The organism is Flavobacterium sp. N502536 (assembly GCF_025947345.1).
Taxonomy (GTDB): Bacteria; Bacteroidota; Bacteroidia; order Flavobacteriales; family Flavobacteriaceae; genus Flavobacterium.
In genome coordinates, this window is record NZ_CP110011.1 from 692057 (window position 1) to 749727 (window position 57671).

The 57671-nt window shown below is 37.1% G+C and carries 50 protein-coding genes, 3 tRNA genes and 3 rRNA genes; 28 read left to right on the forward strand and 28 right to left on the reverse strand.

Annotated features, from left to right (window positions below; all coding sequences use genetic code 11):
• Positions 1-169: 169 nt before the first annotated feature.
• A tRNA-Trp gene (locus OLM61_RS03060) sits at positions 170-240 on the reverse strand.
• A gap of 185 nt (positions 241-425) precedes the next feature.
• Positions 426-1853 (reverse strand): histidine--tRNA ligase, encoded by a 1428-nt coding sequence (gene hisS / locus OLM61_RS03065; RefSeq protein ID WP_264525050.1) that lies wholly within the window; start codon positions 1851-1853, stop codon positions 426-428.
• 215 nt (positions 1854-2068) lie between these two features.
• Here hisS and OLM61_RS03070 point away from each other — a divergent pair, with 215 nt between their 5' ends.
• Positions 2069-3313, forward strand: coding sequence for an ABC transporter permease (locus tag OLM61_RS03070; protein ID WP_264525051.1), 1245 nt, complete (start codon positions 2069-2071; stop codon positions 3311-3313).
• A 92-nt stretch (positions 3314-3405) separates the two neighbouring features.
• Here the strand turns inward: OLM61_RS03070 and prmC are convergent, their stop codons facing one another.
• Together prmC and OLM61_RS03080 are read right to left on the reverse strand one after the other, a co-directional pair.
• Positions 3406-4260: a peptide chain release factor N(5)-glutamine methyltransferase gene (gene prmC / locus OLM61_RS03075; RefSeq protein WP_264525052.1), complete on the reverse strand. Its 855-nt coding sequence runs from the start codon at positions 4258-4260 to the stop codon at positions 3406-3408.
• 85 nt (positions 4261-4345) lie between these two features.
• Positions 4346-4831 carry a GNAT family N-acetyltransferase gene (locus OLM61_RS03080; RefSeq protein WP_264525053.1) on the reverse strand — a complete coding sequence of 162 codons (486 nt, stop codon included), beginning with the start codon at positions 4829-4831 and terminating at the stop codon, positions 4346-4348.
• A gap of 109 nt (positions 4832-4940) precedes the next feature.
• Here OLM61_RS03080 and ribD point away from each other — a divergent pair, with 109 nt between their 5' ends.
• The 3 genes from ribD to OLM61_RS03095 are packed head-to-tail and all read left to right on the forward strand — an operon-like array spanning position 4941 to position 7256.
• Complete coding sequence (gene ribD, locus OLM61_RS03085; RefSeq protein ID WP_264525054.1) at positions 4941-5990, forward strand: bifunctional diaminohydroxyphosphoribosylaminopyrimidine deaminase/5-amino-6-(5-phosphoribosylamino)uracil reductase RibD; 1050 nt, start codon at positions 4941-4943, stop codon at positions 5988-5990.
• Positions 5983-6585 carry an HAD family hydrolase gene (locus OLM61_RS03090; protein ID WP_264525055.1) on the forward strand — a complete coding sequence of 201 codons (603 nt, stop codon included), beginning with the start codon at positions 5983-5985 and terminating at the stop codon, positions 6583-6585. Before ribD ends, OLM61_RS03090 begins: the two co-directional genes overlap by 8 nt.
• A 38-nt stretch (positions 6586-6623) precedes the next feature.
• Positions 6624-7256 carry an IMPACT family protein gene (locus OLM61_RS03095; RefSeq protein WP_264525056.1) on the forward strand — a complete coding sequence of 211 codons (633 nt, stop codon included), beginning with the start codon at positions 6624-6626 and terminating at the stop codon, positions 7254-7256.
• Between the two features lie 31 nt (positions 7257-7287).
• On the opposite strand, the gene OLM61_RS03100 is transcribed toward OLM61_RS03095, so the two are convergent.
• Positions 7288-7692, reverse strand: a complete 405-nt coding sequence (locus tag OLM61_RS03100) for an acyl-CoA thioesterase (protein ID WP_070907522.1) — start codon at positions 7690-7692, stop codon at positions 7288-7290.
• Between the two features lie 187 nt (positions 7693-7879).
• On the opposite strand from OLM61_RS03100, the gene dnaA reads away from it, so the two are divergent.
• The 10 genes from dnaA (at position 7880) to scpA (ending at position 18117) form a co-directional block, all read left to right on the forward strand.
• Positions 7880-9307 carry a chromosomal replication initiator protein DnaA gene (gene dnaA, locus OLM61_RS03105; protein WP_065451227.1) on the forward strand — a complete coding sequence of 476 codons (1428 nt, stop codon included), beginning with the start codon at positions 7880-7882 and terminating at the stop codon, positions 9305-9307.
• 9 nt (positions 9308-9316) lie between these two features.
• The gene (locus OLM61_RS03110) at positions 9317-9784 is read left to right on the forward strand and encodes a low molecular weight protein-tyrosine-phosphatase (protein WP_264525057.1); all 468 of its coding nucleotides are present in this window, start codon (positions 9317-9319) and stop codon (positions 9782-9784) included.
• Positions 9785-9818: 34 nt separating this feature from the next.
• A complete protein-coding gene (locus OLM61_RS03115; protein ID WP_264525058.1) occupies positions 9819-10532 on the forward strand; it encodes an SAM-dependent methyltransferase in 714 nt (237 codons plus the stop codon).
• A 22-nt stretch (positions 10533-10554) separates the two neighbouring features.
• On the forward strand, positions 10555-11064 hold the full coding sequence (locus tag OLM61_RS03120) for an energy transducer TonB (RefSeq protein WP_264525059.1): 510 nt from the start codon (positions 10555-10557) through the stop codon (positions 11062-11064).
• Positions 11057-12184, forward strand: a complete 1128-nt coding sequence (locus OLM61_RS03125; protein WP_264525060.1) for a methionine aminotransferase — start codon at positions 11057-11059, stop codon at positions 12182-12184. The genes OLM61_RS03120 and OLM61_RS03125 overlap by 8 nt, the downstream gene beginning before the upstream one ends.
• A 77-nt stretch (positions 12185-12261) precedes the next feature.
• On the forward strand, positions 12262-13143 hold the full coding sequence (locus OLM61_RS03130) for an SDR family oxidoreductase (RefSeq protein ID WP_264525061.1): 882 nt from the start codon (positions 12262-12264) through the stop codon (positions 13141-13143).
• A gap of 329 nt (positions 13144-13472) precedes the next feature.
• Positions 13473-14081 (forward strand): uridine kinase, encoded by a 609-nt coding sequence (gene udk / locus OLM61_RS03135; protein ID WP_173966195.1) that lies wholly within the window; start codon positions 13473-13475, stop codon positions 14079-14081.
• Between the two features lie 144 nt (positions 14082-14225).
• A complete protein-coding gene (locus OLM61_RS03140; RefSeq protein WP_264525062.1) occupies positions 14226-14552 on the forward strand; it encodes an FtsB family cell division protein in 327 nt (108 codons plus the stop codon).
• A 16-nt stretch (positions 14553-14568) separates the two neighbouring features.
• Complete coding sequence (locus OLM61_RS03145) at positions 14569-15933, forward strand: methylmalonyl-CoA mutase subunit beta (protein ID WP_264525063.1); 1365 nt, start codon at positions 14569-14571, stop codon at positions 15931-15933.
• Between the two features lie 42 nt (positions 15934-15975).
• Positions 15976-18117, forward strand: a complete 2142-nt coding sequence (scpA, locus tag OLM61_RS03150) for a methylmalonyl-CoA mutase (RefSeq protein ID WP_264525064.1) — start codon at positions 15976-15978, stop codon at positions 18115-18117.
• A 54-nt stretch (positions 18118-18171) separates the two neighbouring features.
• Here the strand turns inward: scpA and OLM61_RS03155 are convergent, their stop codons facing one another.
• From OLM61_RS03155 to dapF, 5 genes are all read right to left on the reverse strand, one after another.
• On the reverse strand, positions 18172-18819 hold the full coding sequence (locus OLM61_RS03155) for a peptidoglycan-binding protein LysM (RefSeq protein WP_264525065.1): 648 nt from the start codon (positions 18817-18819) through the stop codon (positions 18172-18174).
• Positions 18820-18918: 99 nt separating this feature from the next.
• Positions 18919-19839, reverse strand: a complete 921-nt coding sequence (locus tag OLM61_RS03160) for a YfiM family protein (RefSeq protein ID WP_264525066.1) — start codon at positions 19837-19839, stop codon at positions 18919-18921.
• A 2-nt stretch (positions 19840-19841) separates the two neighbouring features.
• Positions 19842-20882 (reverse strand): endolytic transglycosylase MltG, encoded by a 1041-nt coding sequence (gene mltG / locus OLM61_RS03165; RefSeq protein ID WP_264525067.1) that lies wholly within the window; start codon positions 20880-20882, stop codon positions 19842-19844.
• A 10-nt stretch (positions 20883-20892) separates the two neighbouring features.
• Positions 20893-21426, reverse strand: coding sequence for a GNAT family N-acetyltransferase (locus OLM61_RS03170; protein ID WP_264525068.1), 534 nt, complete (start codon positions 21424-21426; stop codon positions 20893-20895).
• A 41-nt stretch (positions 21427-21467) separates the two neighbouring features.
• Complete coding sequence (dapF, locus tag OLM61_RS03175) at positions 21468-22250, reverse strand: diaminopimelate epimerase (protein WP_264525069.1); 783 nt, start codon at positions 22248-22250, stop codon at positions 21468-21470.
• A gap of 140 nt (positions 22251-22390) precedes the next feature.
• Here dapF and OLM61_RS03180 point away from each other — a divergent pair, with 140 nt between their 5' ends.
• Together OLM61_RS03180 and OLM61_RS03185 are read left to right on the forward strand one after the other, a co-directional pair.
• Complete coding sequence (locus tag OLM61_RS03180) at positions 22391-23791, forward strand: trypsin-like peptidase domain-containing protein (protein ID WP_264525070.1); 1401 nt, start codon at positions 22391-22393, stop codon at positions 23789-23791.
• A 318-nt stretch (positions 23792-24109) separates the two neighbouring features.
• Complete coding sequence (locus tag OLM61_RS03185; RefSeq protein ID WP_264525071.1) at positions 24110-25558, forward strand: glyceraldehyde-3-phosphate dehydrogenase; 1449 nt, start codon at positions 24110-24112, stop codon at positions 25556-25558.
• A gap of 120 nt (positions 25559-25678) precedes the next feature.
• On the opposite strand, the gene OLM61_RS03190 is transcribed toward OLM61_RS03185, so the two are convergent.
• Complete coding sequence (locus OLM61_RS03190) at positions 25679-26137, reverse strand: Lrp/AsnC family transcriptional regulator (RefSeq protein ID WP_264525072.1); 459 nt, start codon at positions 26135-26137, stop codon at positions 25679-25681.
• A gap of 200 nt (positions 26138-26337) precedes the next feature.
• Between OLM61_RS03190 and ald the strand changes: the two genes are divergently transcribed.
• Positions 26338-27456 (forward strand): alanine dehydrogenase, encoded by a 1119-nt coding sequence (gene ald, locus OLM61_RS03195; protein WP_264525073.1) that lies wholly within the window; start codon positions 26338-26340, stop codon positions 27454-27456.
• 135 nt (positions 27457-27591) lie between these two features.
• Here ald and pafA read toward each other — a convergent pair whose 3' ends face one another.
• The 7 genes from pafA to OLM61_RS03230 form a co-directional block, all read right to left on the reverse strand.
• The gene (gene pafA, locus OLM61_RS03200; protein ID WP_264525074.1) at positions 27592-29208 is read right to left on the reverse strand and encodes an alkaline phosphatase PafA; all 1617 of its coding nucleotides are present in this window, start codon (positions 29206-29208) and stop codon (positions 27592-27594) included.
• 579 nt (positions 29209-29787) lie between these two features.
• Positions 29788-29897: ribosomal RNA gene (rrf, locus tag OLM61_RS03205) — 5S ribosomal RNA — on the reverse strand.
• Positions 29898-30055: 158 nt separating this feature from the next.
• Positions 30056-32939 (reverse strand): 23S ribosomal RNA (locus OLM61_RS03210).
• 127 nt (positions 32940-33066) lie between these two features.
• Positions 33067-33140: transfer RNA gene (locus OLM61_RS03215), tRNA-Ala, on the reverse strand.
• Positions 33141-33321: 181 nt separating this feature from the next.
• A tRNA-Ile gene (locus OLM61_RS03220) sits at positions 33322-33395 on the reverse strand.
• A 126-nt stretch (positions 33396-33521) separates the two neighbouring features.
• Positions 33522-35035 (reverse strand): 16S ribosomal RNA (locus OLM61_RS03225).
• Together the 16S, 23S and 5S rRNA genes with 2 tRNA genes alongside form the textbook arrangement of a ribosomal RNA operon.
• Before the next feature lie 152 nt (positions 35036-35187).
• Entirely contained in the window at positions 35188-35592 is a 405-nt protein-coding gene (locus OLM61_RS03230; RefSeq protein ID WP_264525075.1) for a hypothetical protein, read from the reverse strand.
• 359 nt (positions 35593-35951) lie between these two features.
• Here OLM61_RS03230 and thrS point away from each other — a divergent pair, with 359 nt between their 5' ends.
• The 10 genes from thrS (at position 35952) to OLM61_RS03280 (ending at position 46228) form a co-directional block, all read left to right on the forward strand.
• Positions 35952-37898, forward strand: a complete 1947-nt coding sequence (gene thrS / locus OLM61_RS03235) for a threonine--tRNA ligase (RefSeq protein WP_264525076.1) — start codon at positions 35952-35954, stop codon at positions 37896-37898.
• A 22-nt stretch (positions 37899-37920) separates the two neighbouring features.
• Positions 37921-38472, forward strand: coding sequence for a translation initiation factor IF-3 (gene infC, locus OLM61_RS03240; RefSeq protein WP_072974136.1), 552 nt, complete (start codon positions 37921-37923; stop codon positions 38470-38472).
• Positions 38473-38606: 134 nt separating this feature from the next.
• Positions 38607-38804: a 50S ribosomal protein L35 gene (gene rpmI / locus OLM61_RS03245; RefSeq protein ID WP_007810722.1), complete on the forward strand. Its 198-nt coding sequence runs from the start codon at positions 38607-38609 to the stop codon at positions 38802-38804.
• A gap of 101 nt (positions 38805-38905) precedes the next feature.
• Positions 38906-39250 (forward strand): 50S ribosomal protein L20, encoded by a 345-nt coding sequence (rplT, locus tag OLM61_RS03250; RefSeq protein ID WP_017498429.1) that lies wholly within the window; start codon positions 38906-38908, stop codon positions 39248-39250.
• A 134-nt stretch (positions 39251-39384) separates the two neighbouring features.
• On the forward strand, positions 39385-39957 hold the full coding sequence (locus OLM61_RS03255) for a Crp/Fnr family transcriptional regulator (protein ID WP_264525077.1): 573 nt from the start codon (positions 39385-39387) through the stop codon (positions 39955-39957).
• Between the two features lie 218 nt (positions 39958-40175).
• Positions 40176-40610 carry a carboxymuconolactone decarboxylase family protein gene (locus OLM61_RS03260; protein ID WP_264525078.1) on the forward strand — a complete coding sequence of 145 codons (435 nt, stop codon included), beginning with the start codon at positions 40176-40178 and terminating at the stop codon, positions 40608-40610.
• Between the two features lie 163 nt (positions 40611-40773).
• A complete protein-coding gene (locus OLM61_RS03265; protein WP_264525079.1) occupies positions 40774-42501 on the forward strand; it encodes a tetratricopeptide repeat protein in 1728 nt (575 codons plus the stop codon).
• Positions 42501-44279: a tetratricopeptide repeat-containing sensor histidine kinase gene (locus OLM61_RS03270; RefSeq protein WP_264525080.1), complete on the forward strand. Its 1779-nt coding sequence runs from the start codon at positions 42501-42503 to the stop codon at positions 44277-44279. The genes OLM61_RS03265 and OLM61_RS03270 overlap by 1 nt, the downstream gene beginning before the upstream one ends.
• 10 nt (positions 44280-44289) lie before the next feature.
• The gene (locus tag OLM61_RS03275) at positions 44290-44958 is read left to right on the forward strand and encodes a response regulator (protein ID WP_264525081.1); all 669 of its coding nucleotides are present in this window, start codon (positions 44290-44292) and stop codon (positions 44956-44958) included.
• A 466-nt stretch (positions 44959-45424) separates the two neighbouring features.
• The gene (locus OLM61_RS03280) at positions 45425-46228 is read left to right on the forward strand and encodes an endonuclease/exonuclease/phosphatase family protein (protein ID WP_264525082.1); all 804 of its coding nucleotides are present in this window, start codon (positions 45425-45427) and stop codon (positions 46226-46228) included.
• Between the two features lies 1 nt (position 46229).
• On the opposite strand, the gene OLM61_RS03285 is transcribed toward OLM61_RS03280, so the two are convergent.
• The 10 genes from OLM61_RS03285 to tgt all read right to left on the reverse strand — a co-directional run bounded on the left by OLM61_RS03285 (position 46230) and on the right by tgt (position 56478).
• Positions 46230-47489 carry an asparagine synthetase B gene (locus OLM61_RS03285; protein WP_264525083.1) on the reverse strand — a complete coding sequence of 420 codons (1260 nt, stop codon included), beginning with the start codon at positions 47487-47489 and terminating at the stop codon, positions 46230-46232.
• 342 nt (positions 47490-47831) lie between these two features.
• On the reverse strand, positions 47832-48497 hold the full coding sequence (locus OLM61_RS03290; protein WP_264525084.1) for a response regulator transcription factor: 666 nt from the start codon (positions 48495-48497) through the stop codon (positions 47832-47834).
• A gap of 113 nt (positions 48498-48610) precedes the next feature.
• Positions 48611-49402, reverse strand: coding sequence for a sensor histidine kinase (locus OLM61_RS03295; protein WP_264525085.1), 792 nt, complete (start codon positions 49400-49402; stop codon positions 48611-48613).
• Positions 49399-49899, reverse strand: a complete 501-nt coding sequence (locus tag OLM61_RS03300) for a hypothetical protein (RefSeq protein ID WP_264525086.1) — start codon at positions 49897-49899, stop codon at positions 49399-49401. The genes OLM61_RS03295 and OLM61_RS03300 overlap by 4 nt, the downstream gene beginning before the upstream one ends.
• Positions 49900-50043: 144 nt before the next feature.
• A complete protein-coding gene (locus OLM61_RS03305) occupies positions 50044-50430 on the reverse strand; it encodes a hypothetical protein (RefSeq protein WP_264525087.1) in 387 nt (128 codons plus the stop codon).
• Positions 50431-50567: 137 nt separating this feature from the next.
• Positions 50568-52112 carry a replicative DNA helicase gene (dnaB, locus tag OLM61_RS03310; RefSeq protein ID WP_264525088.1) on the reverse strand — a complete coding sequence of 515 codons (1545 nt, stop codon included), beginning with the start codon at positions 52110-52112 and terminating at the stop codon, positions 50568-50570.
• 139 nt (positions 52113-52251) lie between these two features.
• Complete coding sequence (locus OLM61_RS03315) at positions 52252-53205, reverse strand: acetyl-CoA carboxylase carboxyltransferase subunit alpha (protein WP_264525089.1); 954 nt, start codon at positions 53203-53205, stop codon at positions 52252-52254.
• A gap of 112 nt (positions 53206-53317) precedes the next feature.
• A complete protein-coding gene (locus tag OLM61_RS03320) occupies positions 53318-54205 on the reverse strand; it encodes a DMT family transporter (RefSeq protein WP_264525090.1) in 888 nt (295 codons plus the stop codon).
• Positions 54192-55280 (reverse strand): LptF/LptG family permease, encoded by a 1089-nt coding sequence (locus OLM61_RS03325; RefSeq protein WP_264525091.1) that lies wholly within the window; start codon positions 55278-55280, stop codon positions 54192-54194. The genes OLM61_RS03320 and OLM61_RS03325 overlap by 14 nt, the downstream gene beginning before the upstream one ends.
• Before the next feature lie 67 nt (positions 55281-55347).
• Entirely contained in the window at positions 55348-56478 is a 1131-nt protein-coding gene (gene tgt, locus OLM61_RS03330; RefSeq protein ID WP_041515562.1) for a tRNA guanosine(34) transglycosylase Tgt, read from the reverse strand.
• Positions 56479-56810: 332 nt separating this feature from the next.
• On the opposite strand from tgt, the gene OLM61_RS03335 reads away from it, so the two are divergent.
• Positions 56811-57671 carry a polysaccharide deacetylase family protein gene (locus tag OLM61_RS03335; RefSeq protein ID WP_264525092.1) on the forward strand — a complete coding sequence of 287 codons (861 nt, stop codon included), beginning with the start codon at positions 56811-56813 and terminating at the stop codon, positions 57669-57671.

Here is a 57671-nt window from a genome sequence, read left to right on the forward strand (position 1 = left end):
GAATTTAAGGGTTGGCCTCGGCTTCATAAATAATTATTAATTCAAATTTACCTTATATTAAAAAAAGCTTCGCCTAATTTGAGACGAAGCTTTTTTTTATGTTGCTTTTTTACCTTGTAACTCCTCGAAAGTCTTTGATAAGTTTAATAACGGTTGTTATTTTTTATTGCACGGGCGGAGGGATTCGAACCCCCATCAACGGTTTTGGAGACCGCTATTCTACCCTTGAACTACGCCCGTAACTTAGAGCGGCAAATTAAAAGTATTTTTTCTTCCCAAGCAATTATTTCAGGCAGATTTTAAAAAAGATTTTGGCCAAATACCGCCGATTTGCTTAATACTAACCCTGCTTTGATCTGTAAAACCCACATGAAACAAAAACCTAAATAATCCTTTTAATCTGTGGCAAAACACTTTACCCTCAATTATGCCAGTAAAGCATTTTTCAGTCCATCAAAATCAACAGTAACCTGCTCGCCTGTCACTAAATTTTTAAGTGCATACGATTTTGTAGCAATTTCCTGATCTCCCGCAATAACTGCGAACGGAATTAAACGCTTATCGGCATACTGAAACTGTTTCCCGACTTTTACATTGTCCGGATAAAGCTCTACTTTTATGTTTTCCTGTCTTAATTTCTGAATAGCCTGCGAAGCATACAACGCTTCAGCATCTCCGTAGTTAATGAACAGTGCTTTTGAAGTTGCCGAAACAGTTTCCGGGAACAACTGCAATTCTTCTAAAACCAGATAAATACGATCCAATCCAAAAGAAATACCAACACCACTCATATTTTTCAATCCGAAAATACCCGTCAAATCGTCGTATCTTCCACCACCTCCGATAGAACCCATCGCAACCGATTTTGGAGCTGCAACTTCAAAAATTGCTCCGGTATAATAATTCAATCCACGGGCAAGCGTCACATCCAAATCTAAAGTAGCTGTTGACAACCCTAAAGTTGCCACATTGTCACAAATAAATTGAAGCTCCTCCACTCCTTTCATTCCTTCTTCTGATGCTGCTAATAAATCGGAAAGCTGCTTGATTTTATCCGCGAAGGTTCCTGTAAAACTAAACAGCGGCTGAACTTTCACCAATGCTTCTTCAGAAATACCATTTTCGATCATTTCTTTTTTCACACCATCTTCCCCGATCTTATCCAATTTATCCAGTGCCACCGTAAAATCGATTAACTTATCCGAAGCTCCAATCACTTCTGCGATACCCGATAATATTTTTCTGTTGTTGATCTTGATGGTAACTCCTTCTAAACCTAAAGCGGTAAAAACGGTATCGTACAACTGCACCAATTCTACTTCCTGCCACAACGATTTTGATCCTACCACATCGGCATCACATTGAAAAAACTCTCTGAAACGTCCTTTTTGCGGACGATCAGCCCTCCATACCGGCTGAATCTGATATCTTTTAAAAGGAAACTCAATTTCATTTTGGTGCTGCACCACGTATCTCGCAAACGGAACGGTTAAATCGTAACGCAATGCTTTTTCGGAGATTTGTTTGGTAAAAGAATTCAATTCGATTCTTTCTGCAATGGTAATTTTATCTGCAGAAGAAGCCTGAAGCTGCTCCATCGATTTTGGCAATTCTATTTTACTTTTGTTATAGAAAAAGTTCCCTGAATTTAATATTTTAAAAATCAAACGATCGCCTTCTTCTCCGTACTTCCCCATCAAAGTATCTGAGTTTTCAAAAGAAGGGGTTTCGATCGGCTGAAAGCCAAATTTTTCAAAATTATTTTTTATAACCTGAATGATATATTGACGTTTTGACACCTCTGCAGGCGAAAAATCTCTTGTTCCTTGCGGTATGCTTGGTTTTGAAGCCATTTTTTTGATTTTAGATTTTAGATCTTAGATTTTAGATTTCTTCTGAAACTTAAATTCGCAAACCTTTAAAATTATTTTATTTCTATATTTTTAGATTATCGAATCATTAGTCTTTCGACTTAATTAAGTCTGCAAATATCTCACTTTTTAAAATAAATAATAACAGTTCGAAAACAAACTTGTAACAAAAAACGTATTTTCGTGACAAATTGGTCATGATGCTAAAATTATTTAAAGAAAATATCCGAATTGCTTTTGGTTCGATCAAAACTCAATTGTTACGAACTATTCTTACAGTAGTTATTATTGCTATCGGAATTACCGCTTTGGTGGGAATCCTGACCGTAGTTACAGCACTTGAAAATACGGTCTCTACCAACTTTGCTTCGATGGGAGCTAACACCTTTAACATCAATCAGTACGAAAACACCGTTAAAAATCGTGGCGGAAATGAGCGCGAAATCGTCAACCCTATTATTTCTTACCCGGAAGCGGTAGCCTTCAAAAATAAATTCAAATACCCTTTTACAGAAACATCCCTCTCTTTTACGGCGACCTCCAAAGCCGAAGTAAAATACTTAGATCAAAAAACCGATCCCGAAATTACTATACTTGGAGTTGATGAGCACTATATCTCAAACTCGGGTTTAGAAACAACTTCAGGCCGTTCTTTCAATCAATTTGATATTGACAACAATACTTATTCCTGCGTCGTGGGTTCTGATTTTGAAAAAGGTTTACTAAAAGATGTCAACCCAATTGATAAAATCATTTCGATACGAGGGGCACGTTTTAAAGTTATTGGTGTTTTAAAAGAAAAAGGTTCCACTTTTGGAAACAGTCAGGATTTAAGAGTATTAATTCCAATTCAGGTAGCACGTTCTTTATTTACAGCACCAAAAATCAACTACACCATTAGTGTTATGGTTTCTAAAAAAGAACTTTTGGATGAAGCTGTAGACAATGCCACAAGTACCATGCGTAGGGTTCGCAAATTGAGTCCGGTTCGCGAAAGCAATTTTGGTATTGGCCGAAGCGATGATTTAATTAACCGAATTCTGGGAATTACCAAATATTTAGGCTGGGCCTCCTGGATCATCAGCATCATCACCATCTTAGGATCGTCGATTGCTCTGATGAACATTATGATCGTTTCGGTTACAGAACGAACCCGTGAAATTGGTGTCCGCAAAGCTTTAGGCGCGACTAAAATCACTATTTCGGTACAGTTTTTTATCGAAACCTTATTAATTGGTCAGATTGGCGGTCTGGTCGGAATTGTACTGGGAATCCTTGTAGGTTTTGGTTTTGCCGCCGCAATGAATTTTGCTTTTGTAATTCCATGGATGGCCATTTTTGCCGCTTTTGGTACCAGTTTCATGGTTGCTATTGTCTCTGGTTTGTATCCGGCAATAAAAGCTTCACAACTGGATCCTATTGAGGCTTTGCGCTACGAATAGGTTTTTAGTATGCAGTCGCAGTTTACAGTCGCAGTCTCAGTATTCAGTCAAACAACTAACTGCAAACTGAGACTGAGACTGAGACTGAAAACTCAAACAACCCCTTTCATCATCCGGTCGTTATCATAAATATCTCTTCGCAATTCAATATTCCTGAAATCCATTTTTTCGAGTAAATCTGTCATTTCTGTACCTAAGTACTGATTGATTTCAAAATACAATTGTCCGTTTTGCAAAAGGTTTTTCTTGGCCAATTCGGCAATTTTTCTGTAAAAAATCAAAGCATCGTTGTCCTCTACAAAAAGAGCCAAGTGCGGCTCATAATCCAAAACATTCTTTTTGATTTCTTCTTTTTCTAAATTTCGGACATAAGGCGGATTCGAAACAATGATATCAAAATCATGCTTTAAGGCTTCTGTTTCTAAAATATTCTGAAGCATAAAAGTAACTTCTACTTTATTTTGAATGGCATTTCTTTTGGCCGTTTCTATCGCTTTTTTGGAAACATCAATCGCATAAACTTCCGCGTTAGGAATGTTTTTTGCCAGTGAAATAGCAATACAGCCACTCCCTGTTCCAATATCGAGAATTTTTATTTTTTTTGTTTTGTCCTTTCCTGAATTCTCATTAATAATCCACTCTACCAGTTCTTCTGTCTCCGGACGAGGAATTAAAACATGTGCGTTGACTTCGAAGTCCAAACCATAAAAATTAGTTTTACCTAATAAATACTGAATCGGAACTTCTTTCTTTAACTGCAGTAATAAAAAATTCCATACTACAAAATCATCTTCTGTAAAAGCCAATTCATGATTTAATGCCAGATCAATTTGTCGCAATTGGTGCTTGTCTTCTAAAATTAAATAGAAAAAACTCTCCGCTTCGTAGGCATCGTAAAAAGGTGACAATTCTTTAATGAACTGAGTCCGATATTGTTTGATTTTCATTTTAGGTATTTGAACATTATTCTTTAGATAGGGGCAACGGTATTACAAGGTAAGTATTGTAATGCAAATTCACTACAACATTATCCTATAATTTTTTTAACATCCAGACAGGACAGGAACAGTGACCGGTATTGCCCAAAGGCGCCTCTAAATATTCAAAACCTGATTTTACATATAACTTTTGCGCGGCATGCATAAAAGGCATTGTTTCGATATAACATTTTTCAAAACCAAAAATCCTTGCCTGTTCCAAACATTTTTCCATCATTTTACTTCCAATTCCCAAACCACGCGTTTTTGGTAAAAAATACATCTTCTGTAACTCACAAATCTCAGGAGCACCATTTTCTAAGGGCGCAATTCCACAGCAGCCAATAATTTCGCCGTCTTTTTCCACTACAAAATAAACCGACTTCGGCTTATTGTACTCTTCAAACATTAAGTCTAAATACGGGTCTTCATAAGCCGTTCCTACTTTAGGTATTTCCATTTCATCAAAAACCGAGCGTATTAAATGTGCAACTGCCTGATTGTCTTCTTTTTTAATGGCTCTGATCGTCCAATTTTCCATATTTTCTTATTCCTTTAATGTCTATACAAAAGTAAAAATAGTTTTTCGATAGTTTCTTAACCGACCTAAAACTATCCGGACTAAACTCAAAAATAACTACTTTTGTATCGTGAATATACATGAAAAATACATAAAACGTTGCATCGAGTTGGCTCAAAATGGTTTTGGCAACACTTACCCAAATCCTATGGTAGGAAGTGTAATCGTTTACGACAATCAGATTATCGGAGAGGGCTGGCATAAAAAAGCAGGAGAACCGCATGCGGAAGTCAATGCCGTTCGTTCGGTAAAAGACAAATCGTTGTTAAGCAAAGCTACCATTTATGTTAGTTTAGAACCTTGCAGTCATTTTGGAAAAACACCTCCGTGCAGCGACTTAATTATTGAGCATAAAATTCCACATGTTGTTGTCGGGACTGTTGATCCTAATGAAAAAGTGGCAGGAAACGGCATTAAAAAGTTAATTGCTGCAGGAATCACTGTTACGGTTGGAGTTTTAGAAAAAGAATGTCACGAACTCAACAAGCGTTTTTTTACTTTTCATCAGAAAAAGAGACCTTACATCATCCTAAAATGGGCCGAAAGTCAGGACGGATTTCTGTCTCCTGAAAAACAGGAAAATGCGAAACGAAAACCCATTTGGATCACCAATCCCTATTCCAGACAATTGGTTCACAAATGGAGAAGCGAAGAGCAAGCAATTCTGGTTGGAACACAGACCGTGATAGATGACAATCCGAAATTAAACACCCGGGACTGGTCAGGAAATCATCCGGTGCGAGTTATTCTGGACCAACACAATCGCATTTCAAAAGAGAGTTTTGTTTTTGACGGGAGCGTAAAAACCATTGTATTTACAAAATCCGAAACCGGCTTTTCGGCAGAAAACACTACCTTTACAGTAATCGATTTTAGCAGCAATATGCTACCGCAGATTTTAGCTGTTTTACATCAAAATCAAATTCAGTCTGTTATTATCGAAGGAGGCGCTCAAACTTTACAGTCTTTTATCGATCAGAATATTTGGGACGAAGCCCGAATTTTTATCGGACAAGCTATTTTTAAAAATGGAACTAAAGCACCACTGATTCGAAAAGAAAACCTAACGAAAATTAATATTCTCAGCGACGAATTATTAAATATTAGAAATCATGATTGATACTATCATTTTTGACTTTGGAGATATTTTTATCAATTTAGACAAACAAGCCACTATATCGGGATTGCAAAAATTAGGATTAACAGAATGGACTGCCGAACTGGACCGTCTGAATCTTTTGTTTGAAACCGGAGACATTACGCGTGATGCTTTTCTGGCAGGCTTTCAGAAAGAGCTTCCAAATGCCTCCATCGACGAAATTCTGGAAGCATGGAATACCATTCTAGCCGATTTTCCTTTGTACCGACTGGAGTTTTTGCAACTGCTTTCTCAAAAATACCGCTTGTTTCTATTGAGCAATACGGATGCTATTCATATCGAAACTTTCGAAAACAAAACCGGCATTTCGTTTTACAGCGATTTTTATCAGTGTTTTGAAAAGGTTTATTTTTCGTTTGAAATTGGAATGCGAAAACCAAATGCTGAAGTTTTTCAGTACCTGATCAACAAACACGAATTATCACCCAAGAGAACTTTGTTTGTAGACGATAAAAAAGAAAACACAGATTCGGCAGCAGCCCTGGGCTTTCATGTCTGGAATTTACAAGTTGGACAGGAAGATGTTGTTGATTTATTTGACAAACAAATACTTTAGCTGTTATTTTTGCCACAGCTTAAAAAATCAAACTCAATTTGGAAATTAACGATACGTACCAAACCATTGCTTTTGAATCTGAAGAAATGCTTTTGAAAGAAAAAGGCAGTAAGTTCTTTGGCTACGCTTTTCCCATAGAAAGCGAAGAGGAAGTAAAACCTATTATCGACAACTTAAAAAAACAGCATCCCCATGCCGTACACTTTTGTTATGCGTATCAATTAGGGACGGCACCAAAAATTTCGTATCGCGCCAATGACGACGGAGAACCCGGCAACACAGCTGGCGCACCAATTTACGGACAGATACAATCTTTTGGCGTAACCAACGTTTTAGTTGTAGTGGTTCGCATTTTTGGAGGAATTAAATTAGGTGTTGGCGGCTTAATCAGTGCTTACAAAACCACGGCACAAATGACGCTTGAAGTATGTGAGATCATTGAAAAGACAATTGATGTTCAATTTTTAATCTCTTTTGATTACAAAAATATGAACAAAGTAATGCGGGTTATAAAGGAGAAAAAACTGGAAATTACGGCTCAGGAAATGGAAATTAACGAAGATACAGGGCTCCCTATTGGCAAAATAACGACTAAAACGCGCAAAAAAAATGCCGAATCAGTATTCGACATTTTTGATTTAATGTTTGAAATCGATATAAAAATTATATAATTTGACAGTAAAAGGCATCACATTTTAACAATTATACCAGTGTTTTAAATAATTCTAAAATGTAATCTGGAGGTGCTGTAGGACGACCCGTTTTTAACGAAATAAATACTAAAATAAACACAGCAGTTGTTAATAACTCATCTGCTTCGTTATAGATTGCGCAATCAAATTCAATCTTGACAGACGACTGACTTTTGAAAGCTGTATGAATTGTAAGAAGCTCATCATAACGCGCTGATTTTTTATAATTTATTTGCATCGAAACAATCGGCAGTCCAATACCACTTTCTTCCATGCTTTTATATGAAATCCCTTTATTTCTAAGCCATTCCACGCGTCCGATCTCAAAATAGGGTACATAATTTCCGTGATAAACAACGCCCATTTGATCGGTTTCCGAGTAACGAACACGCACTTGCGTTTGATGATTTTTCATTATTTTCAGATTAAAAAAAATTAAGTTTAAAAAGTTTACTTACAACTTTTTTTTATAAAATTAGAGTTCAAAATATTTTTTTTTACAGAAATTTGTTCACATATTTGTTATCCCGAAATACGGAATAAAATTGCTCCTTTTTTATTAGGAGAATCTTTATCAATAATAAGAAAATTTATTTGAATCTATGACTAAAACTGCTCAATCGGTATGGGAAAACTGTTTGTCTTTTATAAAGGACAATATTCAAGATCAAGCATACAAAACTTGGTTTGAACCAATCAAATCAGTTGAGCTAACCGACAACGCGTTATACATTCAAGTACCAAGTAAATTTTTCTATGAATGGCTCGAAGAGCATTACGTAAAATTATTGAAAGTTGCGCTTACCAAAGAACTGGGAAAAAACGCAAAGTTACTCTATAAAATTAAAATGGAGAACACTTATGGAAATAAACAGCCTTTTACCGAGCAGCTGCCAAGTTCCAACAGAGTTCCAATGAAACCGCAAGAGGTTGATGCTCCGTTTAAAAACTTAAATCCTGAACTTAAAAATCCGTTTGTAATTCCGGGGATCAGAAATTTAAAAATTGAATCACAGTTAAATCCTAATTATAGTTTTGACAATTTCCTTGAAGGAGATTCCAACCGTTTGGCCCGCTCTGCAGGTATGGCTGTTGCCAACAAACCCGGAGGAACATCCTTTAATCCGTTATTGATTTTCGGAGGAGTTGGATTAGGAAAAACACACCTTGCACACGCTATAGGTGTGGAAGTAAAAGATAAATATCCTGAAAAAACGGTTTTATACATTTCTGCCGAGATTTTCACACAACAATATATTGATTCGGTAAAAAAGAACAATCGTAATGATTTCATCCATTTTTACCAATTAATCGATGTTTTAATCATTGACGACGTTCAGTTTTTATCCGGAAAATCAGGAACACAGGACGTATTTTTCCACATTTTCAACTATTTGCACCAAAACGGAAAACAGGTAATTCTAACTTCCGACAAGGCTCCTGTTGACATGCAGGATATTGAGCAGCGTTTGTTATCCCGTTTCAAATGGGGACTGTCTGCTGAATTGCACCAGCCGGATTACGAAACCAGAATTTCGATCTTAAAAAACATCCTATATCGCGATGGTGTTGAGATGCCGGAAGATATTATTGAATATGTAGCGCGCAACATCAAAAGTAACGTTAGAGAATTAGAAGGAGCTATTATTTCCTTAATCGCTCAGTCTTCTTTCAATAAAAAAGAAGTTACTATTGAATTGGCCAAAAGCGTTGTAGAGAAATTTGTTAAAAACGTAAAGAGAGAAATCTCTATCGATTATATCCAAAAAATTGTATCTGATTATTTTCAGCTTGATATCGAAACGCTTCAATCGAAAACCCGAAAGAGGCACGTGGTACAGGCGAGACAATTGGCCATGTTTTTTGCAAAGAAATTTACAAAAGCTTCTTTGGCAAACATTGGCTCACAAATTGGAGATCGTGACCACGCTACCGTATTACACGCTTGCAAAACAGTTGATAATTTAGTTTCTACAGACAAACAATTCAAAAAATTTGTCGAAGACATTAACAAAAAACTAACGCTATAAACGCGCACCATGCCAGTAAAAATCTTAATGGTTTGTTTGGGGAACATTTGCAGATCCCCTTTAGCTGAAGGTATTTTAGCTTCAAAATTGCCCGAAAATAATTTCATCGTTGACTCAGCCGGAACCGGATCCTGGCATGTAGGCCACTCCCCTGACAAACGATCTATAGCAGTTGCCAAAAAAAACGGCCTCGACATTGGAAACCAAAAAGGAAGACAATTCAAAACTGCTGACTTCACTACTTTTGATTACATCTATGTGATGGATTCTTCGAATTATGACGACGTTATCAAACTGGCTCAGAACGAAGCACAAAAAAATAAAGTTTGTCTCATTTTAGACGAATTATTTCCGGGCGAAAATGTAGATGTCCCGGACCCCTACTTCGGTGTCACCAACGGATTTGATAATGTATATCAAATGTTAGACGAAGTAACCGATATCATTTCGAAGAAACTTATCGAAAAACACTTATAAGTTCTTCTTTTCCTAACAACATAAAAAGACAGACATGAAACTTCTCGGAAAACTTTATTTAATTCCAACAACAATGGGTGAAAGCGATCCGATGGATGTTTTACCTCAAACTGTGAAAAGAAGTATCGATTTTATAGACCACTATATTGTTGAAAACGAAAAAACGGCCCGCAAATCCATAAAAGCGGTATCTCCGGAGAAAAAACAATCCGAACTAATTCTTTTTACGCTTAATAAACGTACAGAGCCAAGCGAACATTTAGACTTCATCAAACCTTTACTCGAAGGGAAAAATGTAGGTTTAATGAGCGAAGCTGGTTGTCCGGGAGTTGCCGATCCAGGTGCTGTAATTGTAAAACTGGCACATGAAAAAGGAATTCAGGTAGTACCCTTAGTTGGTCCGTCTTCTATTTTATTGGCTATGATGGCTTCTGGTATGAACGGCCAAAGTTTTACTTTCAATGGCTATTTACCAATTGATAAAGACGAAAAAAAATCGGCATTAAGATATTTTGAAAAACTGTCTCAGGATAAAAATCAGTCTCAGCTTTTTATTGAAACACCTTATAGAAACAACAAATTAGTCGAAGACATTTTACAAATACTGAATCCCTCTACGCATCTGTGTATCGCAACAGACATTACATTACCCACAGAATTCATCAAAACGATGCGTGTTTCGGACTGGAAAAAATTAAAAGTAGATTTACACAACAGGCCAACCATTTTTATCATCCATAAAATGTAAAATTGACTTCTAAATCTTATTTATGAAAAAACTATCCGTTCTGCTATTCCTTTGTTTAACACATTGTATTTCCTCTTCTGACACTAAAAAAGTATCAAAAAATACAACCGCAGAACAAAATGTTACTACAGCCAATGACGATGAAAATGCTGTTTCAGAAATAGATACCCATACAGACGATAGTGAAATTCAAATAAAAGAAGACACCACAGTCTACAATATTGATTCAATAGACGTAAAACCTGATTTTGAAGGAGGACTAAAAAAACTTCATAAATTTATCAGATTTAATTATCACTATCCCGAAGACGAGCTTCAGGTAAAAGGAACAGTCGATGTTAATTTCATAGTTGAAAAAGATGGCACTCTGAGTGATCCAAAATTCACCAAAGACGCAGGTTACGGAACAGGAAAAGAAGCCGTTCGTCTTATGAAAAAATGCCCTAGATGGTTTCCCGGAATACATAATAATGATTCCGTAAGAGTTCGTTATTACTTAACAATACCAATAGACGTATATCAAGATGAGTAAACTCCCAAACATTACCACCAGTATTTTCACTGTCATGTCTAAAATGGCAACGGAACACAATGCGATTAACCTATCACAGGGATTTCCGAATTTTCCAGTAGACGAAAGATTAACAGACATACTGGCTAAACTGACAAAAGAAAACGTGCACCAATATACTCCAATGGCCGGTTATCCGCCATTGATGGAGCAAATCGCAAAATTGGTTCACATCTCCTATAACCGAATCATCAGACCCGAAACCGAGATACTGGTTACAGCCGGAGCCACTCAGGGAATTTTCACTACCATACTGGCTTTGGTAAAAACAGGAGATGAAATCATTATCTTAGATCCGAGTTATGATTCGTATGAATCTCCGGTTTTATTGTGTAATGCAAAACCAATTCGTGTCGCGCTAAATGACGATTATACGCCTAACTGGGAAACGATAGCAAAAGCCTGTTCTTCAAAAACGAAGATGATTATCATCAATAATCCGCACAATCCCACAGGAAAAATTTTGACTGAAGATGATTTTCTTCAACTTGAAAAATTATTAGAGCAACACCCGAATGTACTGGTATTATCTGATGAAGTTTACGAGTACATCACTTTTGAAGAAAAACACATTTCGGCACATACCAAAGAATTTCTTCTAAACCGCTGCATCATGGTTTCTTCTTTCGGAAAATCATTTCACATTACGGGCTGGAAAATTGGTTATACCGTTGCTCCGGAACATTTAATGAAAGAAATCAAAAAAGTACATCAATTTTTGGTTTTTAGCGTGAATAGTATTTCACAAGCTGCTATCAGTCAGTATCTAGATGTTGTGGATGTCAGCCTGCTTGGGAAATTCTATCAGGAAAAAAGAGATTATTTCCAGAAACTGCTTCAAAACAGCCGATTTGAATTGAAACCCTGTGAAGGAACTTATTTTCAGGTGGCTTCTTATGCCGGCATTTCAAATGAAGACGATGTTACTTTCTGTAAAAAATTAATCACCGAACATGGCGTTGCCGCAATTCCAATTTCTTCTTTCTATTCCGATCACAAAGATCAAAAACTAATACGTTTTTGCTTCGCCAAAGACAATGCTACTCTTGAAGCAGCTGCAAAAAAACTATGTGATATTTAAAGTTTATCAAAAATTTATAACATTATTATGCGTGCATCCTATTTATTTAATTAATATTGTAATAAAAAGAAAATCATATGAGCTATACAGATAAAATGTTAAGAGATGACGCTTTAAAAGGCAAAGTCATTGTTGTTACAGGTGGAGGAAGCGGTTTAGGAAAAGCTATGACCAAATACTTCCTGGAATTAGGGGCTCAGGTAGCCATTACTTCAAGAGATTTAGAGAAGCTTAAAAATACTGCTGCCGAACTTGAAACCGAAACCGGAGGAAAATGTTTACCGCTTCAATGTGACGTTCGTCATTATGAAGAAGTAGAGAACATGCTTCAGGAAGTTTTAAAAACTTTTGGAAAAGTGGATGTTCTTTTAAACAATGCTGCCGGAAACTTTATCTCTCCAACAGAACGTTTATCTGCCAATGCTTTTGATACTGTTATCGATATTGTATTAAAAGGATCTAAAAACTGTACACTTGCTTTTGGTAAACACTGGATTGATACCAAACAAACCTCTGCTACGATTTTAAATATTGTAACCACTTATGCCTGGACAGGTTCAGCATACGTGGTGCCAAGTGCAACTGCAAAAGCAGGAGTTCTAGCCATGACCCGTAGTCTGGCTGTTGAATGGGCAAAATACGGAATCCGCTCGAACGCAATTGCTCCGGGTCCATTCCCTACAAAAGGTGCCTGGGATCGATTATTACCGGGAGATTTGGCCGAAAAATTCGATATGGCCAAAAAAGTGCCTTTGAAACGTGTGGGTGATCATCAGGAACTGGCTAATCTGGCTGCTTATTTAGTATCCGATTTTTCAGCTTATGTAAACGGAGACGTTATTACAATTGATGGTGGTGAATGGCTAAAAGGTGCCGGGCAATTTAATCTCTTGGAAGCAATTCCGGAAGAACTTTGGGACCAACTTGAAATGATGATCAAAGCAAAAAAGAATAAATAATTACAAGTGCTTACTAAATTCAGAATACTTTATTAAAACTATACTGATTGCACGAAATCCCGATGGCATTGCTATCGGGATTTTTTTTGCACAACTACTTACTCCTGTCAGCAAACCGGCAATACAAGTAGTTCAGTACGCATTTCCTTGTATTGCTCCGCTGACCAGAGAGTCAAAATTGTTGTATTATTTACACCATTCGCAATTTTCTTAATTAATCCGGAATCTCCGTTAAACTTCTTCTTATAAATTCAATTTTAAAGTTCGGATTCCATTATCAATCCACTTAAATTATTATTTTTGCCGTACAAATATATAACACAAATTTTATGCTCATTATTGGACTTGCAGGAGGAACAGGAAGTGGAAAAACAACAGTAGTACACCAAATCATGAATGAATTACCGGACACTGAAGTGGGCGTAATTTCTCAGGATTCGTATTATAAAGAGACAACGAATTTGTCGTTTGACGAAAGAGCATTAATCAACTTTGACCACCCGCGTGCGATAGATTTTGAATTACTGGTAAAACACCTTAAAGCATTAAAAGCTGGAGAAACTATCGATCAGCCTGTATATTCTTTCATACAACACAACAGAACCGACGATACGGTTTCGACTCACCCGAGAAAAGTTATGATTGTGGAAGGAATTTTAATTTTAACAAATCCGGAATTACGTGATCTTTTTGACATTAAAATCTTTGTTCACGCCGATTCAGACGAAAGATTAATCCGTCGTTTAAAAAGAGACATTTCTGAACGCGGACGTGATATTGACGAAGTTTTAACTCGTTATCAAAACACTTTAAAACCAATGCACGAACAGTTTATAGAACCTTCTAAAGCTTTCGCAGACATTATCATTCCAAACGACAAATACAATACCGTTGCCATTGATGTTGTCCGGGCTGTAATTAATCAACGAATTTTATAATTTTTATTGTAAATTTATTGCATCAAAATTAGAAGATCCATTTAACCTTTTGTGCCTGACCAAGGCACAAAAGGATTATCACTTCTGCCAGAATCAAAACACCAGTCGAAATTACACAACACAAGCGGTTAAATAAAAACTAAAATGAAAAATCCATATAAAGACAAAAAATGGTTCAAACTCCTGAGCAACAAATATGTTTGGGTGTTATTGTTTTTTGTGGTATGGATGTTATTCTTAGATAATTATTCTTATTTTGATCATCGTTTTCTGGACAATCAAATCCACGAATTACAAGACAATAAAAAATACTATCAGGACGAAATAAAAAAGGATCAGGAACAGATCAAACAGCTTAAAAATCCTGAACAAATAGAGAAATATGCCCGCGAGAAGTACTTTATGAAAAAAGACAGCGAAGATATTTACATCATCCAATTTGAAGGAGACACCATTCAAGATAAAGAATAACCCGAAAAAATACCCAATGGCCACTACCCTATTCGACGATTTTAACCCGATTTCATCCAAACAATGGAAACAAAAAATTCAGTTTGAATTAGATGGAGCCGATTACAACCAGACCGTAATTTGGAATTCTCCCGAAGATATTCAGGTAAAACCATTTTACGACCGTGATGAATTCACAAAGGCTGTACCTGTACAAACGCAGGTTTCAAACTTTAAAATCTGCCAGAACATTTTTGTTTACGATATCGAGAAATCAATTCAAAGAGCCATCAATACACTTGAAAGAGGTGCCGAAAGCTTACGCTTTACCATCGAAAACGAAACTACTGATGTTCAGAAATTACTGGAAGCACTTCCTTTAGAAAACAGAGTTGTTTACTTTAATTTGAATTTCATTTCAATCGATTTCGTACAACTGTTAGACCGCATTTCAATTGAAAAGAAAGCGATTTTCTATTGCAACCTTGACCCTATTGGCCATTTGGCGCGAGAAGGAAACTGGTTTACAACAGCCGATAAAAGCAATTTTGATACTCTCGAAAAAATAACAAAAGCCGTAACCAATATCTCCGTTTTAAGTGTAGATTTAGGTTTATATCAAAATGCCGGTGCCAATATCACACAGCAAATCGCGTACAGTTTAGCACATGCCAACGAATACCTGAACCGATTTCCCACTGTGACCCAACCCATTGTTTTTGAAGTTTCGGTAGGCACCAATTATTTCTTTGAAATTGCCAAGCTTCGTGCATTGCGAAAGCTTTTCAACTTAATTGCCGCGGAATACAATTCCGACTTAGAATGTCATTTATTGGTGACACCAACCAAACGAAATAAAACGATTTACGATTATAACGTTAACATGCTGCGCACCACAACTGAATGCATGTCGGCTATTTTGGGCGGTGCAGATGCTATCGCCAACTTACCTTACGATTCCTTGTATCATAAAGACAATGAATTTGGTGACCGAATCGCCCGCAATCAATTGCTGGTTTTAAAACACGAAAGTTACTTTGACAAAGTCGATAATCCGGCAGATGGCAGTTATTACATTGAAAGCCTGACCCTGCAGCTGGCCGAAAAAAGCTTAGCCTTGTTTAAAGACATCGAAGCAAACGGAGGTTTCCTAAAACTTTTAAACGACGGATCGATCAAAAAGAAAATCCAGGAAAGTGCCGCAAAAGAACAGGAATTGTTCGACTCCAAAAAAGAAATTTTGTTAGGTACCAACAAACATCCCAACAAAGAAGACAAAATGAAACACGATTTAGAATTGTTTCCTTTCGTAAAAGTAAAACCAAGAAAAACATTAATTACTCCAATAATAGAAAAAAGACTGGCCGAAAAACTCGAGCAGGAACGTCTAGAACTTGAATAATCTTTTAAAGTAGTTAATTAAACCATACAACGAAGAGTCTCCATGATTAGAAAAGACCTTACACATATTACGTTAGATGTCGACAGTGCAAAGTTAGACGTGCAGAAGCCTGACTCAGAATCCGCACTTCAGAACTTTACAACAGCTGAAGGGATTGAGCTCAAAAAAAAGTACGCTGACAAAGATATTGAAGATTTAGAGTTCCTGAATTTCGGAGCCGGATTTGCACCAAATTTACGCGGACCTTATGCTACAATGTACGTGAGACGTCCGTGGACGATTCGTCAATATGCAGGATTTTCAACCGCAGAAGAAAGCAATGCTTTTTACAGAAGAAATTTAGCTGCCGGACAAAAAGGACTTTCCATTGCTTTTGATTTACCAACCCATCGCGGTTATGATTCCGATCATGAACGAGTGGTTGGGGATGTTGGAAAAGCCGGAGTAGCGATCGATTCTGTTGAAGACATGAAAGTATTGTTCGATCAGATTCCACTTGACGAAATGTCGGTTTCGATGACGATGAACGGAGCCGTTTTACCTATTATGGCTTTTTATATTGTGGCAGCCGAAGAACAGGGTGTAGCTATCGAAAAATTATCCGGAACCATACAAAACGATATTCTGAAAGAGTTTATGGTGCGTAATACGTACATTTACCCTCCAACTCCTTCCATGAAAATCATTGCTGATATTTTTGAATTTACGAGCAAAAAAATGCCCAAATTCAATTCTATTTCCATTTCAGGATACCACATGCAGGAAGCCGGTGCCACTGCCGATATTGAATTGGCTTACACCTTAGCCGATGGCCTTGAATATATCAGAACTGGGCTTTCAACCGGAATGACTATTGATGATTTTGCGCCAAGATTGTCTTTCTTTTGGGCGATTGGAATGAATCATTTTATGGAAATTGCCAAAATGAGAGCAGGTCGAATGATCTGGGCAAAACTAGTCCAGCAATTTAATCCTAAAAGCGACAAATCTCTAGCGCTTCGAACACACTGTCAGACCAGTGGCTGGAGTTTAACAGAACAGGATCCTTTTAACAATGTAGCCAGAACTTGTATCGAAGCCACGGCAGCAGCCTTTGGCGGAACACAGTCACTGCATACCAATGCACTAGATGAAGCTATTGCTTTACCTACTGATTTCTCGGCAAGAATTGCCCGAAACACGCAAATCTTTCTACAAGAAGAAACTAAAATTACCAAAACGGTTGATCCCTGGGGAGGAAGTTATTATGTGGAAAGCTTAACCGATGAAATACTAAAAAGTACCTGGAAACTGATTGAAGAAGTCGAGGAACTAGGCGGAATGACAAAGGCCATTGAAGCCGGAATTCCGAAATTAAGAATCGAAGAAGCAGCGGCCAGAAAACAAGCAAGAATAGACAGCGGACAAGATATAATTGTAGGTGTCAATCAATATCGCTTAGAAAAAGAAGATCCTTTGCATATTCTGGATGTTGACAACCAGATGGTACGTAAACAGCAAATCGATCAGCTTACAACAATTAAAGCAACAAGAGATACTGAAAAAGTAAATCAATCACTCGAAAAATTAATTCATTGTGCAAAAACCGGAGAAGGAAACTTACTAGCAATTGCAATTGAAGCCGCCCGAAACAGAGCGACTTTAGGAGAAATTAGCGATGCCCTTGAAAGTGTATTCGGCAGATTCAAAGCACAAATTAAATCCTTTAGCGGTGTGTATAGTGCAGCAATAAAAAACGACGAGAATTTTGAAAAGGCAAAACAATTAGCGGATGCCTTTGCCAAACAGGAAGGAAGACGTCCGAGAATTATGATTGCAAAAATGGGTCAGGACGGACATGACCGAGGCGCAAAAGTAGTGGCTACCGGTTATGCCGATGTAGGTTTCGACGTAGACATAGGTCCGCTTTTCCAAACACCAGCTGAAGCTGCCAAACAGGCTGTTGAAAATGACGTACACATATTAGGCGTTTCATCACTCGCTGCCGGGCATAAAACGCTGGTACCTCAGGTAATTGAAGAACTTAAAAAACACGGACGAGAAGATATTATGGTCATAGTAGGCGGAGTAATTCCGGCACAGGATTATCAATTTCTCTTTGATGCCGGAGCAGTAGCAGTATTTGGTCCCGGGACAAAAATTAGTGAAGCTGCTATTAAAATCTTAGAAATTTTAATAGACTAAAATAAAAAAATCCCGATAAACTCGGGATTTTTTTATTTTTCTGTTTGATGTCTTTTAAGGGTGTATCGTAGCGTTACTATCCGCTTCAATATAAGAAAGATCATAACCTGCAAAGGCTTTCAGGTAACTTTTTAATGAAGTCCCATAAGCATCTCTAAAATGTCTGCCTCCGTTATTCTTAAAAAAGTTTTTAACCGAACCGGCACCTCCAAGATGTGCAGCGGCTAAAATACCAGACTCGGTAATTTCAATACCACTGATCACTTTCCCTTCATACTTTTCGATTTCATTACGCAAAATCCATTTGTTTTTGGACAATAACGCAATAAAAGCTTTTTCCTGTAAGGCAGGATCCTTTAAAAAGGCTTTGTTGTTTCGAACACCAATGGCTCTCAGTGCCTGAGTCCCAAATTGATATTTTCCCATATAACCAAGTGAATTTACCAAACGGTATTTTCCTTGAGATTCTTTAAAAGCGACGGCTTCTTTAAAACCAATAAGGCGCTTTCCGGTAAATGGGGTGTTTAATTTGTGTAAGGTAGGATAATCATCCTCTTCCTGCGATGGAAACAGGTATTCAGATCCATCTGTTTTTTCTATTAGAAACCACGGTTTGGTTTCCAGATTAAAGGGTTTAAAACCCAAAGTCAAAAATGTAATAATAACGATCAAACTCGCATAAAAATACCACTTCTTTATCATAAATTGTTTTTCTTCAAAACGCTGTCACCTTTTTGAAATTTCTACGGTGCAAAGGTAATAAAAAACAAACAATACTGATAATCAACAAGTTAAGGTTTTCTAAAAATAGAAGGCATGTGCTTTAAGCCCTTTATTGGCGGAGTATTCGAGAGTTGGAGCCGGAATTTTTATAGTGTTAAAAACGGAAAAAATAGTTTTCAAAAAATGCGATTTTGTTTCAATTTTTGTCAAATCTACGTCAAAACTAAGATAAATCTGACGAAATCTTTCAGTGTTTTGAGCGAAATCCAGATTATCTTTTTGTAAATTTCCTGTCAACATTCCCTCCGCTCCATAACCAAAAGCCAGATTTAACCACTTTGGAATTTTGCTTTCTTTTGCGAAAGAATGAAGATTTACAGAAAGCCAATAGGTCTGTCCGTTGTAATCTTTTAAGAGCTGTTCATTTAAAGAACTTCCCAATGTCTGAGGTCTTAAATTTGCGTAATGTGTAGTGTGAAAAGAAAATTTTGGAACAATGCGTTGTTCTTTCCAAAGTAATTCCTGAGAAACATACAAGGCAGTACCCGTTGCATTGGCGATAATATCACCTGAAGAAGCGCCCCATTCGGCCGAAAAACCATCCAGAACTTCAACAGCCGTTAAGAAAGCAAAACCTAAACCTGCTCCGTAAATCAGTTGCTTTTTTTGATCGACACCACTCCAGTTCATCATTTCAGCGCCAAACCTTCCCAAATGATATGCTGAATACATATGCCCTACTTTATCCATCTGAAGCCATTCGTTATTATCATTTATAAAATGAAAATTAGAACGCGGATAATCGGCATACCAAAGCTGGTTTAAACCCAGCAATGTTACTGAAGCCAGAGCAGCTTCAGTAACGATAACTGTATTTTGTCGTTTCTTATTTAAGGTGTCCGAAGGAGTTAAAAAACTTTCGAACCTGCTTTGGGCATTCACAGAAAAAACACCCGGCAACATCAAAACCGATAAGAAAAATATATTTTTAAAACTCAAAACTATCTTGTTACGCCCTGACTGGCAATCCAGTCTGAATATTTTTTTGCATTTACATTATGTTCGGCCAAAGTAGCAGCAAATTCGTGGTATCCGAAACGTTCAACACTAGCGCAAAAATAAATATAATCGTTTTTTTCCGGATTTAAAACCGCTTCGAGAGCTGTAATATCTGGCATCGCGATCGGTCCCGGAGGAAGTCCAATATTCACATACGTATTGTATGGAGATCGCATAAGCAAGTCGTTGTAGAATACTCTTTTGATCACTTGGTCAAAATTGTTATCTCTAAGTTTTAAAGCATAAATTACGGTCGGATCTGCCTGAAGTGGCATTTCTAAACGCAAACGATTCAAATAAACACCGGCAATACGAGGTCTTTCATCTTTTTTTACGGATTCTTTATGAACGATCGAAGCTAAAATAGTAACCTGAACCGGAGTTAATCCCTGTTTTTTTGCCTTTTCAATTCTCTCGGCAGTCCAGAAATTATGATATTCCTTGATCATTTTATCACGGAATTTCTCTGCAGAAGTATTCCAGTAAATTTCATAAGTATTCGGGATAAACATGGCAAAGACATTGTCTTCGTTGAAACCGTTTGCTTTCAAAAATTCCGGATCTTTAAAGGCTTTCATCAAAGACAAACTGTCGGCTTCGATTTCAGAACCTACTCTTCCTGCAAAATTTTCCAGACGCTCCTGATTGTTAAAAGCTAATTTTACCGGAACATTAGAACGCATGGCGCGAACCAAATCCATATTATTCATGTCTTTTTTAAGCAAAAAACGACCTGACTTTACATTTTCAGGATAGCTTCTTTTGTTGGCCACCATCTCAAAATCTTCAAAATTCTTGATATAGGGCTCTAATATTTTCTTTACATCGGTATAATTAGCTCCTGTAGGAACATACACGTACAATTCTTTCTCTTCGAATTTGGTATTGGCACTGAAGATTTTACTAATTAAAATAAATCCGTAAACCATTAAAACTGAAATTACGGCAACAGCAGCTAACGTGATGATTTTTTTTATGCTCAAAGTTTTAAATTTAAATGTGTTTATTAATTAACTGAAACATTGCTTCGTCCTGATACTGGTTGTGGAGCAAAATCCAATCTTTCTTAATTCCTATTTTCTCAAAGCCAAATTTAGTAAAAAGAGCTACACTTGGTACATTTCCCACAGCAATATTTGCATATAATTGGTGCAAATTTAAATTGTGAAATGCATAGTTAATTAAAAGCCCTAATGCCTCAGATCCAACTTTTTGATTTCTATTTTCATCTTTTTGAATGACAATTCCAATACCTGCTCTGTTATTTTTCGGATCAAATTCAAACAAATCAATTAATCCAATCGCCGGAAAGTCCTGATCCTGGCAAATCGCCAAACGCAGTTGCTTGGCCTCGTAAATATCCTGTTGTGCATTTTCAAGATACTGGCGTATCAAAAACCTGCTGTAAGGGGTTTGTGTGTTACTCACTTCCCAAATGCTTTCATCATTTTCCATAGCATACACAAATTCCAAATCATTGGGTTCTAATGCACGCAGATAAATCGAGTCGCCTTTGAGTGTTATCATTTGATTTTTGATTGTAGATTTTAGATTGCTGATTTTTGTGCTTAAATTTCAATAGTTCCTTTGAAAACAAATTTGGCAGGTCCTGTCAAGAAAACATTGGTAAAATGATCTCCTGATTTGTCAAAAGAAACTACCAGTTTACCGCCTTCAACATTCAAATTAATGGAAGTTTCATCGGTTAACCCAATAGCATTCATCGCGATTGCTACTGCGGTTGCTCCTGTTCCGCAAGCTAAAGTTTCATCTTCAACACCTCTTTCATACGTACGTAATGAAAAAGTACTGTTGTCTACTTTTTTCACAAAATTAATATTGCTTCCTTTTTCGCCATACAACTCGCCATAACGAATTGCCGCACCGTTTTCTTTGACATTGTAATGCTCCAAATCATCCACAAGCTGTACGTGATGTGGTGAACCTGTATTCAAAAAAGTATAAGCCTCTTTCTTTTGCACTTCATCAACATCAATCATTTGTAACGAAATAATAGCATCCTCTCCTACCGAAGCATGATGCAAACCGTCGGTTGCAATAAAAGTAGTTTTATCGTCAATTACCCCCAATTGATTGGCAAAAGCAACCAGACAACGACCACCATTTCCGCACATCGAACTCTGATTTCCATCTGAATTATAATAGACCATTCTAAAGTCAGTGTCTGTATCATTTTCTAGCAAAATAAGTCCGTCTGCACCTATTCCGAAACGTCTGTCGCACAGGCGTTCAATCAATTTAATATTGTCTTTTGGAAAGAACTCTGATCGGTTGTCAATCATCACAAAATCGTTCCCTGTACCCTGATATTTATAAAATTCTATTTGCATTTTTTTCTCGTTAATAACCACAAAAGTACGAACAAATAATTAATGAAATGTTAATCAATGTTAAAGAGCGTTAAACCGTTTTTCCAAATAATTTTTTGAAGTATTTTTACGTTAAAATAACCAATAATATAAACTGCAATATGAAAAGATTTTCAACCTTGTTTTTAGTTTCACTGCTTAGTGGTGCGACTACCCTTGGTGCTTACAAATTGTTATTTGAAAGCAACAATTCTTTTTTTGGAAGAGGAAATTCTGTTGTTACTCTTGCCCCCAATTCATTTGGAAGAAACGTAGCTTTATCTGCTGAAACGGTTGATTTTACAGCGGCCGCAGATAAAACCATTCACACTGTTGTGCACGTAAAAAATGTTTCGCGAAGAACAGTCAGCAATCCGATGATGGAATTTTTCTACGGTTATGGAGGTCAACAGCAGCAAGAGCAGGTTGGAACCGGATCCGGAGTTATTATTTCAGAAGACGGATACATTGTAACCAACAATCACGTAATTAAAGATGCTACGGAAATTGAAATCACGCTGAACAATAAAAAGTCATACAAGGCTAAACTAATAGGTACCGATTCTAAAATGGATATCGCTTTACTGAAAATTAATGCCGACGAAAAATTACCTTATACTGCTTTTGCTAATTCTGATTCTGTAAAAATTGGAGAATGGGTCTTGGCTGTAGGAAATCCGTATAACTTAACTTCCACGGTTACGGCCGGAATTGTTTCAGCAAAAGCCAGAAATCTGGACACCAACGGAATCCAGTCTTTCATTCAGACCGATGCTGCAGTAAACCCCGGAAATAGTGGTGGTGCCTTAGTCAATACCAGAGGCGAATTGATTGGGATTAATACCATGATTTCTTCCATGACCGGTTCTTATGTTGGATATTCGTTTGCCGTTCCGTCTAATATTGCCCGAAAAATAATCGAAGACATTATGGAATTCGGAAACGTACAAAGAGGTATCCTGGGTGTTGAAGGTGGAGAATTGAACAGTACCGCTTCTAAAGAGTTAGGCATTACAGAGACACAAGGTTTCTACATTAGCAAAGTATCCAAAAACTCCGGTGCCGAAAAAGCCGGACTTGGTAAAGGAGATATCATCGTGAAACTTGACGACCAAAATATTGCAACTTATGCAGACCTGTCAGGTTACATCAATACAAAACGTCCAAATGATGTCGTTAAAGTGACCTATATTAAAGATGGAAAAACAAAAACAGTTCCGGTAACTTTAAGTAAAAATGAATTTTTCAGTACTGAGTTTAAAGGAATTGAATTAGAAAATATTGATGCTGCGGATAAAAAGAGATTCAAAATTGACTATGGTGTAAAAATCAGAAGTATAACGAATGAAAATTTAATGCAGTATCAAAATGAGTTGCAAGGTAATATCATTCTGAGTATTGATAATGTAAAAGCAACCAATATCGAAACGGTTTCTAAGTTATTAAACAGAAAAAATGAAGGACAAAGCGTACGTCTTGAAATGATAAGTAAATCGGGTGAAATACTTAGAATTATTATTTAAGTCTCGGTTTTCAGTCACAGTTCTCAGTCGCAGTTTGCAGTCATAGTTTACAGTTTTTTTTCACTGAAAACTGTACACTGAGACTGCAAACTCAAAAAAAAAGTCATCTTAGAAATAAGGTGACTTTTTTTATTTTCATCCAAATACGAAGCTGCATTTTTGTTAATCGGAGCTCTCTTTTTTACTCCTAGATAAAAATTATTTTTTACAGCCAATTCAAAAATAAATCATAAAATAGTTTACGAAATCGATTGAAATGGGTACTTTTGCGCAAAATTTAAAAATAGTCGTGTATTTATTTTTTCAATTTAATCAATTATGAGCAAAAAATCTTTGTACCAAAAAGAGGTATCATTACAAGTCGACCGAAGAAGAGCTGGTGTCGAATTAATTAAAATCATAAGCGATTTATGGTATGACAAATCCATCGAAATGGTTCTATTCAAAAACCAATTACTGGATAAAAATGTCAGCGATATTATCAATTTGCATCAATATGCCGGTGAATTTGTAGGGAAGCCTATCACCATTTTTGATTCAGTTGAAATCGCCAGAGTTGTTTTGTCTTTAGATCTTCCGCCTGCTAAATTAGATCTTGGAAAACTAACTTATGAATATCGTTTGGAAGATGAAAAATATCCTGATGCGCGATATTTTGTAATCGAGAAATTGAAAGAAGCAAAATCTTCAGAAGAAATTCAGCCAAAAGATGTTGTTTTGTATGGTTTTGGAAGAATTGGCCGTTTATTAGCCAGAGAATTAATGTCTAAAACCGGAAAAGGAAATCAATTGCGATTGAGAGCGATTGTTACCAGAGATAAAAATGATGCTTCAACATTAGAGAAAAGAGCTTCTCTATTGCGATACGATTCAATTCACGGAGATTTTCAGGGATCAGTTACTGCCGATCCAAAAAACAATGCATTGATTATCAACGGAACCACCGTACATATCATTACTGCAAATTCACCAGAAGAAATTGATTACACACTATACGGAATCAATGATTCATTGGTAATTGATAATACAGGAGCTTTTACTACAGAAGAAGCTTTAAGAAGACATTTAACTTCTAAAGGAGCCAGTAAAGTTTTATTGACTGCTCCTGGAAAAGGAGTTCCAAATATTGTACATGGTGTAAACCATAACGAATACAATCCTGACGAAATTGATATTTTCTCGGCTGCATCCTGCACAACAAATGCAATTACGCCAGTTTTAAAAGCTGTCGAAGATACATTAGGTGTAGTAAAAGGGCATTTAGAGACTATTCATGCTTATACAAACGATCAGAATTTGGTCGACAATATGCATAAAAAATATCGTCGTGGAAGAGCTGCAGCTTTAAACATGGTAATTACCGAAACTGGTGCCGGAAGTGCTGTTGCAAAAGCATTACCATCATTGGAAGGAAAATTAACTTCAAATGCAATTAGAGTTCCTGTTCCAAACGGTTCTTTGGTAGTTCTTAATTTAGAAGTTAAAAAAGCAACTACGATCCCGGCGATCAATAAGATCATGAAAAAATACGCTTTAGAAGGCGAATTGGTAGAACAAATCAAATATTCATTGAATAACGAATTGGTTTCTTCTGATATTGTAGGAACTTCAGCTCCTTCAATTTATGACAGTAACGCTACAATTGTTTCTAAAGACGGGAAAAACATTGTATTATACATTTGGTACGATAACGAATACGGTTATAGCCATCAGGTAATTCGTTTGGCAAAATACATTGCCAAAGTAAGACGTTTTACTTACTACTAGGATATACCAAAACCATCCATACTGCAAAAGCCATCAAGTTTTCCTGATGGCTTTTGCTTTTTTAATTGTAAGCCAGTTCAATTCTACTCGCTTAAAATAGACTTACACCACTTCCTTAAATTATATTGGTAAAACGGTAGTGCTCTTTACTTCAGAAATAACAAAAACAGTATTGATAAGAGAAACCTCGGGAAGGACAGATAATTTTTTTTGATGAAAATGATGATAGCTTTCCATATCAGGAATGATCACTTTTAACATATAATCAAAATTTCCCGAAACATAGTTACACTCAACCACTTCCGGTAAATTTAAAATCGACTGATTGAATCCTTCCGACGTATCATAAGTCTGTTTGGTTAGTGTGACCTGGCAATACACCGTCAGATTGTTACCTAGTTTTTTCTTGTTTAAAATCGAAACATACTTCTCTATAACTCCTTCTTTTTCAAGACGTTTCACCCGATCATGAACAGGTGTCAAAGACAGGTTTATTTTGTTTGCGATATCTTTTAAAGTATAATGCGCATTTTCCTGTAAAAGTCGTAAGATTTTCTTGTCAATATCATCTAAAGCCATAACGAAATCGTTTTCATTGATTAATAAAATTTAGTCATTTTTTCTTTTTAGAGGCAATTTAATTTCCTTAAACAGTATATTTTTCTGTAAAAGTAAAAAATAAAATAATATTTTCTTATTTATTACTCATTAATCAATAATATATTCTCTATCTGTAGTTTTGTAAAACAATTTCAACAAAAAATAAAAAAGATAACAAAATGATAATAGGTGTTCCAAAAGAAATCAAGAATAATGAGAACCGTGTAGCATTAACTCCAGCAGGAGTTTCTGAAATGAAAAAACACGGACATACTGTTTATGTACAAGCTACTGCCGGTTTAGGAAGTGGTTTCGCTGATGAAGAGTATGCAAATGCAGGTGCGGTAGTTTTAGGAACTATTGAAGAAGTATATGCAATTGCTGAAATGATTATTAAAGTAAAAGAGCCAATTGCTTCTGAGTACCCATTAATCAAGAAAGATCAATTATTATTTACTTATTTCCACTTTGCTTCATCAGAACCATTAACTCATGCTATGCTTGAAAAAGGTGCTGTATGTTTGGCTTACGAAACAGTTGAAAAAGCAGATCGTAGTTTACCATTATTAGTACCAATGTCTGAAGTAGCGGGACGTATGGCTATTCAACAAGGTGCAAAATACCTTGAAAAACCATTAAAAGGAAGAGGAATTCTTTTAGGAGGTGTTCCAGGTGTACCACCAGCAAAAGTATTGGTTTTAGGTGGTGGAATCGTAGGAACTCAGGCTGCTAAAATGGCTGCTGGTTTAGGTGCTCAGGTAACTATCATGGACTTAAGCTTACCACGTTTACGTTATTTAGATGATATCATGCCAGCTAACGTGAATACAGAAATGTCTAACCACTACAACATCACAAAAGCAATCGCTACTGCTGATTTAATTGTTGGTGCAGTTCTAATTCCAGGAGCAAAAGCACCTCACTTGATCACTCGTGATATGTTAAAATTAATGCGTCCAGGAACTGTTGTTGTTGACGTAGCAGTAGATCAGGGTGGATGTATCGAGACTTGTACTCCTACAACTCACGAAAACCCAACTTTCATTATTGATGATATTGTTCACTATTGTGTAGCTAATATGCCGGGAGCTGTTCCTTACACTTCTACTTTAGCTTTAACAAATGCAACTTTACCATACGCTGTACAATTAGCAAACAAAGGATGGGAAAAAGCTTGTAACGAAAACGAAGAATTGAAAAAAGGATTAAACATCGCTAATGGAAAAATCCTTTACAAAGGAGTTGCAGAAGCTTGGAATCTACCTTTCAACGAAGAATTAGTGTTAACAAACGCATAGTCTTAACATTAAAATAAGTGCTTACTAAAACACTATCAAAAGGCTTTTCTTAATTGAGAAGCCTTTTTTTATACCCACAAAAAAAACCTGTCATGAAAAACAAGACAGGTTTTTTTATTATTTTATAAGTATGAACTATTTTTCATCCAAAACTTCCTGCAATACTTTTGCTTCGGTTCCATTTGGAAAACTTACTTTAATTTTTTGCGCTATTGTCGGAGCAATTTCTGTAATCGCTTTTTTATCATAGGATTCTCCTTTTTTAATGTGCCATCCATAAAAAATAGCCGGTACGTGAGTATCATAACTATAAGGCGTTCCGTGTGATGTTCCTGTAGTAGAATATTCGATATCTCCAGGTTTATCCAAAATAATTAAGTCTCCATTTTGAGTAACATCATAGCCTTTTGCCACAAAATCAAGGTAATAATCCTTACCGGAATTGGCCAAAATTTCTTCCTCTGTATACACTCGCTTCACCTGAGGTTGCGAAATTAGAAACTCTTTGAAAATCTGTTTTACTTTCGCCAATTCAAGTCCTTTTTTCTTAAGAACTGGTTTATTCAAAAACACATTAAAGTTGGAATAATTTAGAATTAAATCTACACCAAATGTTTTTATAGAGAAATCTTGTAAACTCTTTTTTACTTCCTTTGCAGGGTAATTATTTACATTATATTTTCTGTCTTTTAAGTAAATTACATTTTCAGCACCTGCATGATCTGCCGTTAAAAATAATAAGTAATTGTCTTTCCCAACAGTCTTATCCAAATAATTCAAAAAGTCAGCTATCGTCTGATCCAGTCTCAAATAGGTATCCTGAAGCTCCATAGATCTTGGCCCAAGTAAATGCCCTACGTAATCTGTAGAAGAAAAACTAACCGTTAAGAAATCTGTAATACTATCTTTTCCTAATTCTTCTTTCTCAATTGCTTTCATAGCAAACTCAGCTAATAAATCATTCCCATAAGGTGTAGCTCTTAAGATTCCGGCATCATTCTTTTCATACATATTCTTTAAGTCATAAGGAAAAACCGGAGCGGCACTTCCGTATAACTTTCCTTCATAAGGATTATTATCCGGTAAACTCTCGTTATAAACCGAAGCTGGCTTATACAAATCCCATCCCTTATTGATATATGGCATATAATGTTTTTCATTATTGAAATCTGAAACCCATTGCGGTAACTTTTCACCGTAGAAAGTACTCGAAATAAACGAACCTGTCTTACTGTACCAAAAAGCCCAGTTTGCAAAATGTCCAGCCGGTAAGATCGCTCCACGGTCTTTAAGACTCATACCAATCACCTTTCCTTCAAAATTAGTTGCCATTCTCACTTCATCGGTAATAGTAGTACTTTGCAGATTTTTAGGCGACATAGCCCCTTCTTCTACCGTACCATCCCCTACTGTTTTCACACCCGCATCATCCGTACAATACGTTTCCTTACCAAGCGTTCTGCTAAACCATTCATTCCCGACAATTCCATGAGTTGCAGGAGTAGTTCCGGTATATATAGAAGCATGCCCGGGTGCCGTATAGGTAGGCATATAATTGTAATGCATATTTTGAAAAGTATATCCATTATTCATCAATCGTTTAAATCCATTAGACGAAAAATCATCTGAGAACCGATACAAATATTCCATTTTCATCTGGTCTACCACAATACCTACCACCAACTTAGGGCGCTGTTGAGCACTTAAATTTGAGATTACAAATAGTGTCAACAATACAATAGTTTTTTTCATACTTAAATTATAATGTTTCAAACAAAAATACTGATTCACTTTTAAAAAAAACTACCATACCAACTTAAAAAACTAAAATCGACTATAATTTAACAGAATCAAAACTAATAAGATAACTATGGCGTTCCCCTCCGGGTCGGGCTGTTCGCTAAATCTTTTGCGATAAAGGTTTTCGGAGATTATTAGAAGATTAAAGGCATCGCAAAAGGATACCGCTGCCATCCCTAACGCAGTTTACAGCAAAAAAGAAGATTACCCAAAGGATACAACCTAAAATAAAAAACAAACAGAAAAAAATCCGCTCCCATCCTCTTTTTCGCGCAGCGAATCAGCACAATCCGCGATCTATTTTAAAACAGTAGATCAGCCAAGGATATAACCCAAAATAAAGAACAAACACAAAAAAGATCCGTTCCAATCCGCGTTTTCGCATAGCGAATCAGTACCATCCGCGGTCTGTTTTTTAACCACAAAGATTGGTTTGATACTTTTTTTTGCAATTTCTAAGAATTTCAGAAGATTTAAAAACCGCTATAAAACAAAAAACCCTGTTTCGATTAGAAACAGGGTTTAAAAAAAGAAAGGCGACGACATACTCTCCCACATAACTGCAGTACCATCTGCGCAGGCGGGCTTAACTACTCTGTTCGGGATGGGAAGAGGTGAGCCCCGCCGCAATAACCACCTTAAGAAGTTATAATTGCTTTGGGCAATTTTTTTTAATTAATAATTGATAATTCACAATTGATAATTAAAATAATATTTTAACATACTGAGATAAAGAAAAGTACTTTTATTTACTATTTTAGAAAGTTTCTTCCTCCGGGTTGCCCCGGAGGAAAAGGGTGTACATAAGCTTACGGATTATTAGTACTACTCGACTATGACATTACTGCCTTTACATCTATAGCCTATCAACGTGGTCATCTTCCACGATCCTTAAAAGAAATCTCATCTTGTGGTGGGTTTCGCGCTTATATGCTTTCAGCGCTTATCCCTTCCAAACGTAGCTACTCTGCGGTGCCCCTGGCGGGACAACAGATACACTAGAGGTTTGTCCAATTCGGTCCTCTCGTACTAGAATCAGATCCACTCAAATTTCTAACGCCCACAGTAGATAGAGACCGAACTGTCTCACGACGTTCTGAACCCAGCTCGCGTGCCACTTTAATGGGCGAACAGCCCAACCCTTGGGACCTTCTCCAGCCCCAGGATGTGACGAGCCGACATCGAGGTGCCAAACCCCCCCGTCGATATGAGCTCTTGGGGGAGATCAGCCTGTTATCCCCGGCGTACCTTTTATCCTTTGAGCGATGGCCCTTCCATGCGGAACCACCGGATCACTATGCTCTACTTTCGTACCTGATCGACCTGTATGTCTCTCAGTCAAGCTCCCTTATGCCATTGCACTCTACGCACGGTTACCAAGCGTACTGAGGGAACCTTTAGAAGCCTCCGTTACTCTTTTGGAGGCGACCACCCCAGTCAAACTACCCACCAAGCAATGTCCCCCGCAATACGGGGTTAGGCCTCAGATAAACAAAGGGTTGTATTTCAACAATGACTCCACAACGCCTGGCGACGCCACTTCACAGTCTCCAACCTATCCTACACATCATTTATCCAAGGTCAATACTAAGCTATAGTAAAGGTGCACAGGGTCTTTTCGTCCCACTGCGGGTAAACGGCATCTTCACCGTTACTACAATTTCACCGAGCTCATGGCTGAGACAGTGTCCAGATCGTTACACCATTCGTGCAGGTCGGAACTTACCCGACAAGGAATTTCGCTACCTTAGGACCGTTATAGTTACGGCCGCCGTTTACTGGGGCTTCAATTCAATGCTTCTCCGAAGATAACATCTCCTCTTAACCTTCCAGCACCGGGCAGGTGTCAGGCCCTATACTTCATCTTACGATTTTGCAGAGCCCTGTGTTTTTGATAAACAGTCGCCTGGACCTCTTCACTGCGGCCCCGATTGCTCGGGGCGACCTTTCTCCCGAAGTTACAGGTCTATTTTGCCTAATTCCTTAGCCATGAATCTCTCGAGCACCTTAGGATTCTCTCCTCAACTACCTGTGTCGGTTTACGGTACTGGTACTAATTACCTGAAGTTTAGAGGTTTTTCTTGGAAGCCCTTAGGCGCACTATCTCTTTGTCCGAAGACTCCGAGTACTATCGTATTTCCCCAAGACGCGTGGATTTGCCTGCGCATCTTATAGGTAGGTACTTCAACGAACTATTCCGTCAGTTCGCGGCGCTTTCATCACTCCGTCACCCCATCACAGTAATTAGTAGTACGGGAATATTAACCCGTTAGCCATCGACTGTCCCTTTCGGGTTCGCCTTAGGACCAGACTAACCCACAGCTGATTAGCATAGCTGTGGAAACCTTAGTTTTTCGGTGTGCGGGTTTCTCGCCCGCATTATCGTTACTTATGCCTACATTTTCTTTTCTAACCAGTCCAGCATACCTGACGATACACCTTCAACCCTGTTAGAATGCTCCCCTACCACTTACAATTGCTTGTAAATCCATAGCTTCGGTAATACGCTTATGCCCGATTATTATCCATGCTCGTCCGCTCGACTAGTGAGCTGTTACGCACTCTTTAAATGAATGGCTGCTTCCAAGCCAACATCCTAGCTGTCTGGGCAGACAAACCTCGTTCTTTCAACTTAGCGTATATTTGGGGACCTTAGCTGATGGTCTGGGTTCTTTCCCTCTCGGACTTGGACCTTAGCACCCAAGCCCTCACTGCTGAGAAACATTATATAGCATTCGGAGTTTGTCAGGAATTGGTAGGCGGTGAAGCCCCCGCATCCAATCAGTAGCTCTACCTCTATATAACTTTACGCTCAGCGCTGCACCTAAATGCATTTCGGGGAGTACGAGCTATTTCCGAGTTTGATTGGCCTTTCACCCCTACCCACAGGTCATCCGAAGACTTTTCAACGTCAACCGGTTCGGTCCTCCACTGTGTGTTACCACAGCTTCAACCTGCCCATGGGTAGATCACACGGTTTCGCGTCTAACACTACTGACTAAAGCGCCCTATTCAGACTCGCTTTCGCTACGGATCCGTGACTTAATCACTTAACCTTGCCAGCAACGTTAACTCGTAGGCTCATTATGCAAAAGGCACGCCGTCACCCCACGAAAGGGCTCCGACCGCTTGTAAGCGTATGGTTTCAGGATCTATTTCACTCCGTTATTCACGGTTCTTTTCACCTTTCCCTCACGGTACTGGTTCACTATCGGTCTCTCAGGAGTATTTAGCCTTAGCGGATGGTCCCGCCAAATTCAGACAGGGTTTCACGTGCCCCGCCCTACTCAGGATACCACTATCTATTATACTCGTTACCCATACGGGGCTATCACCCTCTATGGCGTCACTTTCCAGTAACTTCCGGTTCCTTGTACATAAAATGTCGTGGTCCTACAACCCCAACAATGCCGTAACATCATTGGTTTGGGCTAATCCGCGTTCGCTCGCCACTACTTACGGAATCACTTTTGTTTTCTTCTCCTCCGCCTACTTAGATGTTTCAGTTCAGCGGGTTTGCCCACCTATCGGTGTACTATGTCTTCAACATAGTGGGTTGCCCCATTCAGGTATCTACGGATCAATCGGTGTGTGCCCGTCCCCGTAGCTTTTCGCAGCTTATCACGCCTTTCATCGCCTCTGAGAGCCTAGGCATCCCCCATACGCCCTTATTTTGCTTATTGTACCAATCATAAATTTAATTATGACCGTTTTTTTTTGTCTTTTGTTATTAAATAACAAAAAACGCTTTCTACTTTTTATTATTTTCTTATCTCAATATGTCAATGAACTTTTATCCTTTCGGATCTGTGGAGAATAACGGAGTCGAACCGTTGACCTCCTGCGTGCAAGGCAGGCGCTCTAGCCAGCTGAGCTAATCCCCCATTTTTCAATCTTAGATTGTAGAATTCAGATTTTAGATTTCTAATTCTTCTCTAATTTCCTTTGGTGAATTCCAACTTCTAGAATTTCCTTATTTAAGTATTTCAGTCTTTTTTAGTTTGTTGTTATTGTTGTTGTTTTTTATTAATAATTAATAATTAACAATCAACAATTCTAAAAAAGTAGTCCCGGGCAGACTCGAACTGCCGACCCCTACATTATCAGTGTAGTACTCTAACCAGCTGAGCTACGAGACTCTGTTTTACTTAATTTTCATTTTTTTTTAAATTAACAGCAAGAGTAATTGAATTTAGCGATTCAGATCCTTTAAATAAACATCTTTTTTCCTTAACGTGCATTACTGCTAACATTTAAGGCTCTAGAAAGGAGGTGTTCCAGCCGCACCTTCCGGTACGGCTACCTTGTTACGACTTAGCCCTAGTTACCAGTTTTACCCTAGGCAGCTCCTTGCGGTCACCGACTTCAGGCACCCCCAGCTTCCATGGCTTGACGGGCGGTGTGTACAAGGCCCGGGAACGTATTCACCGGATCATGGCTGATATCCGATTACTAGCGATTCCAGCTTCACGGAGTCGAGTTGCAGACTCCGATCCGAACTGTGACCGGTTTTATAGATTCGCTCCTGGTCGCCCAGTGGCTGCTCTCTGTACCGGCCATTGTAGCACGTGTGTAGCCCAAGGCGTAAGGGCCGTGATGATTTGACGTCATCCCCACCTTCCTCACAGTTTGCACTGGCAGTCTTGTTAGAGTTCCCGACATGACTCGCTGGCAACTAACAACAGGGGTTGCGCTCGTTATAGGACTTAACCTGACACCTCACGGCACGAGCTGACGACAACCATGCAGCACCTTGTAAATTGTCTTGCGAAAGATCTGTTTCCAAACCGGTCAATCTACATTTAAGCCTTGGTAAGGTTCCTCGCGTATCATCGAATTAAACCACATGCTCCACCGCTTGTGCGGGCCCCCGTCAATTCCTTTGAGTTTCATTCTTGCGAACGTACTCCCCAGGTGGGATACTTATCACTTTCGCTTAGCCACTGAAATTGCTTCCAACAGCTAGTATCCATCGTTTACGGCGTGGACTACCAGGGTATCTAATCCTGTTCGCTACCCACGCTTTCGTCCATCAGCGTCAATCCATTAGTAGTAACCTGCCTTCGCAATTGGTATTCCATGTAATCTCTAAGCATTTCACCGCTACACTACATATTCTAGTTACTTCCTAATAATTCAAGTTTAGCAGTATCAATGGCCGTTCCACCGTTGAGCGATGGGCTTTCACCACTGACTTACTAAACCGCCTACGGACCCTTTAAACCCAATGATTCCGGATAACGCTTGGATCCTCCGTATTACCGCGGCTGCTGGCACGGAGTTAGCCGATCCTTATTCTTACGATACCGTCAAGCTCCGACACGTCGGAGTGTTTCTTCTCGTATAAAAGCAGTTTACAATCCATAGGACCGTCATCCTGCACGCGGCATGGCTGGATCAGGCTTGCGCCCATTGTCCAATATTCCTCACTGCTGCCTCCCGTAGGAGTCTGGTCCGTGTCTCAGTACCAGTGTGGGGGATCTCCCTCTCAGGACCCCTACCCATCGTAGCCTTGGTAAGCCGTTACCTTACCAACTAGCTAATGGGACGCATGCTCATCTTTTACCGTTGTGACTTTAATAGTGATCTCATGCGAGATTGCTATGCTATGAGGTATTAATCCAAATTTCTCTGGGCTATCCCTCTGTAAAAGGTAGATTGCATACGCGTTACGCACCCGTGCGCCGGTCTCTAGTTCCGAAGAACTATACCCCTCGACTTGCATGTGTTAAGCCTGCCGCTAGCGTTCATCCTGAGCCAGGATCAAACTCTTCATCGTATATTTTTATATTATATTGCGATGTCGTCTCTATCGGTTCTTTGCGAATCTCTCGATTCCATTACTCTTATTCTTTTGTTTTAACATCTCTGTTAAAACGGCTGTCAATTCAATATGTCTACGAACGTGTCTTCTTGTGTTTGGCTTGTGTTTCAAAGCGGGTGCAAAAGTAGAAAACTTATTTCTAAATGGCAAGAGTTTTTTGAAGTTTTTTTTAGAAAATTTCTTTTCAACTTTACTTCTTTCTCCTTCCAATCTTTCAATGAGCTTCCCGTGTTTTGCGGGGTGCAAATGTAATATCCGCTTTCCATTCTCGCAAGCTTTTTTGAATTTTTATTTGAAAATTTCTTTTCGTTTTGATTCTCTTTCTTGCCAGTATTTCGGTGAACGTCTGTCGCTGTTGCGGGTGCAAAAGTAGTCACTTTATTCGCTTTCACAAGCTTTTTAGGGAAGTATTTTTGATGTTTTTGAAAACTTTTTGTTAACACTCTGATAACACCTCTTTTAGAAATTAATCTATTTTTGATTTTGAAAGGTTTTTCTTTAAACAATTTCATTTATCATAATTCTACCAGTCAATATCACGTGAATTTTACAGCTTTTCCAGCTTCACACAGTATTTATTACCAAATTTTCAAGCATAGTATAGCAACATCCTTATCACCTACCGTCACTTTACCCACTCCAGCAACAATCAAAACACATTTCAAAGCAAAAACCGCAATAAAACCTATAAACCTGCCTAGCCAGCATCTCTACCTTATAAACAAGAAACAATACCATACTATATAAGGACTCAAAAATCAAGAATACCAATCCACACCATTACTACATATATATTATAGTATAAACATGTATTTATATATTGTGTGTATTTCCGTAATGCGTTATATTTGCATTCACAAAATTATAAACAATGATTAAGATTACTTTACCCGACGGGTCAATTAGAGAGTTTGCTTCAGGCGTAACTCCGATGGAGGTTGCGAAAAGCATTAGTGAAGGATTTGCAAGAAACGTGATTTCGGCATCTTTTAATGGTACAACAATTGAAACCGAAACTCCATTGACGACCGACGGTAGTCTTACTTTATATACCTGGAATGATGCTGAAGGAAAAAAAGCTTTCTGGCATTCAACTTCACACGTAATGGCACAAGCCCTTGAAGAATTGTACCCTGGAATTAAACTAACTCTGGGACCTGCAATTGCGAACGGTTTCTATTATGATGTTGACTTTGAAGATCAAAAGATTTCTGACGCTGATTTTAAAAAGATCGAAGATCGTGTTCTTGAGATTTCAAGAGGAAAACACGAATTTAAAATGCGTCCCGTTAGTAAAGCTGATGCTTTAGAGATGTACAAAGACAACGTTTACAAAACGGAATTGATTTCGAATCTTGAAGACGGAACAATTACATTTTGCGATCACGCTACTTTTACTGATTTATGCCGTGGTGGACATATTCCGAATACCGGAATCATCAAAGCAATGAAAGTGATGAGTGTTGCCGGTGCTTACTGGAGAGGTGATGAGAAAAACAAACAGCTTACTCGTGTTTACGGAACTTCTTTCCCTAAACAAAAGGATCTGACTGAATATCTTGAACTTTTAGAAGAAGCAAAACGTCGTGATCACCGTAAATTAGGTAAAGAACTTGAACTGTTCGCTTTCTCTCAGAAAGTTGGACAAGGTTTGCCATTATGGTTACCAAAAGGTGCTGCCCTTAGAGATCGTTTAGAACAATTTTTAAAGAGAGCTCAAAAGAAAGCAGGTTACGAACAAGTTGTTACTCCACATATTGGACAAAAAGAACTTTATGTTACTTCTGGTCACTATGCAAAATATGGCGCTGATAGTTTTCAGCCGATACACACTCCTGCTGAGGGTGAAGAGTTTTTATTGAAACCAATGAACTGTCCTCACCACTGTGAAATCTACAATGTAAGACCATGGTCGTACAAAGATTTACCGAAGCGTTACGCAGAATTTGGTACTGTATACAGATACGAGCAATCGGGTGAATTACACGGACTGACTCGCGTAAGAGGATTTACTCAGGATGATGCCCATATTTTTTGTACTCCGGAACAATTGGATGAAGAATTCAAAAAAGTAATCGACCTGGTACTTTATGTATTTGGTTCATTAGGTTTTGAAAACTTTACTGCTCAGATTTCATTAAGAGATCAGGAAAACAGAGAGAAATATATCGGTACTGATGAAAACTGGGAGAAAGCCGAAAATGCGATTATCAACGCAGCAGCCGACAAAGGACTGAATACAGTTGTAGAATACGGTGAAGCTGCTTTCTACGGCCCAAAGCTTGACTTTATGGTTAAAGACGCTTTAGGAAGACAATGGCAATTAGGAACTATTCAGGTAGATTACAACCTACCGGAGCGTTTTGAATTAACCTACAAAGGCGCAGATAATGAATTACACCGTCCGGTTATGATTCACAGAGCTCCTTTTGGATCAATGGAACGTTTTATCGCAATTTTACTAGAACACACTGCAGGAAATTTCCCACTTTGGCTAATGCCGGAGCAAGCTATAATCTTGTCTTTGAGCGAGAAATACGAAATATATGCTAAAAAAGTTTTAGATTTGCTAGAAAATCACGAAATTCGCGCCCTAATTGACAACCGAAACGAAACTATCGGTAAGAAAATTAGAGATGCTGAGATGCAGAAAACTCCATTTATGCTGATTGTTGGTGAGGAAGAGGAGAAAAACGGAACTGTTTCTATCCGTCGTCACGGGCAAGAAGGAAAAGGCAATATTACAGTTACAATTGATGAATTTGTCGCAATTGTAAACGAAGAAATAAAAAAGACATTAAAAGTTTTTACAGTTTAACTTAAATTATAAAGTCATAGCAATAAGAAGCAACAGAGGTTACCAACCTCGAGTAGAAAAAAAGGATGCCCACAGAATAAACAATAACATTCGTGGCGTACAAGAAGTAAGATTAGTAGGCGAAAACATCGAACCAGGTGTATTTAAGCTTGCTGAAGCTTTACGATTAGCGGATCAATTTGAACTGGATTTAGTTGAGATTTCGCCAAATGCTGAACCACCGGTTTGCAAAATCATGGATTACAAGAAATTCGTTTACGAACAAAAGAAACGTGATAAGGTGTTAAAAGCTAAGTCTACGCAGGTTGTCGTAAAAGAGATTCGATTTGGTCCTCAAACGGATGAGCATGATTACGAATTTAAAAGAAAGAATGCTGAGAAGTTCCTTAAAGAAGGAGCGAAATTAAAAGCATTCGTATTCTTCAAAGGACGTTCTATCATCTATAAAGATCAGGGTCAGATTTTATTATTACGTTTGGCAACGGATCTGGAAGAGCACGGTAAAGTTGAAGCAATGCCTGTTTTGGAAGGAAAGAGAATGATTATGTTCATTGCTCCGAAAAAGAAAAAATAAATTATTTGCAATAAGCAATAAGCAATAGGCTTTAAGCAAAAGTTTGATAAAACTTATGCTTAAAGCCTAGAGCCTAAAGCCTAATGCTTTTTGAAGATATAAGTAAGTAAGAATAAATTAAAACACTAGGAAAAATGCCTAAAATGAAAACAAAATCTAGCGCCAAGAAACGTTTTAAAGTTACTGGTTCTGGAAAGATTAAAAGAAAGCATGCTTTTAAAAGTCACATCTTGACTAAAAAATCTAAAAAACGTAAATTAGCTTTGACACACTCAGCGCTAGTTCACTCAACAGATATGAAAAGCATCAAACAACAATTAAGAATTATCTAATAATTCTTTAGGTTAAAAAATTATTTATATAACCTTGGAGTATGGCTTTTAAGTTCCTTTGATTCAATTCAGGACGCCTGCTACAAAAACACATTAAAATTATGCCAAGATCGGTAAATTCAGTTGCTAAAAGAGCAAGAAGAAAAAAAATAATGAAGCAAGCCAAAGGTTTCTTTGGTAGACGTAAAAACGTTTGGACAGTTGCTAAGAATGCGGTAGAGAAAGCGATGAGCTACGCTTACCGTGACAGAAAACAGAATAAAAGAAATTTCCGTGCTTTATGGATTCAACGTATCAACGCTGGAGCTAGATTAGAAGGAATGTCTTATTCTCAATTCATGGGGAAAGTAAAAGCTAACGGAATCGAATTGAACCGTAAAGTTCTTGCAGATTTAGCGATGAACCACCCTGAAGCTTTCAAAGCAATACTTAATAAAGTAAAATAAACGTTTTATAAACTCAATTTAGATTACTTACTTATCATAGAAAAACCATCTCGTTTAAACGGGATGGTTTTTTGCTTTATAGAGGTTTTTCAAATTCTAATTTTTAAAACTACATTTGTATAAAACCTATAAAAATGTATACCGCACTTTTTACTCATATCGAAAAGTTTGTCACACTCGAAGCTTCTGAAGTTGCTCTCTTAGAAACTGCCTTAAGTTTAGCGACCATTAAAAAGAAAGACCATGTACTACGAGAAGGTCAAGTTTGCAATACCTTGTATTTTATCGTAAAAGGATGCATGCGCCAATACATCATTAATTCAAAAGGCACAGAACAAACCCTTCAATTCGGAATTGAAAACTGGTGGATTACAGATTATCTGAGCTATCACAACCATGTCCCTTCTCATTTTTATATTCAGGCTGTAGAGAATTCTGAAGTTATTGCCTTAGAAAAATCTGTGCTGGAATCGATACTCATTCAAGTTCCGAAATTGGAACGTTACTTTCGTATTGTCTCACAGAAGTCTTTTGGAGCAGCACAAATGCGCATTAAATTCCTGTTCACCATGTCGGCAGAAGAAAGATACCATCACTTTAATGATCTGAATCCGGAGTTTGTTCAGCGCGTTCCACAATACATGCTTGCCTCCTACCTTGATTTTTCAGCTGAATTTATGAGCAAAATCAGAGCAGGGAAAGTTTAATTATAAGCAACTAAGGTTCTCAGGTACTAAGATACTAAGGCACTAAGCTTCTTTTGGTTTTTAGAGTATCAAAAAAAATAAATCCTGTCCTTTTATATACATCGTTAGCGAACTCAGGACCGTAGTATCTCAACAACTCAATACTTTTCTTGAAGTAGTTCAAGTTTTTCAAAGCAGATATCCATGATCTTTGTATCAAACTTTTAAAAACACTTCAAATGAAACCAAGAATCCCTATCCCAACAGCAGCTCCTCAGGCTTACCAAGCATTACTAAACTTAGAAAAATACATTTCGACTACTTCACTCACGCCTGTACACAAAGAGTTGATTAAAATTCGTGCTTCGCAAATAAACGGATGTGCACATTGCATTAACATGCATACTGTTGACGCACGCAAACACGGTATCTCTGAACAACGCATTTACCTGTTAAGCGCCTGGCGTGATACTGATATTTATACGGAGGAAGAAAAAGCCATTTTGGCCCTAACGGAAGAAGTGACACTCATTAGCCATCACGTTTCGGATGCGACTTATCAAAATGCCGCAAGTTTATTTGATGATCAATATCTTGCCGAAATTATTCTGGCAATCATTACGATTAACTCCTGGAACAGAATCGCTATCACTACGGGATTGAGAGTTTCTTAATCAATTTCCGAAGAAATTAACCCACTAATACAGACAAAGCTTTATTTTATAAAAGCCTTGTCTGTTTTTTCTTAAAATAACCTCCCAAAATAAAAAATAAAAATTAAATAAAAACAGGTATTTATACGCTTTTTTAAGAACTATAATTCTTTACTTTTGGCTCATGATACCTTACAGAATGCGGACTTTCCTTTATATTATCTTTACTTTTTTATTTCTTTTTTCCTGTCAGAAAAAGACTTCGAATAACCCGAAATCAAAAAATACAAAAGCTGAAGTTAACCAAACGATCGTTACTGCCAATCGCTTTTATGAACGCAAAGAATTTGACAGCGCATTTTTTTACTACAACAAACTAAAATTTCTCTGTGACCCTGTAACAGATTCCGAAAACTATTTTAATTCTATCAACCGCATGGCAGAGATCCAGCAAGATCATGCCGATTATGCGGGCAGCGAGAATACGATCAAAGAAGGACTACCCCATCTCAAACATGTAAAGAAACAATCGCAAATATGGAGTACGTACGTTATTTTAAGCATCAATTACTTAAACACCTACGACTATAAAAATGCCCTGTTATACAATCAGAAAGCCCTACGGTTAAAAACAGAAGAGTGGAGAAAGCTAGCGGCCAAAAACAACATCGCAGTGATCTTAATGGAGGAAAAAAAGTACTATGAGGCGCTCCAGATTTTTCTGTCTTTAGTAACGAAGAAGGAAGTTGCAGACAATGATGAATTTCAGGGAAAAGCATTAGACAATATTGGCTTTTGTTATTTTAAAATAAATGACTTAGACGAGGCCTTATCCTATTTCAAAAAAAGCCTCGAGATAAGACAAAAGCAAAATAATTCTTTTGACTTAGGAAAAAGCTATCAGCATTTTGCTAAGTTTTACGAAGAAAGCAATCCTGTACTAGCCAAAAAATATATGCTTTTGAGCTATGAGAAATTTAGTCGTATCAATACTATCGACGAACGTCTGTCAACACTAAAACTTATCATCAAAAACAGCTCCGATCGGGAATTAAAAAAATACTCTATTATTTACGTGAATCTGATTGACAGTGTTTTTGAAGCGAGACAAAAGGCCAAAAATCAATATGCCAAAATCAAATACGACTCCAAAAAAGAAAAGAATGAAAATTTAAGACTCAAAACGCATAAAGTAGAAAACGAAACACAGTTGGAAAGACAACGCAACAGAAATATCATCTCGTATATTATTATTGCTTTTTGTTTGAGTTTAGTCACAGTGCTCTATTTTTATCTGACTTCAAAAGGAAATAAAGACAAAATAAAAGCTTCTTATCAAAGCGAAACACGCATTGCCAAAAAACTACACGACGAACTGGCGAATGACATTTATCACACGATGGCTTTTGCCGAAAACAAAAATCTTTCTATCGCAGAGAATAAAGAACAATTATTGAATAATCTCGAAGCGATATATTCGCGAACACAGGACATCTCTAAAGAGAACAACCCAACGATAACTTCAGAGAATTATGTTCTTAACTTAAAAAAAATGATCGCAGGATTCAATACTCCTGGCACCAATGTTTTATTAAATGGTGTAGAAACGATTGACTGGGACGAAATTCAAAAAACCAAAAAGACCACCGTTTACAGAATAGTACAGGAATTATTGGTCAATATGAACAAACACAGCGCAGCCACTCTTGTTACAATCACTTTTAAAAAAACAGACAAAACGGTAATGATTAGCTATACTGACAACGGAAAAGGAATTGATCTTAATACGATCCAGTTTAAAAATGGCCTTTATAATGTCGAGAGCAGAATTTTGGCTATAAAAGGAGAAATTCATATTGATTCGGCAACAGAAAAAGGTTTTAAAGTGGCCCTAAAATTCCCATTGCGATAATGAAAATCTCTTCTTTCCTAAAAAATAAAATCTTCTTACGATCTGTTTTCGTATTACTGCTCCTGGGATTAGTCGCTGTGGCCTTTTCATATCCATTTCGAAAAACCGAAACGAAGAAAATACGAATCGAAAATAAAGAAAGAACTGCCGCCATTAAAAAAAATATTGATCAGGGCGATAAACTATTCGACAAAGGAGCTTATGCCGATTCTTATTTTTATTATAAAAAAGCCACTCAGCTTTGCAAACCGATAGACCATTATGCCGATGACTATGTTTACTCCTATTTGTCTATTGCCAATCTGCAACAAAATATGAGTAATTATATTGCATGTGAAGAATCCATTGCGATGGTTTTGCCGCATCTTAAAAAAACAAGTAAGCCCAAGTTTACGTACAACACCTATACCCTCTTGGCTTACAATTATTATTTTACCTATGACGATGACAACGCCTTATTCTATCATAAAAAAGCATTAAAACTAGCTACTTCTCCTTATAAAAAGGCGGTAATTTTATGTGACATATCCAACATTTATCTCAATCAAAAGAAATACAAAAAAGTGATTGATATACTCGAGCCTTTAGCCAAAAGAAAAATCAAACATGAAACGGACTCCATAAAAACAGCCAATGCATACGCCATTTTACTGGAAAATCTGGGATACTGTTACTATGAAGTTGGTGATCCACGCGCTTTGGACTGTCTTAAAAAAAGCTCGGCCATAAAACTTAAGCTGAATGAAGATTATGAATTGGTAAGTTCTTATAATAATCTTGCCTTGTATTATTCCAAAACAAATCCTGCGCTGTCAAAACTGTACGCGGAAAAGGAGTACCAGTCGGCCTGCAAAGCAAATTCGGCTACATTCAAAGCCAACTCATTGTCGTCTTTAATTACAAAATCGGAAGGAAAAGAATTAAAAAAATACGCTTTGTCCTATATCAAAATAATAGACAGCCTAACGATTGCCCGAAGAAAAGCCAAAAATCAATTTTCGACCATAAAATACAGTTCCAATCAGAATAAAGAAGAAAACCTTCAGCTAAAAGCCCAAAAAGCTGAAAATGAACTACAATTAGAAAGGCAAAAAAAACGAAATATTGTTTCCTACATTGTTATGTTTTCTACTACAATGATCAGTTTATTGGTATTTGTTCATCTACTTTCTAAAAGCAGAAAAGAAAAAAACGATGCTATTCTTCAAAGTGAAATCCGAATCTCTAAAAAACTTCACGATGAATTGGCACAAGATGTTTATCAAACCTTAAAATTTTCAGCACATACCGATTTAAAACAAGAAGAAAACAAAGACCAGCTTTTGAACAGCCTCAATGCTATTTATGCTAAAGCCCGAAATATCTCTAAAGAAAACAGCTCGATTGTAACCGATGAAAATTACAGCACCGTTTTAAAAGAAATGATTTCCGGTTTTAAAACACCCGATTTAAATATTATTCTGAATGGTTTCGATCAGATTTCCTGGAATGAAATAGAAAAAGGTAAGAAGATTATACTTTACAGAATCCTTCAGGAGCTATTTGGAAACATGAAAAAGCACAGCGAGGCGACCTTAGTCAGCCTGAATTTTAAAGATATTGAAAAAAAAATAACGATTAATTACAGCGATAACGGGGTCGGAGCCTATAACAGATCATTAATTTTAAAAAATGGACTACAAAATGTGGAAAGCCGTATTAAAACCATAAATGGAAATATTATTTTTGACTCCAATTCTAAAACAGGTTTTAAATTAAGTTTCAATTTCCCCAAATAAACAAAGTAATATGTTCAAAAAAGTTTTAGTTGCCGAAGATTTAGACAGTATAAGTATTGCCGTAATTCAAGCACTTGAAGAACTACAGGTTCCCACAATCGATCATGTCAAATATTGTGATGATGGATTAATTAAAATAAAAAAGGCCCTAAAAGATAACGAACCCTACGATTTGTTAATCACTGACTTATCGTTCAAAAAAGACCATCGTAAAATTAGTCTGAATGGTGGTGAAGAGCTGATTGAAGCGGCCAATGAAGTTCAGCCCGGATTAAAAAAAATAGTTTTCTCGATTGAAGATAAGTCCTATCGCATCAAATCGCTTTTTTTTGATTTAGGGATTAGTGCTTATGTATCAAAAGGACGAAATAGTATTGCCGAATTAAGAAAAGCCATTGAAGGCACTTTTAGAAATGAAGAAAGAATACTTTCTTCCGATTTGTCTTTCAATTTTAACGAAAAAGTACTGTTTGAAATCGAATCTTATGACATTTCGATCTTAAAACTCCTGGCGCAAGGTTACATTTTAGAAAATATATCAAACGAATTTAAGGCTACTTCTATTACTCCAAACGGTACCAGCAGTATTGAAAAACGCATCAATAAATTGAAAATTTACTTTAAAGCCAACAACAATGTGCACTTAATTGCCATTGCAAAAGACTTTGGGTTGATTTAAATTTTAATTGCTTTTACGGTTTCCCGTAAGGAAATGGTTTTTAATACTTCTATTTTTGTATGAATCTATTAGTCAACTAATGAAAATCAAACACAAAAATAGTTTTAAAAGAAATTTTCTGCAGGTTTTTGTTTCGAAGATTAATACAACCAAAAACAGAATCATAATGAAAACAATGTTACTTTGTCTTTTTTTGTCCTTAAGTTTTGCTTTCGTTTCTGAAAAAACAGGATGGCTGGAAGTAGACTGGAAAATTATTTTTATACCCGCACTACTTGTTTTGCAAATCATAATAATTGGTACTGCTTTAAAAAACAGGTATAAAAAACATTAAACTCAAACGTACTGATACTAAAAATTTCAATGAGAATCTGTCAAAGAATGATTCTCATTGAAATTAAAAATAGTATTTCCCCTCTCCATAGTCGGAATTTGAAATGCTTATATTTGAATATTTAAATACAGCATGAAATCTATCTTAAGTTTTACTCTCCTCCTTTTTTCAGTTCTCACCTACTCACAAACTAAAATCCTGTCCTGGAATATAGAGAACTTAGGAAAATCTAAATCCGAATCCGAATTAAATTTCATTGCAAACACTGTTCTTGCATATGATATTATTGCTATTCAGGAAGTCGTGGCAGGCTACGGCGGTTCACAGGCTGTTGCAAAACTTGCTGCCATTTTAAACAATAAAGGAACAAAATGGGATTATACGATAAGCAATCCAACAAGCGGGACGAGTTATAAAACAGAACGTTATGCTTTTATCTGGAAAACCAGCAAAGTAAAACTGAAAGGAAATGCCTGGCTGGAAAAAAAATACCATTTAGAAATCGATCGCGAACCTTATTTCGGAACTTTTGAAATCAATAAAAAGACGGTTACATTGGTTAATTTTCATGCTATTACTAAATCGAAGCAACCTGAAACCGAAATCAAGTATTTTAAACACCTTCCGGAAGAATACTCTAATCTAAATCTGGTGTTTATTGGAGATTTCAATTGCCCGCAATCACATTCTGTGTTTACGCCCTTGAAAAAAATGGGGTACAACTCCAGTTTGCAGAATCAAAAAACGACTCTGAAACAAAAATGCAAAGAAACCGTTTGTCTGGCATCAGAATTTGATAATATTTTTTACCGCAAAAACTCGCTAACCTATATCAATTCGGGTATTGTTTCGTTTTATAAAAAATTCAATTCGCTACAGGAAGCCCGTAAAATATCCGATCACATTCCAATCTGGATTGAGTTTTCACTGAATTAAACTAGGTTTTAAGCTTTTTCTTTCTTGCAGCAGGAAACAAAACATTGTTTAGAATCAATCGATAACCCGGTGAATTAGGATGTAAATCTAAAACGGTAGGAGGATCTCCAACCTGATGCTGAAAATCTTCGGGGTCATGGCCTCCAAAAAAAGTAAACATCCCTTTTCCTTTTTCGCCATGAATGTATCTCGATTCTCCATTCAGCTCGCAAGTCCCCATTATCAACACATTCGATTTTATTAAATCAGTATCAAATGAAGTGGTTTGTCCCATAAATCCTTTTACTAACTGGGTATGGTTCTGGCATAACATACTCGGAATCGGGTCCCATTTTGCAGAAAACTCCATTAGAGAAAAATAATCTTTCTCCATAGGAATTTTACGTTTTGACGTCATGTCAATATCTGAGAATTCATATACCTCCGGTCTTCGTTCTAAGGTAAAATCTTTAAAGGCAAACGAATTTCCGTAGTTTAATTTTGATTGGTAATTGGATTCGCTGGCATCACCATCAAACATAGCTTCGCAAATATCTACTCCATCTGCCGAAAGTGCAATATCAAAACTATCCGTGGCAGAACACATTGCAAACATGAATCCACCTCCAATTACAAAGTCTCTAATTTTTTTTGCAACCGCTCCTTTTTCCTGAGAAACTTTAGGATAGCCTAATTTTGCTGCCAAAGCTTCGGCATCCTTTTTTTGCTCAATGTACCAGGGTGTGTTTTTATAAGCAGAGTAAAACTTACCATATTGTCCGGTAAAATCTTCGTGGTGCAAATGCAGCCAATCGTAAAGAAGCAGCTGATCGCTTAAAACTTCTTCATCATAAATGGGTGTAAAGGGAATTTCGGCATAGGTTAAAACTAAGGTTACCGCATCATCCCAAGGCTGTTTCCCTTTGGGCGTGTACACGGCAATTTTAGGAGCTTTTTCTAAAATAACCGATTCCATATTTTGTGACGGGCTCGAAATATCATTGAGTATAGAAGCTTCTTCAGCATCCGAAAGTATTTCAAAACTCACGCCTCTGATTTTACATTCTTTGCGAATTTCGTCGGCATCCGGAAGCAAAAATGAGCCTCCGCGATAATTTAAGAGCCAACTCGCTTTATAGTCTCTGCTTAAACACCAATAGGTAATTCCGTATGCTTTCAGATGATTCTGTTGAGTGGTTTCGTCCATCGGAAGTAAGATAAACGAGGCCTTTGCTGTAAATGAAAGTAGCAATATGAAACTATAAAGTAAGCACTTCTTCATTAGAATTTTATTTTAGTAAAGATATAAAGGAACCTTTGAAAAACACAACAGTTGTTTCGGTTTTATAAGTATCCAAATGTTAAAAAATACTTGCAAAAATATTATGCATGTTGTGTAAAATCACGTAGAAACACCTATTTCACAGAAGTACATTATTCTTACATTTGCTCTCCCCCCGGTCGTCAAAATAATCAATGAAAAAGAAAAAGGCATGAAGCTTAATGATGGTAATAAACAACCAAAGGGATTGAATATGATACAAAAAATAGGAATTGTTGTACTAGTGTTAATTATAGTTTTGTATTATGCCCTGTCAATACATTATTTAACAAGCTAATTAATTTATAGTGTTAAAACAGCAATTTCATTCTGAATCGCATAGACTACTAAACCGGCAATATTCTTAGATTCAGTTTTAAGGAGTAAGTTGTTGCGGTGCCCTTCTACGGTTCTGGGACTCAAATAAAGATGATCAGCAATTTCTGAAGTTGTTTTCTGCTGGCAGATCAACTGAAGAATCTCTATTTCACGCTGTGAAAGAAAACCTGTTTCCAAATTCCCTTTTGAGGTCTTGCTGGAGATAATGGTTTCCTGAATGGTTTGCAGAACGCTTTCGTTATAATAAAAACCTTTTTTGGCAACCTGATTGATGGTATGAATTAAATCTTTTGGAGTAGTATTTTTGATTAAATAAGCCACTGCTCCCACCTGAATCATATTGGCAATAAATGATTTGGTATCATAACTGGTCAGCGCGATAATTTTAATTTCCGGAAATGACTTCCGGATAATTTTTGTAGCCTCGACACCATTCAAAATTGGCATCTTCAAATCCATAATAATAATGTCAGGTTTGATGACACTGTTATTTAAGTTCGTCAGAAGTTCTTCTCCATTAGATGCCTCAAAGATAATATCGATATTATCCTCTCTTTGCAATAAAAAAGAAATTCCTTTACGGAATAAAACTTCGTCATCGACTAAAGCAATTTTAATAGCGGCACTCATTTGATTTTTGTTTTTGGTCGTTTGGTAAGCCGAAATTACAAAATATGAAGCGAAAAAAAGTACTACAACCGCAATATCTTAAGTAAAAACCCTATTTATTACCATATTTTAACCTAAAAAGTAAAAACTACGCTAATACCCTTGTCAATTTCCGAATGAATTTCGATATTTCCCTTCAAAAATGAAATACGGCTATCGATGTTTTTCATCCCTAATCCTTTCTGATTTTCGGAATTCTCGGTATCAAAACCAATTCCGTTATCTTTATAATAACAGGTCTGAATTTCATCTTCCATCTTAAAATCAACCCAAATTTCAGTTGCTTTTCCGTGACGCAAAGAATTGTTCATTAGTTCCTGTAAAATTCGGAAAACATGCAAATGACGATCAATATCTTTAGGATCAAATTCAATTTCATTGTGGTAATGTACTTTTACCTTCTTGCTGCTTTCAAACTCATCACAAAGTTCCCGGACACCGGCATTCAAACCAAATTTTTCAAAAACAGGAGGTAATAAGTTATGTGCAATTTTTCGGGAGTTCTCGAGTGCTTTTGCGGTAAGACTTATAATGGTCCCCGTAATCTCACTGATTTCTGCTTCGGTTAAGTTTGGAGATGAGAGTATATGTGAATTTAAGGATACAATATTCAGTTTAGAGCTGATATCGTCATGTAAATCCTGTGCAATTCGCTTTCGTTCTTCTTCCTGAGTCACAATAACGGCATGTACTTGTTCTTTACGGTATTGAATTTCCAGATCTCTTTTTTCTACTTCTTTCTGAATAATTTTCTTTCTGGAAAAATAAAAAAACGCAATTAAAAAAAAGGCTACAACCATAAAGAAACATGATGTGTAGAGAATGATAGCCACTATCTCTTTTTCGTAAACCGGGATTCCACTCATAGCTCGTTATTTATTTTCTTTTTCGGGTTAAAACTTACTTTCCACTCATATAAAATAAAAAGATAATATAACAATACGAAGAAAGCATTGAGTCTCCATGTAAAATATTTCAGGTCATCGCTTAATCCGAGGGTAAGGTTGCCTACTATAAAAAGGACAGTACTTACCAGTAAATAAGACGATAATCCAACAGTAAAATAATAATACTGCCTGTCGTCTGTTAACATATTATAGAAATGCAATAAAGCATACACAACACTTAATAAAGAAGTTGCTGTAATGACAAACAAGTTAAATTTAAAAAATTGATCCGGCTTGATTAAACACTGAACCACCAGAATCAATAACATCAAGGTCAGGCTCCAGTTTACAAATACTTTTTGCCTTTTAATTCCTAAAATCGATTTATAAAACAGTCCTAATAAAACCATTTGCCCTATAAAATAGACATTTACAAGGAACAAGTTTTCAATTTGAAAACGATACAGCAGCTCCATAGTGAATTGATTAACAAACAAAAACACCACATAAGCGGTTAAGAAAACATTAGCTTTTCCCCGGAGGGAAAAGCTATATGTATATAAAATCAGGTTCAGTAAGAGGACGAAATAACCTGAAAATATTAGAAAATTATCCATTAATTATTGGTTCATTGGACTATTTGGATCGGTGTATGGCGGACACGGACGAGATGCATCGTAAAGAACATCTTCTCCTTCACCTTCCCCTGCAGTTCTTGCACCGGTTAAGGATTGCTGTTGTTTGAAAACATCAACATAAATACCTGTTTTTGGATCTCTTTTTGTACCAACAAGCATTAAGTTTTGCTCTCCGGCATTATTGATCCCTACGTAAGCACGTACGGCATCAATATCCTGGTCCATTACCAGTTTCAGGCTTTCGATCGGGATGAGGTAAGCATCCACTTTTTCTCTGCCATCTATTTTGGCCTTTCGAAATTTCCGGGCCCATTCCTGACCAACAGCTAAACTGACTTCAACTGATCCTAAGTTTTTTTCTTCTGACATAATTTAAATTTGTTTTTGGGTTAAAATTTAATTTAGAACTGCTTTGCGCAATTGTTTGGCTAAACTACAGAATTTTCTAGGAAAAGTATTAATATTTAAGCATAAAAAAAGCCTCAAAATGAGGCTAAATTGTTTTATTAAAACGGGACATCGCTGTCGTCTTCGTCGTCGTTTAAGTTACTGCCAAAAGCTTCATTGGCCGAAGGCAGGCTTTTGGTTATAAAAGGACTATCGTCATGATTCATTTTAGACGGTAAATCATCGTAACCTCCTGAAAAATCATCCAGGTTGTCAAACTTTCCAAGGTGTCCTAAGAATTTTAATCGGATGTTTTCAATACCACCATTACGGTGTTTCGCGATCATAATCTCGGCCTGACCTGCAGTAGGTGAAGCCTCGTCATCATCCCATTCTTCAATTTTATAGTATTCCGGACGGTATAAAAACGAAACAATATCAGCATCCTGCTCAATCGCCCCCGATTCACGAAGATCCGAAAGAAGTGGACGCTTACTTGATCCACGGGTCTCTACCGCACGTGATAGCTGTGAAAGTGCAATTACCGGTACATTTAGCTCTTTTGCCAAAGCTTTTAAGTTTCGGGAAATAGTAGAGATTTCCTGCTCACGATTTCCTCCTCCTTTATTATTTCCTCCGGCAGTCATCAACTGCAAATAGTCAATAATGATAATTTTAATTCCGTGCTGTGAAGCCAAACGACGGCATTTTGCTCTTAAGTCAAAAATAGAAAGCGAAGGTGTATCATCAATAAACAAAGGTGCTTTTTCCAAATCTTTTACTTTGGTACTCAACATTTCCCATTCGTGAGGTTCTAATTTACCGGTACGAAGTTTTTCTGATGACAATCCTGTTTCTGACGAAATTAACCTTGTAATCAACTGAACGGATGCCATCTCCAGAGAGAACAAAGCCACCCCATGTCCATACTGAATGGCAATATTTCTCGCCATTGAAAGTACGAAGGCCGTTTTTCCCATCGCAGGTCTCGCCGCGATAATAATTAAATCACTAGGCTGCCATCCCGAAGTCAGTTTATCCAGATTATGAAAACCGGTTTCAACACCACTTAATCCTTCCTTTTTGGCAATCTCTTCAATTTTCTTTTTAGCCTGAAGTACTAAACTCTGGGCTGTTTCCGAACTACGCTTGATATTTCCCTGCGTTACTTCGTACAATTTCGATTCGGCCTGATCCAGCAAATCAAATACATCGGCTGTTTCATCGTAAGATGCTTCGATGATTTCAGACGAAATTCGGATCAAACTTCTCTGAATGAATTTCTGAAGAATAATACGAGAGTGAAATTCGATATGCGCCGAAGAGGCAATTTTTTGAGTCAGCTGAATTAAATAAAAATCTCCTCCTGCTAATTCTAATTTCCCATTCTTCTTCAACTGAGAAGAAACGGTCAACAAATCGATTGGCTGTGTTTCGGTAAAAAGCTGCACGATCGCTTCAAAAATAAATTTATGTGCATCTTTATAAAAAGCATCAGCCTGCAAAATATCAATTACATCATCAACCCCCTTTTTATCAATCATCATCGCCCCAAGAACAGCTTCTTCTAATTCAAGCACCTGCGGAGGAAGCTTCCCTTTTTCTAAGCTAATAATTGTGGTTTTATCTACCTTTACAGGATTTACATTCTTGAAATTTTCCATATAGCGAAAGTAGCAAAATTTAAAAAAAAATTACTATCGAGTTATAACTATTAATTGTTTATAAATATGTTTTTTTGTTCATAACCAAAAAAAAATCCGAAACTGTAAGGCTTCGGATTCTAATTCGTTTTGTAAGAATTTACTCTTTATACTCCCCCATCTTACTGTATTTGTCCATTCTTTGGGCAATCAGATCATGTGTTGATAAGTCTTTCAATTCATTATATCCTTTAGTGATGTACTCGGCTACTGTTTTAAAAGTAGTTTCGCGGTCATAGTGTGCTCCGCCTAATGGTTCCGGGATTACATCATCCACTAATTTTTGTTTTTTCATATCCGATGAAGTCAATTTTAAAGCATCGGCAGCACGTTCTTTGTACTCCCAGCTTTTCCATAAAATTGAAGAACAAGATTCCGGAGAAATTACAGAATACCAGGTATTTTCTAACATGTATACTTTATCTCCAACACCAATTCCTAATGCTCCTCCCGAAGCTCCTTCACCTACAATGATGGTGATGATAGGTACTTGCAAACGAACCATTTCAAAAATGTTTCTCGCGATTGCCTCTCCCTGTCCTCTTTCTTCAGCTTCAAGTCCTGGGTATGCTCCCGGAGTATCTACTAAAGTTAAAACCGGAATTCCGAACTTCTCTGCCATTTTCATCAAACGCAAAGCTTTACGGTATCCTTCAGGATTCGCCATACCAAAATTACGGTACTGACGTGTTTTGGTATTAAAACCTTTTTGCTGACCTACGATCATAAACGACTGACCGTTTATTTTTCCTAATCCGCCCACCATCGCTTTATCGTCTTTAAAGCTTCTGTCTCCATGAAGTTCTAAAAAAGTATCTCCGCAAATTGCTTTGATATAATCTAAAGTGTAAGGTCTATTTGGATGTCTTGACAGCTGAACACGTTGCCAGGCTGTAAGATTTTTGTATATTTCTTTCTTAGTTTGTTCTAATTTCTTGTTGATTTCCTTGCAGGTTGGTGTTACATCAACATCAGATTCTTTTCCAATTATAACACACTTTTCTAACTGTTCTTCAAGTTCTTTTATTGGAAGCTCAAAATCTAAATATTCCATGGATTTTTGAATTTTGTTTGTAAATCGAACCGCAAATATAAAAATATTATATCATTGGTTGAATTAAATCGTATTTAAAATATAAAAATGTAATTTAAAAATAAGGAAATTATTACACTTCCTTCTTGTTTTTATAATGTTTAAAAACGCCATTTAAGATAACTGTAATTACGATTATCAGGGCGCCAATATAAAATTCTGTACTCATTTTTTCTTTCCCGCCAAGGATAAAATAGGCCAGTACAATTCCGTAAACCGGCTCTAAATTAGTCGTTAACATCACCGTATAGGGAGTTAATTTCTGCATCACTTTCACCGAAGCTGTAAAGGCATATGCCGTACAAACCGAAGCCAAAAGAAGCAACAGACCCCAGTTATTTAGTGACATGGTAAAAAAGTCAGCATTGAATTTTCCCTGTACTAAAAAATAAATTGAAATAAAGAAAACTCCCGCAGCAAACTCATAAAAGGTAATTACCGAAGGATCGTGTTCTGTGATTAATTTTCCGTTCATTAACGTAAACAAAACTCCCAGTATGATAGCTGCCAATGCATAATACATGCCGTGCAGGTACTTCACCTCTACCTTCATAATTAGCGCTAAACCGGCAATAATAATCAATCCGAAGAAAACCTCGTAGAATAAAATCTTTCTTCCGTAGAAAAGCGGCTCTAACAGCGAAGCAAAAAATGCTCCTAACGAAAATATCGAGAGGGTTATGGAAACATTGGATACATGAATGGCTCTAAAAAAGAAAATCCAGTGAAGGGCAATCAGCAGTCCGACAAAAATAAGCTTTGCGAAAGAGGTAGCTGAGATGACAAACGATTGTTTCTTGTATACAATAAAAGCGGCCAGAAAAACTCCTGCAAGAAGCATTCTGAACCAAACCAAATTTTCGGCATCAATGGTTATTAAAGCACCAAGAATGGCCGTAAAACCCCAGATAAAAACAATTAAATGAAGATTTAAATAACTTTTTAAATTATCGTTTCGCATTACGTAGTAGGTAAATCGCTAAAATTCCAAAAACAATATTCGGAAACCAAACAGCAAATAAAGGTGAGAAGGTAGATTTTTCGGCAAGTGTTCCAAATATTTTATCAAAAAACACAAAGGCGAAGGCTATTGCAATTCCGATTGCCAAATTGGTTCCCATACCACCGCGACGTTTCATTGCCGAAACTGCCACAGCAATAATCGTAAGGATAAAAGCAGAAACGGGTACACTGTATTTTTTATACAGTACAACTAAATAGGTATTAATATTTCCAGAACCTCTTTTACGTTCTTTCTCAATAAAATCAATCAGTTTGCCCAATGGAAGAGTCTCTGCAATGTAAACTACCGGAGTTAAATCGGCCAGCTCAAATTTGAAAGCCACCCTTTTTTCCGGACTTTTTTCAACCTGATCATTTAATTCTCCGAGCGTTCTTTTGGTATAATCGTACAAATTATAGGTCTTTGTTTTAGGATCCCATTTGATACGGCTGGCAGTAATTTTATACGTTAACTTTTCACCTTCAAAATGCTCTAATGTAAAATTAAAAGCCGTTTTAGACTCTTCATTAAAGCTATTGACAAAAATAAAATCGTTGTCGTTAATTTGTCGGTATACGTTTGTATTATTACCCAGCATTTCTACTTTTCCATTCCCCTTTAAATAGGTATACCTAAAGTTATTGAACCCTTCGCTGGCGGCAGGAACAATAAAAAACCCCATTAAAAGCACAAAAATCGAAACGATTGAAGCACCAATAATATAAGGTCTTAAGAAACGTGAAAACGAAATTCCGGAACTTAAAACTGCAATAATCTCTGTATTATTGGCCAGTTTTGAAGTAAACCAAATTACCGACAAAAACAAAAATATCGGAAACAGAGAATTCGCAAAATATACCGTAAAATTGTAATAATAGATCGCAATTGCGGTAAACGGAATTTTATTTTCCAACATCTTATTCACCTTTTCAGAGACGTCAATCACAATCCCAATCGGAATAAATAACAAGATCATCACCGAAAATGTGGCTAAATATCTTTTTAAAATATACTTATCTATTATCGTTAACATAGCAAAGTTTAATCGATTATTTGCTTAACCGTTTAACCGAATAAACGATTAAACAAATCAACTTTTTTTATAGTCTTTGACTCATATTTTTAACCATCATTTCTTTCCATGGTCTAAAATCGCCAGCTAAGATATGCTTTCTTGCTTCACGAACCAACCACATATAAAACCCAAGGTTATGAATCGTTGCAATTTGTTTTCCTAAATATTCATTAGCGGCAAATAGGTGACGCAAATAGGCTTTTGTATACTCGGTATCCACAAAGGTATGCCCCATTTCATCAATAGGTGAAAAATCAGCTTCCCATTTTTTATTTTTGATGTTGATGGTTCCGTTTGCTGTAAACAACATACCATTTCTGGCATTACGGGTTGGCATCACACAATCGAACATATCAATTCCCAAAGCAATATTCTCCAAGATATTAATCGGAGTTCCAACTCCCATTAAGTAACGCGGTTTATCTTCGGGTAAAATTTCACAAACCACTTCGGTCATGGCGTACATTTCTTCTGCAGGCTCTCCTACAGACAAACCTCCAATAGCATTTCCTTGTTGTCCTGCATTTGCAATATACTCTGCCGACTGACGACGTAAATCTTTATAAGTACTTCCCTGAACAATTGGGAAAAAGGTCTGCTCGTATCCATATTTATAAGGCACTTTGTCCAAATGGTTGATACAACGATCTAACCAACGGTGTGTCATGTGCATCGAACGTTGTGCATATCTGTAATCACATGGGTAAGGTGTACATTCATCAAAAGCCATAATGATATCGGCTCCAATGGTACGCTGAATTTCCATTACACTTTCCGGTGAAAAAAAGTGATACGAACCATCAATATGTGATTTAAACTTTACTCCTTCTTCTTTAATTTTTCTGTTATTAGAAAGTGAATACACCTGATATCCACCTGAATCAGTCAAAATATTACGATCCCAATTCATAAATTTATGCAATCCGCCTGCTTTTTCAAGAATTTCAGTCTGCGGACGTAAATACAAGTGGTAGGTATTTCCAAGAATAATATCCGGATTGATATCCTCTTTAAGTTCGCGCTGGTGTACCCCTTTAACAGAAGCCACTGTACCAACAGGCATAAAAATAGGCGTTTCAATTACGCCGTGATCTGTAGTAATACTTCCCGCTCTCGCTTTAGATTGCGGATCTTTTTGTAATAAATCAAACTTCATCTGTTTCTTTTTTCAGTCGGCAAAGATAGGCTAATTTCAGGAAATTCTAAGTAGTTAATTAGGTAATTAGATAATTAGTCAATTTGATAATGAATGTAGGGCTGATGCTTACTCTTTACACCCGAACCTGAAACCTGAAACCTGAAACCTGAAACCTGAAACTTGGAATTTGGATTTTGGAATTTGGAATTTGGAATTTGGGACTTACAACTAATCTACTTTCCATTCACAGCACAAAAAAACATCCCAATTCAGCAAAAAAACTTAAATTTGGTAAAAACCGCAGACCAAAAAATCTGCGAATTTGTGTGACGAAAAAATAAAACAAACAAATGAATTTAGCTCAAAAACTTGGATATCCTGAAAACACCAAACTGTTAATCATTCATGCCGACGATGCGGGTTTATCGCATTCTGAAAATCAGGCCACGATACAAACACTCCAAAACGGCTTCGTAAACTCCTATAGCATCATGACACCCTGTCCGTGGTTTTTCGAAATGGCGAACTTCGCCAAAAACAATCCGCAATATGACTGTGGTGTACATCTCACACTTACCTGTGAGTGGGAAAATTACAAATTCGGTCCGGTTCTTCCGCTTTCAGAAGTTCCAAGTTTAACCGATGCAAACGGTCATTTCTATAAATCCAGAGCTGATTTTAAAAATCATGCAAAACCATCAGAAATCAAAAAAGAACTTACGGCTCAAATCGAAAGAGCCTTGCAATTCGGAATACAACCCACCCACCTGGACTCGCACATGTGTAGTATTGGCGTAACTCCTGAGATTTTAGAAATCTACAAAGAACTCGGACGCCAATACAAGCTACCGGTTTTCATCAACCAGCAATTTGTTGAATCCATTCGTCTATCTGACGAAGAATACAATTTCGGAGATATGCTTTTGACCGATAATCTTTTGATTGGGTATTTTAGCGACTTTGAAAAAGGCGAATTAAGAAACTCATACATCAAAGCCTTAGACAATGCGATCCCGGGTTTAAATGTATTCTTGCTGCATCCCGCTTTTGACGACTTTGAAATGCAGGGTATCACCGTAAACCATCCTAATTTTGGCTCGGCCTGGCGTCAAATCGACTTTGACTTTTTCACCAGCGAAGAATGTGGCCAAAAACTAAAAGAAAACAACATTCAATTGGTCACCTGGCGAGAGATTGGATTAATTAGATAA

Coding starts and splice junctions, on each gene's coding strand:
- OLM61_RS03315 (WP_264525089.1), bottom strand. CDS start 53,205: ATGGAATATTTAGATTTTGAGCTTCCAATAAAAGAACTTGAAGAACAG.
- OLM61_RS03300 (WP_264525086.1), bottom strand. CDS start 49,899: ATGGAGCTGCTGTATCGTTTTCAAATTGAAAACTTGTTCCTTGTAAAT.
- OLM61_RS03110 (WP_264525057.1), top strand. CDS start 9,317: ATGCCAGTAAAAATCTTAATGGTTTGTTTGGGGAACATTTGCAGATCC.
- prmC (WP_264525052.1), bottom strand. CDS start 4,260: ATGAAAATCAAACAATATCGGACTCAGTTCATTAAAGAATTGTCACCT.
- hisS (WP_264525050.1), bottom strand. CDS start 1,853: ATGGCTTCAAAACCAAGCATACCGCAAGGAACAAGAGATTTTTCGCCT.
- rplT (WP_017498429.1), top strand. CDS start 38,906: ATGCCAAGATCGGTAAATTCAGTTGCTAAAAGAGCAAGAAGAAAAAAA.
- OLM61_RS03290 (WP_264525084.1), bottom strand. CDS start 48,497: ATGAGTGCCGCTATTAAAATTGCTTTAGTCGATGACGAAGTTTTATTC.
- OLM61_RS03180 (WP_264525070.1), top strand. CDS start 22,391: ATGAAAAGATTTTCAACCTTGTTTTTAGTTTCACTGCTTAGTGGTGCG.
- rpmI (WP_007810722.1), top strand. CDS start 38,607: ATGCCTAAAATGAAAACAAAATCTAGCGCCAAGAAACGTTTTAAAGTT.
- thrS (WP_264525076.1), top strand. CDS start 35,952: ATGATTAAGATTACTTTACCCGACGGGTCAATTAGAGAGTTTGCTTCA.
- OLM61_RS03275 (WP_264525081.1), top strand. CDS start 44,290: ATGTTCAAAAAAGTTTTAGTTGCCGAAGATTTAGACAGTATAAGTATT.
- OLM61_RS03260 (WP_264525078.1), top strand. CDS start 40,176: ATGAAACCAAGAATCCCTATCCCAACAGCAGCTCCTCAGGCTTACCAA.
- OLM61_RS03090 (WP_264525055.1), top strand. CDS start 5,983: ATGATTGATACTATCATTTTTGACTTTGGAGATATTTTTATCAATTTA.
- OLM61_RS03280 (WP_264525082.1), top strand. CDS start 45,425: ATGAAATCTATCTTAAGTTTTACTCTCCTCCTTTTTTCAGTTCTCACC.
- OLM61_RS03335 (WP_264525092.1), top strand. CDS start 56,811: ATGAATTTAGCTCAAAAACTTGGATATCCTGAAAACACCAAACTGTTA.
- OLM61_RS03230 (WP_264525075.1), bottom strand. CDS start 35,592: ATGAAATTGTTTAAAGAAAAACCTTTCAAAATCAAAAATAGATTAATT.
- OLM61_RS03265 (WP_264525079.1), top strand. CDS start 40,774: ATGATACCTTACAGAATGCGGACTTTCCTTTATATTATCTTTACTTTT.
- OLM61_RS03270 (WP_264525080.1), top strand. CDS start 42,501: ATGAAAATCTCTTCTTTCCTAAAAAATAAAATCTTCTTACGATCTGTT.
- OLM61_RS03070 (WP_264525051.1), top strand. CDS start 2,069: ATGATGCTAAAATTATTTAAAGAAAATATCCGAATTGCTTTTGGTTCG.
- OLM61_RS03255 (WP_264525077.1), top strand. CDS start 39,385: ATGTATACCGCACTTTTTACTCATATCGAAAAGTTTGTCACACTCGAA.
- OLM61_RS03140 (WP_264525062.1), top strand. CDS start 14,226: ATGAAAAATCCATATAAAGACAAAAAATGGTTCAAACTCCTGAGCAAC.
- OLM61_RS03130 (WP_264525061.1), top strand. CDS start 12,262: ATGAGCTATACAGATAAAATGTTAAGAGATGACGCTTTAAAAGGCAAA.
- OLM61_RS03115 (WP_264525058.1), top strand. CDS start 9,819: ATGAAACTTCTCGGAAAACTTTATTTAATTCCAACAACAATGGGTGAA.
- OLM61_RS03155 (WP_264525065.1), bottom strand. CDS start 18,819: ATGATAAAGAAGTGGTATTTTTATGCGAGTTTGATCGTTATTATTACA.
- OLM61_RS03285 (WP_264525083.1), bottom strand. CDS start 47,489: ATGAAGAAGTGCTTACTTTATAGTTTCATATTGCTACTTTCATTTACA.
- dnaB (WP_264525088.1), bottom strand. CDS start 52,112: ATGGAAAATTTCAAGAATGTAAATCCTGTAAAGGTAGATAAAACCACA.
- OLM61_RS03080 (WP_264525053.1), bottom strand. CDS start 4,831: ATGGAAAATTGGACGATCAGAGCCATTAAAAAAGAAGACAATCAGGCA.
- dnaA (WP_065451227.1), top strand. CDS start 7,880: ATGACTAAAACTGCTCAATCGGTATGGGAAAACTGTTTGTCTTTTATA.
- OLM61_RS03125 (WP_264525060.1), top strand. CDS start 11,057: ATGAGTAAACTCCCAAACATTACCACCAGTATTTTCACTGTCATGTCT.
- tgt (WP_041515562.1), bottom strand. CDS start 56,478: ATGAAGTTTGATTTATTACAAAAAGATCCGCAATCTAAAGCGAGAGCG.
- OLM61_RS03305 (WP_264525087.1), bottom strand. CDS start 50,430: ATGTCAGAAGAAAAAAACTTAGGATCAGTTGAAGTCAGTTTAGCTGTT.
- OLM61_RS03120 (WP_264525059.1), top strand. CDS start 10,555: ATGAAAAAACTATCCGTTCTGCTATTCCTTTGTTTAACACATTGTATT.
- OLM61_RS03190 (WP_264525072.1), bottom strand. CDS start 26,137: ATGGCTTTAGATGATATTGACAAGAAAATCTTACGACTTTTACAGGAA.
- scpA (WP_264525064.1), top strand. CDS start 15,976: ATGATTAGAAAAGACCTTACACATATTACGTTAGATGTCGACAGTGCA.
- OLM61_RS03100 (WP_070907522.1), bottom strand. CDS start 7,692: ATGAAAAATCATCAAACGCAAGTGCGTGTTCGTTACTCGGAAACCGAT.
- OLM61_RS03295 (WP_264525085.1), bottom strand. CDS start 49,402: ATGAGTGGAATCCCGGTTTACGAAAAAGAGATAGTGGCTATCATTCTC.
- OLM61_RS03170 (WP_264525068.1), bottom strand. CDS start 21,426: ATGATAACACTCAAAGGCGACTCGATTTATCTGCGTGCATTAGAACCC.
- OLM61_RS03325 (WP_264525091.1), bottom strand. CDS start 55,280: ATGTTAACGATAATAGATAAGTATATTTTAAAAAGATATTTAGCCACA.
- pafA (WP_264525074.1), bottom strand. CDS start 29,208: ATGAAAAAAACTATTGTATTGTTGACACTATTTGTAATCTCAAATTTA.
- OLM61_RS03320 (WP_264525090.1), bottom strand. CDS start 54,205: ATGCGAAACGATAATTTAAAAAGTTATTTAAATCTTCATTTAATTGTT.
- OLM61_RS03145 (WP_264525063.1), top strand. CDS start 14,569: ATGGCCACTACCCTATTCGACGATTTTAACCCGATTTCATCCAAACAA.
- OLM61_RS03185 (WP_264525071.1), top strand. CDS start 24,110: ATGAGCAAAAAATCTTTGTACCAAAAAGAGGTATCATTACAAGTCGAC.
- udk (WP_173966195.1), top strand. CDS start 13,473: ATGCTCATTATTGGACTTGCAGGAGGAACAGGAAGTGGAAAAACAACA.
- ald (WP_264525073.1), top strand. CDS start 26,338: ATGATAATAGGTGTTCCAAAAGAAATCAAGAATAATGAGAACCGTGTA.
- dapF (WP_264525069.1), bottom strand. CDS start 22,250: ATGCAAATAGAATTTTATAAATATCAGGGTACAGGGAACGATTTTGTG.